Source organism: Bartonella sp. EBT8 (genome assembly GCF_055796165.1).
On the sequence record NZ_JBTTDJ010000007.1, the window covers coordinates 1 to 57,671 of the forward strand.

Below are 57,671 nucleotides of genomic sequence, written 5' to 3' on the forward strand. Positions count from 1 at the left end.
ACCAATCTAAAAAATCAGACAGGCTTAATTCATACCCTAAAAAAACATCTAATCTTGAAGATTATATATAAAAACCACATGACTTAAGAGAGCACATATTCTATATTCGCCATTGCACAACTCTCTCACACGCTTTATGCTTTCCCAGAGTAAAAAGCCCATAGAGCAAAAGAAAAATGTCAATGTCATCTAAACTTACGCGTAACCAAACATTGGTTCTAAATACTTTAAAGAATGCACAAGGACCTTTAAGTGCTTATGCGATTCTTGATCATTTACGCGAAGAAGGATTTCGTGCACCTCTCCAAGTTTATCGTGCATTAGAAAAACTTGTACAACTAAAGTGTATTCATCGTTTGGAAAGTGTAAACGCTTTTATGGCTTGTTTGCATCCTGAAAATTGCCAACACGAGCTTACAACTTTTATCATTTGTGAGAATTGTGGTAAGGTCAACGAAATACAAAACCAAACTATTGTATCCGACCTTAAACAAATGGTTCAAGCAATTGATTTCCAAGCACACAGAAGTACCCTAGAAGTACGAGGCATTTGTAAACAATGCGCAAAAGAATAAGATCTCAATACTTGCAAGTCTGTATAGTTAGCATTATGTTTTAAAAACTGTCTCATTGTTTGAAACATTCTTATCACCTTTATAGATGTACCGCTCTCTTTTTACAGCGGCAAATCTGTTTTGCACATTGAAATATAAAATTGAAAGTATAAAACCATGTCCATCTCTGAGACAATTGTTTCAACAAAAAAAAAGAAAATAATTCATACTCTTCTTACCGTCTTTGCGCTTTTTGCACTTTGGTTTAGCTATAAATGGATAACAGATTGGCGTTATATGCTGGCAACAGATGATGCTTATGTACAAGGAGATATAGCGGCTATTGCCCCTAAATTAAATGGATATATTGAAAAAATTGCTATTCAAGCAAACCAAATTGTCAAGAAAGACGATATCTTATTTTACATAGACAATGGTGATTATCAGATAGCCTTGGAACAGACAGAAGCCCATCTCAACACGCAACAAAAAACTCTTCTACGGATTGATGCACAAATTACAGCTGCTCGCAGTGCTTTAGATGATGCGCAAGCACAAAAAGCTGCCGCTTCAGCCATAGCAACAAATGCACAACTCACTTTAAAACGGACTACAGAGCTTAAAGCGAGTCGTTATGCCCCTCAATCGGATGTTGATGATGCCAAATCAGCTTATGAACAAGCCATCGCCAATGTTAACCGTACCGATGCACAAATAGCTGCCGCACGGGCGAATATCCAAGTTCTAGAAGCGCAACGAAGTGAAACGGAAAGCCAAACAAAAAGCTTGGAACTCACGCGTGAAAAAGCACAACGTGATCTTGATGCAACTATTATCCGAGCTCCATTTGATGGTGTTATTGGAAATTTAACAGCAAAAACAGGGGATTTTGTTATGAATGGTCAGCGGCTTGCCGCATTAGTCCCTCTCCATGCACTTTATATTGAAGCGAACTATAAAGAAACACAGTTACAAAATATTCATTCTGGACAAACTGCTTATATTGTTGTTGATGCCTTCAAAAAAGATACATTTACAGCGAAAGTACTTTCCATTGCCCCTGCAACGGGGGCTGTTTTTTCTCTCTTGCCACCACAAAATGCTACCGGTAACTTTACTAAAGTTGTCCAACGCATTCCTGTACGGATCTCTATTCCAGAAGAAGTCTTAAAAACAGGACGGATTCGAGCAGGAATGAGTGTTTCAGTAGAAATTGATACACGAACAAAATCGCAAGATAAAGAACTCTTATAACAAACAGGAAATGATATTAACGTGACATCTCCCATGCCAGAGTCCACACAGTCTCAAGAAAAGGTAGGAATCCAAAAAATCTTGGTTTTCATTGCTATGTCTTTTGGCATGTTTATGGCTATTTTGGATATCCAAATTGTTGCCTCCTCTTTAGCTGAAATTCAGGCTGGTCTTTCAGCAAGCTCTGAAGAAATTTCATGGGTTCAAACCTCCTATCTGATCGCTGAAGTTATCATGTTGCCCCTTTCTGGATTCTTAGGAAGATTACTTTCAACACGTGTTTTCTTTAGTATCTCAGCAATCGGGTTTACGATTACCTCTATTCTTTGTGCAACAGCAACATCTATTGAAGAGATGATTGTGTACCGAGCTCTCCAAGGTTTTATTGGTGGAGGTATTATTCCTAGCGTTTTTGTTGCTTCCTATGTCCTGTTTCCACCTTCCAAACGCCCAATTGTCACCCCTATCGTCGGACTGGTAGCAACATTAGCACCAACCATTGGTCCAACAGTGGGAGGCTATATCTGTCATATCTCATCATGGCATTGGCTCTTTCTCATTAATGTACCCTGCGGAATTATTATCTCAATTCTCGCATGGAAATTAATTGATTTTGATAAAGCCGATTCCTCTTTAATAACCGAATTTGACTGGTTAGGTCTTATTTCTATGGCAGTGTTTCTGGGAACTTTAGAATATGTTCTAGAAGAAGGGGCTCGTCACGATTGGTTCAATGACAATCTGATTCTCAATTTATTCATTGTTATGATCTTGTCTGCAGCCTTATTTTTCTGGCGTGCTTTTACCGCAAAAGAACCAATTGTTGATCTTTCAACTTTTTCGAATTTCAATTTTTCAACCGCATCAGTTTTTTCTTTTATGCTTGGAATAGGTCTTTATGGACTCACTTATCTTTATCCTGTCTATTTAAGCCAAGTCCGTCATTATGATTCTCTCATGATCGGAGAAACATTATTTCTTTCAGGATTTGTCATGTTATTAACCGCCCCCCTTGCCGGATTCCTTTCAGCACGAATTGATGCACGTTTGATGATGGCAATAGGACTTTTTGGCTTTGCAATAGGAACTTGGATGGCGAGCTCTATCACAGACAATTGGGATTTTGGGGAACTCTTTTGGCCTCAAGTTTTCCGTGGGGCTTCCGTTATGTTATGTATGGTCCCTATTAATAATATTGCCCTCGGATCTCTTCCACCAGAACGAATGCAAAATGCTTCTGGATTATTTAACCTCACACGCAATCTTGGTGGTGCCGTAGGACTTGCTATTATCAGCACTCTTATAACAAAACGTACAGACCTACATTATGCGCGAATAGCCGAAACAGTCCAATACGGAAATAACCAAGCAACTGAAATGCTTTCAAACCTTACTCTATATTTCAAAACTACAACTTTTGATTCACAGACTCTTGCTCTTTTCCAACTTTTTAAGATGGCACGCATACAAGCAATGATTATGGCTTTGAGCGATATTTTCTTTATAATAACCATCATCTTTATCGCCTTGACATTCATGACCATTTTTCTCAAAAAAACACCTCCCCCTACCGATATTCCTTCAGGTCACTGAGCTTCAATCTTATGAGAATTGATCAAAATCTTGTTAAAGCCCTGATATTTATCCCGTACCCTTCGCATTATTGGTAGGCACATTGACAAACTTATTCAGGCCACGAAAAGCTTATATTTTCCCGCATTTTATACACAAGAAAATGCTTCAACAAAAACATGTTTAAGGATAACTTTCTCCTCTTGGCAATAAGCATTTGCGATTCACAAACTTTAGAAGGGCAAGTTTATTTAGATCTTTATAGAAATATCGGTAATCAGCACAAAAAAGCTGCGCTCCTCATAAACCGTTATTTATAAAACAGACCAAAGACTATAAAATCGAAATTTTTATAGTCTTTTCATGGTAGCTTAATTTTAAAGCTTAGCTTTCAATGGAGGATTTTCAACATCCATCAATTGGAAAAAGGCTGTAAAAATATTGATAAAAAATAACTCAAAGACTTCTGCTAAAATCATCTAAAACAGTGCAAAATACGCAAGCTCTTCAACCGACAGTAAACAACTGAAACTCTCAAAAACTCCGAAAATACAAATGAAAGAACTCTGCTATGCTATCAAGCCATTCTTAAACGTGCATTGCATAAAAAGACTTTACCACGAAGAAAAATGGTCCCCATTGTCACCGCCGTTAGCAAATAGAGTCCTCTAGGCTACTTTATGATGCTGAAAACGACTCAAATCTTCTCGTTCTCCACTAGAAACCAGAGTGCCGTAACATCCAGAAAGATATTCTGGTATCAATTCCAACGCTTGAAAACGGTGTTTTTCATAAGGGCCAGGCATTGCTAAATTTTTTGTTAAACTGTTTGAGAAACCAAAACGCTGATAAAAGTCACAATCACCGACAAGTAAGATAGCCCCATAACCTAATTTTTTTGCCTTTTTGATTGCATGCCGCATAAGAACAGATCCTATCCCCTTACCGGAATATTCTGCTGAAACAGCCAAAGGCCCCAAAAGCAAAGCATGTTGTGTGCCATTTTGCTCTTTTTTAAATCGAACATGCCAAAGCCGTACACTCCCCACAAGCTCTCCAAGTGTATTTTTGACAACAAAGGACAACCCGCACGCCGCTAAACGGCCACGACGTAAAGCTTCTGATGACTTACGTTTACGTCCCTTTCCCAAAGCTAAATCAAGCAAATTTTCTCGGTAGAGCTTATCAGATTCTTGCTCACACGCAAGTGTAAAAAGTGCACCATCTTTTGTTTGAAACTGTATCATATCCATCTTTGACACACACCTCACTATACCTTTGTTATCAGAGTTATCAGAGATGAAAAACTCAAATCACATAAGACCGCAAAGGCTCAAAACCATTAAAGGCAACAGAAGCATAAGTTGCCGTGTAAGCACCTGTTCCATGAATCAACAACTCATCCCCTACTATAAGGGATAAAGGTAAGGGGTAAGGTGTTTTTTCATAAAGAACATCTGCCGAATCGCATGTTGGCCCCGCCAAAATGCAAGGTTCCATTTCCTTATCATCATGGGGTGTTTCAATAGGATAGCGAATAGCTTCATCCATAGTCTCAGCAAGACCATTAAATTTTCCAACATCAAGATAAACCCATCGGACATTATCATTGTCGGCTTTTTTGGAGATAAGGACAACTTCTGTGCGAATAACACCAGCATTCCCCACCATCGCACGCCCTGGCTCGATAATCGTTTCAGGAATGCGATTGCCAAAATATTTTTTCAAGGAATCAAAAACAGCCGTGCCATAAGCTTGTTCAGTAGGAACATCTTTCAAATAACGGGTTGGAAATCCCCCTCCCATATTAACCAATTTTAGTAAAATTCCTTCTTGCTCCAAATGCCTAAAGACTGTAGCAGCATCCGATAAAGCACGATCCCATGCGCTAAGATCTGTCTGCTGAGATCCTACATGAAAAGAAACACCATAGGCTTGTAAGCCTAATTGATGTGCCCGACGTAAAACATCAACTGCCATGGCAGGAACACACCCAAATTTACGGGACAATGGCCACTCTGCTCCTTTTCCATCAGTCAGAACACGGCAAAAAACGCGAGCTCCTGGAGCAGCGCGTGCAATTTTTTCTACTTCTTCAACACAATCAACCGCATAAAGTGAAATACCAAATGCATATGCACGCGCAATATCACGCTCTTTTTTAATCGTATTTCCAAAAGAAATACGATTAGGTGTCGCTCCCGCCTTTAACGCCATTTCAATTTCCGCAACAGAAGCGGCATCAAAAGACGACCCTAAAGAAGCAAGCAAACTCAAAATTTCAGGAGCAGGATTTGCCTTTATCGCATAAAATATACGGGATTGCGGAAGAACTTTTTCAAAATTTAAATAATTTTCACGGACAACATCAAGGTCAACAACTAAGCATGGCCCTTCAGAACGATGCGTTGCAAGAAAATCACGAATACGTTGCGTTGTCATTTGCAATTCTCCCAAGGGAAGTAATCCCTTACTCTACACTTGGACAGCAGAGAGCTGCCAATAACCAAAAGACGAAAAGCACACAACCGCTTCCTCCATCCTGATGATTAAAGAAAACAGAATTGTATACAATGAAAGAACAGCGCGAAAACCGCGTTATCCTACTTTATCTGCCTTTTTGATTGGAGTTGAGAAAACCACTTCCGCACTGAAGGCAATGAGGTGTGCCTCTATAGTTATCTCAGCATTTGGACAGCTGAAAGACACCAGAAAGGCCCGCACCGTCGTTGCTTCAAGATGTCCTCATTCTTCTGGTTGGCCAAAAGAATGACTGGAGCGGTTAGTTCCAGGTACCGTACCGGTTAATCTCACCATTTGAGAACCAGCGGACACCCACAGGCACGTGCGACTTTGGGCAAGTTTGCATATAAGACCAATTTTTATTCATTTCAATCATTTTTTTTATTTTAAACATTTTTTAATTTTTAAAATAAAAATGGTGCAAAAAAGCAACAGTTCTCACAAGCAGAAAAATGACCTTATCGCCTTTAATTTTAAGAGACGCAGGACCTTCACGAAAAGCCCCATGCCATTGCATTGCTCATACACTACCTTGTTGAAAAAGAAGTTCTTTGCTTGAGATTCATAATTCACTCTTCCCAACATCACGCAGGAAGAAACTATAAAGGACTTTGCTGAGCAACACGAACTCCGTATTCATACAATGATAAACCAATGTCCCATCATTGTATTTTTTGACCTGAGTGTTGCTTCAATCCTTTACATTTTAAAAGATTCGATTTTAGAGGCAAATAAAAAGCCGAACACTACAAAACCTCATAAAATACTTTGCTCTCACACTATCCCCTCCTTCTCTAAACCAAGAGAAAAAAGCGAAAGCTTTAAGTCCTCAAAGGATAATATCGTTATGATCCTTGATGAGACTGAACAGCTCGTGATTTTAGTAATTGAAACTGCTTATGACGCTCCCGAAAGCGCTGCCTATCAGCGTCATCTCGCGTGTTATAACAAGAATCACACGAGACACCTTCCTCATAATGAGGCGATAATTTGCTTTCAGCATTGATAGGGGAACGGCACGCACGACATAATTCGCGCCCACATTCTTCAAGACCATGCCCGACAGAAACACGCTCATCAAAAACAAAGCACTCACCCCACCATAAACTTTTTTCTTTTGGGATTGTTTCCAAATATTTGAGAATACCACCTTTTAAATGATAAACCTGATCATACCCAAGCTCACGGACATAAGCTGTTGATTTTTCACACCGAATACCGCCTGTGCAAAACATGGCAACTTTCTTTTTCTTTTTTAAATCAGCCTCATGCTTGAGGACCCATTCAGGAAATTCCCGAAACGTCTTAATCTGTGGATCAACTGCCCCTTGGAAACTCCCAAGCGCATACTCATAGTCATTGCGTGTATCAATCAAAATTGTTTCTTCATCTTGGATAAGAGCATTCCAATCTTCAGGGTCAACATAAGTGCCAACGACCTTTAACGGATCAACACCTTCAACGCCCATAGTCACAATCTCTTTTTTCAACCGCACTTTCAGACGATGAAAAGGCATTTTCGACGCCCATGAATATTTAATCTCCGGCATTTGAAATGCTGGTTCAGCAGTAATAAAATCGACTAATGCTTTAATCGCAGTACAAGATCCCGCAACAGTGCCATTAATCCCCTCTCGTGCTAAAAGCAGAGTCCCTTTGATGTCATTTGCTTGACATAAATCCAGCAAAGGTTTCTGTAATTGACGATAATGCTTCAAATCAGCGAAGCAATAAAGTGCAGCAACTTTAAAATTCTTTTCCATAAGTCTTGATAACGCGCGTTTCATTCAATTTCAAGATCTATTCATCTCCTCTTTAACATATTATGCTTAATCAAACGATAGCAACAAGCTCATCTTCTAGAGAAAGAATACCATGTGCCAAAAAAGAGAGCAGCTTTTATCACTGCTTCAAGAACAAACCGTCATACCTGTCTTGCACATTGACGATCTCCAAAGCGCAATCCCCCTAGCACGCGCTCTTGTCAAAGGCGGATTGAAAACAATTGAGATCACATTGCGAACAACAAAGGCATGCGATGCAATAAAAGCAATTATACAAGAAGTACCTGAAGCAATTGTTGGAGCAGGAACAATTCTCAATAGAATACATTATGAACAAGCTGAACGAGCAGGAGCAAAATTTATCGTAAGCCCCGGCCTCTCAAACGAATTGATCAATTGTGCAAACAACAGTGAAATTCCTCTTCTCCCAGGTGTGGTGACACCAAGTGAATTAATGCAAGCATGGGATAAAGGCTATTCATACCTTAAATTTTTCCCTGCCGAAGCTGCTGGAGGGATTCCCTTTGTGCAAACCTTAGCCTTTCCCTTCTCTAAAGTCAGGTTTTGCCCAACAGGCGGCATTACACAAAAAAATGCTGCACAATGGCTTCAGCTTTCTAACGTCTTCTGCGTTGGGGGGTCTTGGGTAGCCCCCAAACACCTTATTGCAGTAGGTGATTGGGATGCAATCAGCACATTAGCACAGACAGCAGCACAGCTCTCCTCTCATCCTACAAAAGCGCGTTCCACAACATAAGATGCAGGAGCATTATTTGCTCCTTCAATAAGACCAAAGGATTCACACATTTTTGCACAATCTTTTAGCATGGCCATGGAGCCGCAAATCATTACGCGATCTTCATCAGGAGAAATTTTTGGCAAACCAGTCGTTTCAAAAAAAGCACCGCTCTCCATAACAGTTGTAATACGCCCCATATGTTCTGAGCGTTCACGCGTAGTCATGGGATAAAATTTCAGCTGTTGCGCATATTCACCAATGAGCGGATCTTCTTGTAAAGAAACAACGAGATCTTTTGCATAAGCAAGCTCATTGCGCTCTCGGGTTGTTTGAATAAGAACCACTTGAGAAAATTTTTCATAAGTTTCAGGATCGCGGATAAGACTTGCAAAGGGAGCAACCCCCGTCCCTGTTGAAAGAAGATAAAGACGTTTTCCAGGAACCAGAGCATCAAGAACCAATGTTCCAGTAGATTTTTTACGCATGAGAACTGTATCACCAATTTTAATTTTTTGGAGATGTTCCGTTAACGGACCACCTGGAACTTTGATTGAAAAAAACTCAAGCTGCTCATCCCAAAATGGACTTGCAATCGAATAAGCACGATAAACTGGTTTTTCTGCATTGGGCAAACCAATCATAACAAATTCACCTGAACGAAAACGAAAACTTTCCGGACGATTCAGACGAAATTTAAATAAACGATCGGTATAATGATAAACCTCTTGGACGCTAAGCGCGAACACATTTTCAGGAATCGGAAAGTTTGATGAACCGCTGTTGATGCTTGACTGAACATGAGTAGCAAAACTATTCATAAACTCTTCCTCACCTTTTTATTGAACCTAAACTTAAGATTTTGAGAATGATATAACGCTCATATACCTATCTGCCAATATTTCTCTTAAAACATAAATCACGCAATTAACATTTTTGTATTTAAAATAACCGAAATAGTAAAACTTTTGAACCTTACAATCAAAAACTATAAAAATATTCCCCTTATTATATCCGTTTATAGCTATGTTGCAAAATGAAAGAAGAATAGAACACACAATCTAACAAAATCAAAAATAACACCACGCACAAAGTATTACCTCATTATTTTTTGTAAAAAGGATCACCCACGCAATAAATGGAATATGCATGCAAATATGCTCAAACTAAATCAACCCATAAAAATAAAATAACAATTTGATGACAAACAATATAACGCATAACACATCCTGCTATGTACGTTGTTATCAAGACAAGATAGAGTTAGAAAACTGATCAATAACTATTTGTTAGTGTGTTTCTATAACTTTCCAGCGTTTACCATCAAACATATACATTATTTGTGTTCCCTTACTAACTTTCGTCACACTGTTATTGACATGAAGGGATAATCCGTAGCTAGAGTGGTGATCAACGAAATTTGATTTCCACTCAAACGAACTGGGCTGAGGAAAGTAAATATTGGATGCCCAATAACCATCTCGAGAACGAATAACAACCAAATTGACTGCTTTCAATACATCAGAAATAGTTTGCACACTCAAATTTTTCTCATTTATCAAAGGTACTTGAGGTGTATGAGGTGACGGTATTCCTTTAAGATCACTCACAGTAATAATGCAAGAACTCTTATCACAGGAAGCTTGAACCACATAAGGATCATCTCAATTTCCGTAAGTGTAAGTATTTTGCTGCGCTTTTATTTTGTTATCACCTATAGGGGTTCTAAAGATTGAACGCTGCGCACCCATCACAAAACAAGATGAAAGCTAATTAGCCCCTTGAATATATTCTTCAACAAACCCCAGAGAATTATAAAACTTACCCTCTGTTTTTGGATCTTCAATAACACCCATTTATCATTTTTGTAGCATTGTTTAATCTGTTATACGACCAGTAACCATGCTTTCAATTTCTGAAATATCTAATTACACTGATGCTCCATTTCCTAAGGCATTTTAAGATCACACGACACCTCAGAGCCTTCATGACTGAAATACGGCACTCTCCACTCTTTTAACCAACAATCTTCTAAAGAGAAGACTTAAAAAATGAACCTCTCCATTATTTTGTAAATCAATAGACTCAACATCCCCGTTTTTAAAGAAAAACTGATTTGCCTAGAAATAGCGGGAATATGCCCCACTCTCCTTACCAATCTTCTGAAAGAAAGATAAGTGGTTAAATTCTGAATAAGTGAGCCATACCTGTTGAACCGCAACAATTCCACCAGAAGCAACGGCATAACTTGGTGAGCGCACTAAAAACAATTAAAAACGCATAATATTTTTTGACTTTAGAACACACAATCAATTCCCCCTTCATTTACCATAGAACTGATTCTGTTAAAATTGCATTTTACACTCAATCTTCCCAAAAGAATTTAATTTCATTATGAAAGAATGATACAATTCTATAGATCAGCCTTTATCTTTTAATAGACCTCAACGAGAGAAAATACGTAAAAAACAAAAATATCTCTTCTTCTAATTCTAACAATTTTGTGAGGCTCATGTATCCACACCCATAAAAAGAAGAAGTTTCTTGTCACCAGAATAGGTATTTTATAGCAAAAGATTGCTTTAACGGCAGATAATCCAGGATGAACTGCTCATGATTTTAACATTAACAAACAGTCTGCATCCCCTTTCCCTCTATCATAAAAACCTATATGAAATAATCAAAGGGAACTTTTTGTCTCATTGACTCGAAATAGGATTTTAAAATGAACAAATCCGTTAATGATGAAGCGAACGCATTGCTTCCTTATACAGCTGTAGCAACCATTAATGTGAGTGCTATTGTTGCAAACTATATAACTTTAGCCCAACGTGTTTTTCCCATTGAATGCTCTGCGGTTGTAAAAGCAAATGCCTATGGGTTGGGTATTAACAAAATTGCTCCTGCACTTCATCAGGCGGGGTGCAACACTTTTTTTGTAGCCAAAATTGAAGAAGCGCTGCACTTAAAAACCATTTTACCAACAGACGTCATGATTATTGTTCTCAATGGGGTTCCACATAATACTGAAGAGCTAATAGCTGAAGCGGGAATTATCCCTGTTCTTAATTCTTGGAATGCACTCGAAGACTGGCAAACACTCTGTCAAAAAAAGGATAAAAGATTTCCTGCAATTGTTCAAATTGATACCAATATGAATCGTTTAGGCCTTGATAAAAAAGAAATACAAAAGCTCATCAAACAACCTACGATTTTTGAAAAAGCAGAAATAAAGTATATTCTCAGTCATCTCGCTAATGGAGAGGATGACACACATTCATCCAATTATAGACAATTGGCTACTTTCAAAGCCATCCTTGCGCAATTACCTGCTTGCAAAGTTTCCTTTGCTAATTCTGGAGGTATTTTTCTTGGGAAGGATTTTTATTTTGACCTTGTTCGCCCAGGCATCGCACTTTACGGAAGTGATCCGCGTGGAAAACGCCCAACACCTCTTAAACCTGTTTTAAAACTTGAAGCCCAAGTCCTTCAAAGCCGCTCTGTTGAGGCGGGATTCCCTGTCGGTTATGGAGAAACCTTCATGACAACCAGACCAAGCACGCTTATAACTCTTTCGATCGGCTATGCTGATGGCTTGCCCCGCATTCTTTCTAATAAAGGAAGCGTTTATTTTAACGGAAACAAACTCCCCATCGTTGGACGCATTTCTATGGATTCCATCATTGTTGATGCTACTGATCTTAATAAAAAACCTCAAAGAGGTGATTGGGTAGAACTGATTGGAACACATCAAACACTTGAAAAACTATCGACCGATGCCTGCACCCTTCCGAACGAAATTCTGACTTCTCTAGGTTCACGCTATAAACGCATTTACATTTAGAACACTTTAAAAAAAGTGATTGCAATCATCATTTAAAAAAATGATATTGGACGCCCTTCTACAGAAGACCTTCACGATGGACAAATATACACCTCCGATGCCAACATAACATTCTATTTATTCAGTCAAATATTATACTTAGAAATAATGAAATGAGAAACACAAAGAGCGTAAATATTATCTAATTTTTTAAGGATATAACGAATAAAACAAAGAGAAGCTCAGAGAAACAAACATCAGCCAATAATAAAAGCCCACACAGAATGTGTAGGCTTTTTTCGTTACTTTGATAAACAAATTTAATACGTATTTCCCAAGGGTGGACAAGAACAAATGAGCATTCTATCTCCCGCAACATTATCAATACGGGAAACAGGAGGCCAATATTTATTTGCTGGATCAAGAGAAGAATGAGGGAAAGCAGCTTCCTGTCGCAAATAAGGCCGTGCCCAAGTATCATCGAGCGTATCGACCAATGTATGTGGTGCATTAACCAACGGATTATCCCCTTTTGGCCAAATACCCTCACCAACTTTTTTAGCTTCTTCAGCAATCAAGAGCAAAGCATCACAAAAACGATCAATCTCTACTTTTGGTTCTGATTCTGTTGGCTCAATCATCAAAGTACCAGGAACAGGAAAAGACATTGTCGGTGCATGAAACCCGTAATCAATCAAGCGTTTTGCAATATCATCAACACTGATCCCATACTGATCTTTCAAGATGCGGGTATCGACAATACATTCATGAGCAACACGTCCATGCTTCCCTCGATAAAGAATAGAATAAGCCTTTGAAAGGCGCGCCGCAATATAATTAGCATTCAAAATTGCTGTTTGTGTTGCATGTTTCAATCCATCAGCGCCCATCATTCGAATATACATCCACGTAATAACAAGAATAGAGGCACTTCCATAAGGAGCAGCCGAAACTGCATACATTGTCCCCTCTTGCTCATGACCTGGTAAAAAGGGTTTGAGATGTTCAGCCACTCCAATCGGCCCCACACCAGGACCACCACCACCATGGGGAATAGCAAAGGTTTTGTGGAGGTTCATATGACAAACATCCGCTCCAATATCCGCCGGACGAGCAAGCCCAACCAGCGCATTCAAATTAGCACCATCAAAATAAACTTGTCCGCCATTTTCATGGATAACAGCGCAAATATCCTTAATACTTTCCTCATAAACACCATGGGTTGAAGGATAGGTTATCATAAGAGCTGCTAAACGATCTTTATGCAATTGTGCTTTCATTTTGAGATCATCAATATCAACATCGCCATCACTCAAACATTTCACCACAATGACTTCCATCCCCGCCATATGAGCAGAAGCCGGATTAGTACCATGTGCTGAAGCGGGAATAAGGCAAAGTGTGCGTTGATGTTCCCCTCGCGACTGGTGATATCGGCGGATTGCCAAAAGCCCTGCATATTCACCTTGAGCACCAGAATTTGGCTGGAAAGAAACTTGCGCAAATCCTGTAATTTCACACAACCACCCATTCAGTTGATGAATCATTTCCCTATAGCCCATTGCATCCTCTTTGGGCGCAAAGGGATGGATATTGGCTATAGTAGGCCAACTAACAGGCATCAATTCCGCGGCCGCATTAAGCTTCATTGTGCAAGAACCAAGCGGAATCATTGCCCGATCCAATGCCAAATCCTTATCTGACAAACGACGCAAAAAGCGCATCATATCTGTCTCTGAATGAACAGCGTGAAAAAAGGGCTGTGAAAGAAAAGCGCTATCACGCCCTTTCCCTAAAAGTCGTGAAAAAACTTGATCAACCAATTGTGCACCAAAAAGCTCTGCCAAAGCACCAGCATCTTCTTCTGTCGACAACTCATCAAAATTAATCGCAATTCTGTCATCATCCAAAAGACGAACAAGACGCCCACCAGCTTTTGCTTGACGCGCAATCTCTTGAGCTTTTCCCTTAACAAAAATGCTTACACAATCAAAAAACTTTTCCCCTTCAACATGAACCCCTGCTGCTTCTAAACCAGCAACAAAACGGCATGTTAAACGATGAACCCGTTGGGCAATTTCCCGTAAGCCTTGTGGACCATGCCAAACAGCATAAGCTGTTGCCATATTTGCCAACAGAGCTTGTGCTGTACAAATATTCGACGTCGCTTTATCGCGTCTAATATGTTGTTCACGTGTTTGCAACGCTAAGCGAAAACCAATGCGCCCTTTTGTATCAACGGATTGTCCAACAATCCGCCCTGGAATGAGGCGCGTTAACGCATCACTGACCGCAAGATAACCAGCATGTGGACCACCAAAGCCCATTGGAACTCCATAACGTTGCATAGAGCCAACAACAACATCTGCCCCCCATTGTGCAGGTGGTGCCATAAGGGTCAGTGCCAAAGGATCGGCAACAACAATCACCAGTGCTCCTTTTTCCTTTGCTTCTTTAATAACTTCACTATAATCGTGAAAAAAGCCTTTTGTATCTGGCCAAGATAAAACAATTGCAGCTGTATCAGAACAAATTCTACCACCCTGATTAATCTGAATCCCTTGCGTTTCAGCGCGCGTTTGTACAACACTCAAAGTCTGGGGATGTAAAAGACTCTGAAGAGAAATCTTTGTTTTTTTCTCACGTGCAAAGCGTACCGCTACCGCATGAGCTTCAGCTAAAGCCGTTGCTTCATCGAGCAGTGAAGCAGCCGCAACAGGTAAACCCGTGAGTTCACTCACCAATGTCTGAAAATAAAATAAAAGTTCTAAACGGCCTTGGCTAATTTCTGCTTGATAGGGTGTATAAGCAGTATACCAAGCTGGATTTTCAAAAAGATTTCGCAAAATAACTGGAGGCACAAAAGTTCCATGGTATCCCTGCCCAATAAAACTTTTATGTACATGATTACGCCCCATCATCTTGGAGAGCTCTTCCAAAGCTTGCCCTTCACTTGCTGCCTCTGGGAGATCAAGTGAACGTCCTAAATGGATAGAATGGGGGACAGCTTGAGAAACGAGTGTATCAAGACAATCAACCCCTAAAACATCAAGCATTTTTTGTGTTTCATCGGGGCGAAGCCCAATATGGCGAGAAAAAAAATGACGCTCTAACATGGCACTCATCCAATCAGTGCTTTATAAGCAGTCTCATCGAGCAACCCTTCAAGTTGCGATTCATCCTGCAATGTCATTTTCCAGAGCCAACCTTCTTTTTCAGCTTTTTGATTCACTAATTCAGGATTATCTGCCAAAGCCTCATTTTTTTCGACAACTTCACCATCAAGAGGCGCATAAACATCTGAAGCCGCTTTAACCGATTCCACAACAGCAGCAGCATCTCCTTTAGAAAGGAGCGTTCCCTCTTTTGGCAAATCAACAAAAACCAAATCTCCCAACTGTTCTTGAGCATAATGTGTAATCCCAACAGTAACGACTTGTCCTTCAACACTGAGCCATTCGTGATCTTGTGTAAAATAAGTTTTAGACATAGAAAATTATCCTTTAAAATAACGTTGTTCAACAAAAGGAAGTGAATGAACAGACAGTGCAGTCTTTTTGCCACGCAGCTCTGTAAAGACTTCTGTTCCCTCAGTTTTGCACTCAACAGGAACATAACCCATCGCTACAGGACCATCAAAAGAAGGACCAAAGCCACCTGACGTTACCACCCCAATCTGATGACCCTCATGATCGAAAAGCACAGCCCCTGCACGAACAGGTTGACGCGTTTGTGGTTTTAATCCAACACGACAACGCTTAGGTCCTCTCTCAAGGGCTTCAAGAAAAGCCTTTGCCCCATAAAATTGTGCTTTTTCTCGAACGGCTTTAGGAACAGCCCATGTCAATGCTGCATCAATAGGTGTTGTTTCAGCTGTAATATCATTGCCATGTAAGCACAAACCTGCTTCTAACCGAAGGCTATCGCGTGCGGCAAGACCAACCCACTCGACACGAGAATCACTCAGAAATTTTTCAGCCAATGCATGCGCTTGCTCTATGGGGAGAGCAATTTCAAAACCATCTTCTCCCGTATAACCAGAACGCGTTATAAACCAATCTTGTTGTGGCTCAAATCCTTGCATAAACAACAGTTCATTACCAGGCACCCCAGCATCAACCATAACCGCTGCCGCTTCTGGACCTTGCAGAGCAAGCAGCACTCTTTCAAGAGCGATGACTTGACACTCAAAACCAACAGCACGCTTCTCAAGCTCCGCAAGATCAGCCTGCGCATTGCCAGCATTGGCGACCAGCATAAAACGACACTCTGCCAAACGGGTAATGATGAGGTCATCAAGAATCCCAGCCTGCTCATTGAGCAAATAATTATACCGAGAGTGACCAATTTTTAACAACGCGGCATTAACAGGAAAAGCATAGGATAAAAATTCCACTGCTTGTGTCCCCTCAACGGCTATTAATTTCATATGAGAAATATCAAAAAGCCCTGCATGCGCCCGTGTATGAAGATGCTCTTTCATAACCCCAAGAGGGTAAGTCAAAGGCATTTGCCAACCGGCAAAAGCACCAAATTTGGCTCCTGCTTTTTCATGTAATTGCTGTAAAGGAAGTGTTTTTAAAGAAGATGTTTCAAATTCTTGTAATGTACCCATAATATCTCCAAAGTCGCACGAACAGCCACACAATATGGCTGCCTCTGCACCCTTCTGTTACAAACCTGAGAGACTCGCGAAAAGACCTTTCGCTTACACCTTCGGCGCGGACCTTCCCGACTTTCCAGATCTGCCTTTGTCCTTTTACGGTCCTTAGAGCCTGAGAGATTATGGGCTATTTTCCCCTTCGGCGGCAGATGCGAAAGTTCGCAATCTGCACTCTCCCGCAAAAGAATGAAAGAAACGACAACGTCCTTTCCGGCATATTTTCACCTATAGTCTATCTTTGTTACACTGTCATCAGTAAAGTGATGAATGTACTCTCATTTTTTAACTTGCATAGGCTGTTTTAAAAGATTTATAATGAGGATCTTTTGAGTATTATGAAAATCGTAGATAGCCACTCTTCAGGAAATAAGAAGAATTACATCAAAGACCGTAAATAAAGCTACAACTTGAAAAAGTGCAAAATATCACGCACTCAAAAGGATCATAAAGCAGTATCCCTCTTGTGCAACTATAACCCTCACCACGGAGTTTTACATCTTTTAATTAAGGAAAGATTTCAAATATTTTATAATCATTTTAAACGCATAAAGGGTTTATTTTTTCTCTCTCAATTTTTTGGTCTCTCAATAGTGTCATAAATTACGGCTATTTACATACCAAACTTCAACAAACAAAGGTTACAAGATACTCATGAAAGCGGGCAATGTCCATTACAACTGCGAAAATGATCTACCCAAGCAAATTGCTCTTTTTCCTTTAGAAGGAGCACTTTTACTGCCAGGTGGTTTTTTATCACTCAACATTTTTGAACCAGAGACACTCGAAATGGTGGAAAATGTTATGGTATCCAATCGTTTATTAGGCATCATTCAGCCACTTTCATCACAGACAGATCGTTTCTCCAGCCCGCTTTACAAAATAGGCTGTATAGGGCGCATTACAAACTACAATGAAATGGGAAATGGGCATCTTTTCATTATCTTACAAGGTGTTTGCCGCTTCACCTTAGAGCAAGAATTGGTAGATACAAAACCCTATCGAACTGCTCTCATTCGATCCAACATAAAAGATTTAGAAGAACCTGAAATTACAGAAAATATTAATCGAGAAAACCTCCTCGACATTGTTGAAAAATATCTTACCATCCATGAAATAGAATACAATTGGGACAGTATCATACAAGCACCAACGCCTCTCTTGGTTAATGCTTTTTCAGCTCTTATCCCCTTTACACCAGCAGAAAAACAAGCTCTATTAGAGGCTTCCGATATTGGCATCCGCGCCCAAACTCTACTTGCTTTAACAGAGCGCTCTCTTATGAAACAAATAGGGTCAAATTACCATTTAAACTAATGAGTGCTCAAACATGAAAAAAATGACCACAGATCCTAAAATGCTTGAATTACTGGTCTGCCCAATCACAGGCGGCACACTCTCTTTAAACCGGGAAACGCAAGAATTAATTTCCTTCAAAGCAAATCTTGCCTATCCTATTCGTGACGGTATTCCGATTATGCTTACCTCAGAAGCGCGTCCTTTAAAGGACCGTGAAAAAGCAACGTATAAAAAATAGACAATTTTCATTCAATTTTTGTAGAAACCTGTTCTCAATCCCTTCTTCATCAAGCGGGATTCTTGTTTAACTTTGTTTTCTCAATATTTGCTCGTTCTAAAAAAGTAATTTGGTAACATGTTGATACCATCATTCTTTCTACCAACGCCCAACGTTTCACCTACTCCAAGACGGTTCACAAACAACAGACTAATCCATTAATATTAAAGATTTTTTATTTCTGAAAGCAAAGGAAGATCCTCCTAATACTGAAGAGAACATAAAAAAATAATGAAATTCATAAGAGTTAAAATTTATATAGAACCAATAAGAGTCAAATGAAGGCTCCTATGAAATCAATATGTCGACCAAAAATAGAGCAAATTGATAGGAAACAGGATAAGGTGAGAGATCATTTTATGATCCATGCCACTACCCATAATCTTTCTGAAGGTACAATGACCGTTTTGTTTTCGTAAATCCTTTTTAATGAAAAAAATTGACTAAAATCCCTTTAAAACAGCAATCCTACGTTACAGCGGTTGCACTTTAAGTTGAGACAAACCAATAAAGCCAACGTATCTTCATTGTGATTGACGATCTCAGGAAATTACCCTATGAATTCAACCAGTGGTTTTGGTCGTATACGCAGCGATCAATAGGGTCTGGAAGCCTGAAAAACTCGAACATAAAAATGAACCCGCTTGGCGGGTATCCCGGAAATTCCGGGGGCTCTTGTTATGTCCAAGTGCTTTAAGCACTAAAAGCAAGAGGCTGATTCGAGTTCAGTTCTTCCAGACCCCGGAATACTAATGCGAGGGCGCTCGCACCCGGTGGGGGACAAAGTGCAAGCTAAAAATCCACATTTTAATGATATTTCTATAGGCCAAAAAATTCGCTTCAGAAGAAACATCCTAGGGCTTTCTCAAAAACAATTAGGCAATCATTTAGGCATAACATTTCAACAAATCCAAAAATATGAAAAAGGCTTGAACCGTGTAGGAGCCGGACGCTTACAAGAAATTGCTCATATTCTAGAGGTTCCCATTTCCTTCTTTTACGCAGATATCGCAACACAACAAGATGGCACATACCACCATGATGAAAGAATAACGAGCAAAACCGAATATCAGCTTTTAAAAACTTTCAGAGTCCTCAACCCTGAAAAACAAAAGGCAATCTTGCGATTGGTTTCTGATTTAACGTGAAAGAACCATATTTTTCATAATTTTAGTGAGCATTTCTTAAATGAACATCTTTATAACTGAACTTATTACATGAAAAGGAGTGCCACGAAGTAAAAAGCAGCAATGATACTTAATTCCTTTGGATCTGCGGAAGAAAACTTAAATCAATGAATGAAAAAAACGCACCAATACAATGCGTGACGCAATCTTTGTAAAATGCAAACATTGCAAGGGAAACAATTGACAGAAGATAAGCACTTCACTAGATTGAAGCGCTGTCAAGAAGAAGTTTATATGGCTTGGCATAAAATATTCAAGCTTTCTTAACCCTTAGCGACCAAGAGGAGAATACATTAACAAATGAACCGACACGTACTATTTGTAGGTTCAAATGAGTGTCCACAAAAATGAGATCTCTGAAACCAACAATATCATGGAATATTCCTAGACAACTCGCCCTCTTATAGGGTTTTCTAGGGAAAAAAATGAAGAAATACAGGAGTATGGAAAAATGAGTTTTAAAGTTGCAATTGTTGGCGCAACTGGAAATGTTGGTCGTGAAATGCTTGCAATTCTAGAAGAGCGTGGTTTTCCTGCTCATGAAATTGTTCCTTTAGCATCACGACGCTCCTTAGGACAAAATGTGTCTTATGGTGATAAAACTTTAAAAGTAAAAGCACTTGATAGTTATGATTTTTCTGACACGGATCTTTGCCTTATGTCTGCGGGCGGGGCTATTTCCAAAGAATATGCCCCTAAAATTGCTGCCGCCGGATGTGTGGTCATCGACAATTCATCGACTTGGCGCTATGATTCCAATGTCCCATTAATTGTGCCTGAAGTAAATGCCCAAGCAATTGATGCATTTTCCAAGCGTAATATTATAGCAAACCCTAATTGTTCAACAATTCAACTTGTTTTAGCATTAAAACCTCTCCACGATGCAGCAATTATTAAACGTGTTGTTTTATCCACTTATCAATCGGTTTCTGGAGCTGGAAAAGAAGGGATGGATGAACTCTTCGAACAATCACGCGCTGTTTTTGTTGCAGATCCCATCTCATCAAAAAAATTTACCAAACGCATTGCCTTTAATGTCATTCCTCATATCGATGTTTTCATGGAAGATGGTTATACGAAAGAAGAATGGAAAATGACGGTTGAGACGAAGAAAATTCTTGACCCTAAAATAAAATTAACAGCAACAGCTGTTCGCGTTCCTGTCTTTATCGGTCATGCTGAAGCTGTTCATGTTGAATTTGAAAAACCACTAAGCGCCCATGAAGCACAAGCACTTCTACGCGATGCACCAGGTTGTCAAGTTATCGATAAACACGAAGATGGTGGTTATACAACGCCCTATGAAAGCACTGGTGAAGATGACACCTTTATTAGCCGTATCCGTGAAGATATCACTGTTGAAAATGGTTTGGTTTTCTGGGTTGTCGCCGACAATTTAAGAAAGGGGGCAGCATTGAATGCAATTCAAATTGCTGAATTACTCATTTTTCGTAATTTGATAAAACCCAAAAAAGCAGCCTAAACAAAAAAACTGAAGCCTATTCATGTTGATTTTGAAAAGGCACCAAGCGCGGTGAAGCATAAGTGCTTCATCGTGACGTGTTTAGTGCCAAATTATCGACAAGTACGCAGCACAAAGCGTTTTTTTGCTTCATGCTGCTGTATTTTGTCACCCCAATAACAATGAACTTTACTTTATCTTTATGGAGAAGGATAGGTTACAATACGGTAACGCGTTTCATTTCGTTCAAAATTTTTGTAATTGACATCATCCGGAAAAAAAGGGTTGTACGCGTTCACGTGCTCTACCGATACCCCCTGTGCCTTTGGGGATGGATTCAAAATTGTTCGTTCATCCCTTTTTTTAACACCTGTGGAATCAATAATCATATCGGTTCTATACATTTCTTGCATATTTTTACGTATTTTCTGAGGCAGCGTAAGAGTTTTAGGTCTCAAAACAGTCTGCTTTCCTTGTTTCTTTTGTGCTTTTACCATGGAATTTGCTTTTGCATGCATATTTGGAAAAGAAATCACAGGAACATTATTAACATTGACATAACGTGCAGACGCCCAACCAACTCTTCCATTATAACGAAGAGAACACCAAGCTTTATTGGAGAGACAACCGTTAATCTGTACTTTTGCTCCCATTGGAACGGTTGCGATAGCTTTATAAGTTTTAGCTGGGCCTGCACGTAAAACCATCTGACTTTTTTCTACACGTGCAACTGTTCCAATCGCCGCATGAGGAGCAGCCATTGCTAGCCCTGATCCACTTAAAGCTAATAAAACCCCACCAAAAGGCAATAAACGCATGGTGGTTAATAAAAATTTCTTTTTAAACATTATTTTTTCCTCTCCAGAATATAAAAGGCAAAATATTCGCCTTCACAAAAATTTGCCGTGTTTAAGTCAAGTGGAGATCAATTCTTAGTCTTCTTAAAAATCCACTCCATTTTGAGAAAAACTCTCTTAGCTTTATCCTCTATCGCTTTTACACACACGGGCTCTTGTCTTGATTGTGCAATATTCTCCATTTACCTCGTGGATTTACTGCTAAAACGTTATCTGATCGCTGAGCTATTCAGCCAACCTTCATGTAAAGAAGTTTTGAAACCGCCTTTGGTTCCCCCAACAAAGGATTACGATACAAGAATTTGTTGCCTGAATTTTAGAGAAGAGCTTCCAGAAAATAATGTCTTTTCTTAAAAATGCTTACGGTAGAGGAAAATAATATTCTTTTTTGCATAAAAACGATTGAATATTCTATAAAGCTTTTATAGTCTTAAATTCCTCTAAAGTAGCAGTATATTAAATCTTTCCTCAAAAAAATCTTGGAAAAGAAAGGCAAAAACACATGATATTAAAGAAATTATCTTGGAGTACCACACTTGGATTACTCCTTTCTCTCTTTGTACTCTTTTTGTCTCCAAGCTTTTCGATGGCAGCAGATAAATCCAACATCAAACTCGGTGTCATGGAAGGACATGAGGCAACTGTTTGGAAAGTTGCTGCCGAACAAGCAAAAAAAGCAGGGTTAAATATTGAACTTGTTTATTTTTCTGATTACACTCTGCCAAACGACGCCGTCAATGCAGGGGATATTGATGCAAATGCTTTCCAACACACGCCTTATCTTAATAATCAAATTGAACAGCGGGGTTACAAACTTTCCGTTGTTGGATATACATTTATTGCCCCAATTGGTGTCTATTCTCACAAAATAAAAGAGCTAAAAGAGCTCCATGATGGAGCCCATGTTGGCATTCCTAATGACCCATCAAATGGGGGAAGAGCTTTACTTCTTCTCAACTCTCTAGGTCTTATTAAGTTAAAAGATCCTCATGATATTCTTGCAACACCACTTGATATTGTTGAAAACCCTAAAAACTTGCAAATTCGTGAATTAGACGCCGGTATGTTAGGGCGAGCACTCAATGATTTTGACATTGCGGTTGTAAACACAAACTGGGCTTTGGTCTCTGGATTAAGTTTAGAAAAAGATGCTATTGCATGGGAAAAAGCGGAAAATAACCCTTACAATAATATTATCGTCGTACGAACTTCTGAAAAAGATGAGCCATGGGTCAAAAAATTAGTTACTGCTTACAACAGTGAACCTGTCCGTGCAAAAATCAAAGAAATCTTTGGGCCAGCTGCCCAAACATCTTGGTAATTGCGCTGAATATTTTGGTAATTGTGCCCAGTAATTTGGTAATTATGCCAAGTAGTTTGGTAGTGATGAATGGAAAAACCCTCTCTGATCTCCTTAAAGAATGTCAGCCGTTGTTATAGCAACACGGCTGGCTTTCCAGCAGTTGATAATTTATCTCTCAATATCCATGCCGGTGAAATCCTTGGCATTATCGGACGCAGTGGAGCAGGAAAATCAACACTTATTCGCTGTCTCAATGGATTAGAAAAAATTGACTCAGGAAACATCTTTTTTGAAGGAATAAATATTTCAAATTTATCAGAGACGCAATGGGCCTCTTACCGTCAACGTATTGGTATGATTTTTCAACATTTCAATCTTTTGTCATCAAAAAATATCCTTGATAACATTGCATTACCCCTTACATTGAAAGGGATAAACAAAAAACAACGCCATAAACGTGCTCTTGAACTTATTGAACTCGTAGGATTATCTGGTAAAGAATACTGTTATCCAGCGGAACTTTCAGGGGGACAAAAACAACGTGTTGGGATTGCACGGTCTCTCGCCGCTAATCCCAAAATATTATTATCAGATGAAGCAACCTCTGCTCTTGATCCTGAAACAACACAATCCATTTTAGAACTTCTTGCTGATATTAATAACCGCCTCAATCTTACGATTGTGCTCATTACTCACGAAATGGAAGTTGTGCGCACCATTGCACATCGCGTTGTTGTCCTCAATCAAGGACGCATTGTGGAAGAAGGACTTGTGAAAGATATTTTCACATCACCACAAGAAGAAACAACCATTGCCATGCTCAAACTCGTTACTCCACAACTTCCTGAAAAATTTGCAAAAAATCTTAAACCGATCGGTCACGAAGCTGTCATTGAAATTAATATTGCCGGTGAAATTGCCCAACAACCTTTTCTCCATCTTCTAGAAGATGCAATCGGTTTAAGAGCACGTATTCTCCATGGTGGTATTGATACAGTTCAAGGCGAAACCATCGGTCGTTTATTCTTAGGTCTTCCAAGCCAAGATAAAGAAGCGTTAGAAAAAGCCGTTAAATGGTTGACTGAAAAAGGGCGCTATTGCGAGGTTTTAGGTTATGTTTAATATTCTCTCTCATGAACTCTTCAAAGCCCTTTTTGATACACTCTTGATGACAATAAGTGCTTCTTTTATAGCCCTCATTATAGGACTTCCCCTTGGTCTTCTTCTTTATACCACAACACGTGGAGGGATTTTTGCTTCCTGTCTCATCAATCGCCCTTTGAGTATTATTATTGATAGTCTTCGTGCCATTCCGTTTATCATCCTTGCATTTTACCTCCTCCCACTTACACGGATGGTTGTAGGAAGAGGTGTAGGCATGCCTGCTGTCATCTTTGTCCTTACTATTTCAGCTATTCCTTTTTATGCACGAATGGCAGAACTCTCCTTTAAAACCGTTGAAAATGGCCTCATTGAAGCGGTTCGTTCTATGGGGGCAAGTCGTCTTCAAATTATTAGGCATGTTCTCATTCCTGAAGCACTCCCTAGCCTAATCACAGGCTTTACAGTGATGATTATTTCTCTTATCGGAGCCACTTCACTTGCTGGATATCTTGGCGGAGGAGGTTTAGGGGATATGGCGATCCGCTATGGCTATCAACGTTATAATACCCCCATCATGACAAGCGTCATCATCCTTTTGATCATTCTCAATGTCGTCACCCAATGGTCCTCGGATAAAATTGTGCAAAAACTTGATAAAACAAAGCATTAAAGCACTTTACAGGTTTGCGTCCTTCTCACCAACCATAGCCACAATAAGCCACTGTGCGGTGAGAGCAGGCCTTTTTAACTGTTCAATTTCTACCGTTACACCATAGTGAAAAACAACGCGACCAGAAGGACGAATTTCGGCATCATTTAAAACAAAACGAGCGCGTATCCGTGCGCCTGTCTTCACAGGACTCATAAAACGCACTTTATCAAAACCATAATTAATGCCCATAGTTGCCCCTTCCAACTCTGGAAGAGCCTCATAAGCCAGCGTAGACAAAAGCGATAACGTTAAAAAGCCATGAGCAATCGTACCACCAAAAGGGGTTTTTTTTGCTCTTTCCTCATCAACATGTATCCATTGATGATCATCTGTTGCAGTCGCAAATTGGTTAATCATATCCTGCGTAACAAGGCGCCATGAAGAGAATCCCATTTCTTTCCCAATAAAATTGACGACATCTTGGACTGCTATTTTTTGCTGCATAACGCTATTCCTGTTTTATTTGACAAAAGTACCCCACCGCTCTTGCTTTTATAAAACCCATTAATTAGAGCATCAATAATAAAAGATTCATTGCTTTAAAAGTAAATGCGCTTTAAATAAAAACACCCCCTAACACGGTAGTTTTTAAATGAGAAGAAATAATGGCAAGCAATGTCAGCCTAACAGGTTTAGCACGTGATTTAAAACAGCGTGCAGAAAATCACCAGCCTATCCGTATTGGACTCATTGGTTGTGGTGAAATGGGAACAGATTTGCTCTCAACTGTCGCTCATATGGATGGCATAACAATTGCGGCTGTTGCCACCCGAACACCATCACGTATTTTTGATGCCGCTCTGTTAGCCTACGGAGAAGATGGCCACGCACGCGAAATTGAAAATGCCAATGCCTTAACGCAAACCATTGAGAAAGGTTTAATTGCCGCCACAGATGATATTGACCTTATTTTACGTCATGAACAAATCGATATTATCGTCGATGCAACAGGCTATCCTGAAGCTGGTGCAGAAATTGGTTTTAAAACATTTGAAAACAACAAACATCTTGTCACCATGAATGTTGAAACCGATGTTACAATTGGCGCTTATCTAAAACATGAAGCAGAAAAACGAGGCCTTGTGTATACACTTGGTGCCGGTGATGAACCAACATCTTGCATGGAGCTCATTGAATTTGTTTCAGCCCTTGGACATAAGATCGTTGCAGCTGGAAAAGGTAAAAACAATCCTCTTATTTTTGATGCCACACCTGATACTTATGAAGAAGAAGCATCACAACGCAATATGAATGTGCGTATGCTCGTTGAATTTATTGATGGTTCCAAAACAATGGTTGAAATGGCAGCCATTGCCAATGCAACGGGACTCCTTCCCGACTGCCCAGGAATGCATGGACCACAAACAGCACTCCAAGATTTAAGCAAAGTACTTATTCCCAAACAAGATGGCGGTATTTTAGAGAAGTATGGTGTTGTGGATTATTCGATAGGTCAAGGCGTTTCTCCAGGTGTTTTTGTCATTGCAGAAATTGCACACCCACGTCTACGCGAACGGATGGAAGATTTAAAAATTGGTCAGGGACCTTACTTTACCTTTCATCGTCCCTATCATTTAACGGCAATGGAAGTCCCCCTCACTTGCGCACGGATCATGCTTTATGGGAAAAAAGATATGGTACCCCTTAGCACTCCAGTAGCAGAAGTTTGTGCTGTTGCTAAAAAAGATTTACACCCAGGTGATCAATTGGATTTCATTGGTCTTTACACTTATCGTGCTTGGATCATGAACAAGGTAGAAGCGCGCACGCACCAAGCCATTCCCTGTGGACTTTTGGAAAAAGCAACAGTGACCGCTGAAATCAAAAAAAATGAACTCATTACAGTCCATAATACCGCTATTCGTGAGGATCAGTGGATTGCACGCCTTCGTACAAAACAAGACACATTACTGAATTGTCTTTCCTCTACAAGTCTATAAACGAACTCTTCTCAACCTTTTTACTTATAAAATCATGATAAGCTGCAAAAAATAGCAGACTCTACCCTTTGAAAATAACTCCTGAATGATTTTAAATCTTCCACTCGTATATCTATAGAACAGCTCATATATATTTCATCCCTCTCTTCAGATCAGTACAAATGCTTCTCCAAAGAGACCTTTTCTCCACGAATGATCAACAAAATACACCAAAAAGAGAGGAATTCCGATGAGCGATAAAAACAACCCTATGTGATAAAAAAAATAACCCTATAATGGACGCTACAGCACCAATGAGATTCCCCCGTTAGTAAAGAAGACAAAAAGATTATAAAACCGACACCACCCCAAAACGCTTTAAAGAGAAATATTTTTCCAAAAGCAAATCCGTCTTTCCCCTCAGCATCACGAATAACAGCCATCTTTATAGCCTCAATACCTGCATTCTTTCCTGTTGCTGCTATAGCAGCAACAGGTGCTCCTTCCTGAAAGCGAGCTTCGTGCTGTTCGCATAACTCTCGACAGTTTGTACAAAACGAAGAATAAACCCTGTTAGAATGTACAAACAGATATGAGATCTAAATACTTTAATTACAGCCCTCTCTGCTCCTCTTTTACTTCACTGAAGAAAGTGAAAGAATACTTACAGATATAAAAACAAAAATTTATCTATTTATCGCTCTATACAAATGATATATTTACGTATTTACAGAACAAATTATAATACATTGTGTATTTAATGTAAATAGTAAAAAGCATAATATACAAATTTGCAACATAAAAAATAATTTATCAAATAAATGACTAAAAATTAAAAGAAATAATTATTATACGTTTTAGAATTATAGCGAATAAAAATAAAGACTATTGTTCATTTATGTTTTGTCATCAAAAAATAAGAAGATTTATTTTTATAAAAGAAAAAATTAAACACATCTTAAGTCATTTGAGATATAAAACAAAAAATATTCCCGATGATAAAGCAACAAAGATCACTATAAATGTAAAGGGCAGAAAAACATTCTTCCTTTATCTTTACTTTCTTTACCAGCGCTCTTTATCCTTATTCTGGTAAAGATACACTACCAAAATGGTCAATCCCCTTCACCTTTAAATTAAAACATGGCTTTCTTTATAAAAGAACCAATTGGTTTGTTCTCTTAATGGTTACCTCACAAAAAACCATACTTATAAGCATCTTAATCGTCCAAATCATTATCTCTTTTAGTGAACACGCAAAGACCTCTTCAATCCCATCACATTCACTAAACTTCCTTTAATAATCCACCGTACTCTCTCAATTTCTTTGTCATTTACTAAAATGACAAAGATCTTCTTAAAAGTCGTATGGATCAAAAAACATTGTACCATTTTAATGCAACCATCTATAAAATGTCATAAAGTCTCTTCGCAAAATTTTAATTTGAAATCTAAGTTCTCTCATCACTCTCTTTTTCATAGCAACAGCCGCCCATGCCCCCTTCCTTTCAAAGGAAAACTTGCCTTCTATAGTAGGCAAGATATTGATTGATAATCATAATTAATCTTTTGCCTGTTGAATGAAAATCCTGAAGATCGTTAAGAGTCTCTCATTTTAATCCTATCTATGGTGAAGAAATTAAAACCATCCCCTTGCACATCACAAGGGGGATGAGCGTGTGGATAAAAACACGGAGAAGAAAGCAATAAAAATGCTTCTTATGAAGCTTCTTAACGCAAGAGCTGTCGCAAAATTGTAAACGAGTCAATAGAATATAAAGCTCATCATCCTCAAATCTTAGCTTTTCAAAAACAGATGTCTCATCGGCAATTTTCACAAAACACACCTCATCTTTAAACAATGATAAAGCGATATTGCAGCAAAGACTGAAAGATTGTTTCAAGCGTCTCTTCACTGTTTGTAACAAAGCACTCATTTTCTCTTTTCTAACTCTGATGCATGAAAATACTCTTGTTTGCATTTTTTCCGGAGATAGATTAAAATTAAGGAAAATACCTTCAATTTCTGATCACTTTACATTTTTTTGACTTCTCTTTTGGATAATGAGTTTATGGTATCCGATACGCCTTTTCTTGCTCTTTTACCCTTGGGCGCCCACGAATATCACGGAAAACACCTCCCCTTTGAAACCGACTGGATTATTGCTGAAGCTTTTGCAAAAGCCCTCACCTTACAAACAAGAGAGCAATTTGATATCACGCTCTTACCTGTTGAAAAAATTGGCTATTCCGTTGAACATATGGATGTTACAGGCTCAAAAACGCTCAGCTTTTCTGACGCGATCGAACGCTGGATAAAGATTGGTGAAAACTGCTACCATAAGGGTATTAAACGTTTTCTTCTTCTCAACGCCCATGGAGGCAATTCACCTTTAATGAACATTGTTATTACCGAATTACGGCGACGTTTTGCCATGCTTGCCGTCGCAACCAGCTGGAGTCGTTTTGGCCTCCCGCAAGGTTTAATGGCACCCTCTCAACAACATCTTGATATTCATGGAGGATTTATTGAAACCTCCTTAATGCTTTATTTAGCACCAGAAAAAGTGCAAATGGAGAAGGCAAAAAATTTTCACAATAAGCAAGCTGATATGATTGCCCATTATCGATATTTACGTGCTTATGGTCCTCATGCCTTTGGATGGACAATGCGTGACCTTAACCAACAGGGAGCAGCAGGCAATGCAAGGGAAGCAACAGCTCAAGCGGGTGAAGCAATTTTCTCTCATGTCCTTTGTGGGCTTCGTGATTTACTTGATGATATCAAGAAATTTAAAATAAACGCATTACGATAAAAGGCACCCCTCATGGAAAAAAAACAAAATATGCCCCATAAAATTCCCGTTACAGTTCTCACAGGTTATCTTGGCTCAGGAAAAACCACTCTTCTCAATCGCATTCTCAGTGAAAACCATGGCAAACGTTATGCAGTTATTGTCAATGAATTTGGTGAAATTGGCATTGATAATGATCTTGTCGTGGAATCCGACGAAGAAATTTATGAAATGAATAATGGCTGCGTTTGCTGTACCGTGCGCGGCGATCTTATTCGTATTCTGGAAAGCCTCATACAACGCTCTCACCGCTTTGATGCAATCATTATAGAGACAACAGGACTTGCTGATCCTATTCCCGTTGCACAAACTTTTTTCATGGATGATACTGTCCAAGAAAAGACCGCTCTTGATAGTGTCATAGCAGTGGTTGATGCAAAACACCTCCCCTCTCAACTTAAAAAGAGCCGTGAAGCTGAAGATCAAATTGCCTTCTCTGATATCATTCTTTTAAATAAGATTGATCTTGTCACTGCACAAGAACGTGCACATGCTGAATCGCTTATTCTTGCGATTAATCCCCAAGCTGTACTTTATGCAACAGAGCGCACGAATATTCCTCTTGAGAAACTTCTCAATCTTGGTTCCTTTGATCTACAACGAACTTTAGAGAGTGATCCTCATTTTCTTGATCCCCAACATGCCAACCATCTCTGTGGTCCCGATTGCAATCATGATCATCACCATCACCACCCATCCGCCATTCACGACATTACAATTACTTCTGTAAGTTTAAAAACAGGTACGCTTCAACCAGAAAAGTTTTTTCCATGGATTCAACAGGTTACGCAACAACAAGGTCCTGATATTTTACGTTTAAAAGGAATTATTGCCTTTCAAGGAGATAATGATCGCTATGTTATTCAAGGCATACACATGATTCTTGAAGGACAGCATCAACGTCCATGGCGTGAAGATGAAAAACGGGAAAGCCGGCTTGTTTTTATCGGCCGCACCCTTGATGCCGAAAAATTGAAAACTGGTTTTGAAAATTGCGCATAAGTGAGGTATAATGCCAAGCACCACCCATTATAATCTTCAAAATTATTGTCTTTCCTGCGGTTTTATTGACAACAAACCAACTTTCGTTTCAGTAGAGGGTCTCATTGTTTTTTTAAACCCAATCCCGCAAGTCATTGAAATTCACCAAGGAATAATTTCAAGTCATTTTGCCTCCGATAACACAGCGATTATCACTGGTGGAGAAGACGGAAAAGCCTGTCACACAACAGCAGATGGTCATACAGAAGTCCTAGGGCAACAAAAAGGTAAATGGATAAACAAGGTTACTTTTGGACCACGGAAAATTTTTGCTTATTCCTCCTCACGTTTAACAGTGGCAAATATCGGTAATGGGCTACAAGAACTTACGCATGAACGCAGTGTAGAAGGTCTTGCATTTGCTCCAAAGGGTTTACGCCTTGCCGTTGCCCATTATAATGGTGTTACCCTGCATTGGCTCTCCACGCAAGCACCTCCAACCACACTGGTATGGAAAGGGGCACACTTTGATGTCACCTTCTCACCAGACAACCGCTATGTGATTTCTAGCATGCAAGAAAACGCCTTACATGGCTGGCGTCTTACTGATAATCAACATTTACGCATGAGTGGCTATCCAAGCAAGGTCAAAAGCTGGTCTTGGAGCGCAAAAGGAAAATGGCTCGCAACATCAGGCGCCTCAGCAGCCATTGTCTGGCCCTTTCATACGAAAGATGGCCCCATGGGTAAAGCACCACTAGAACTGGGCACGCGAGCCAATGCACTGGTCAGCACCGTTTCCTGTCATCCAAGCGAAGACATTGTTGCAATAGGCTTTAATGACGGAATGATTTTATGTGCACATTTTCACGATAGAAAAGAAATTCTTCTAAAAGATTGCGGGAAAAGCGCTATTTCAGCGCTAAATTGGGATAAAACGGGACACAATCTTGCCTTTGGTAGCGAAAACGGTGAATGTGGTATCATCAACATCTCTGTTTAAGAAAATAGCAATAACCATCACAGCTAATAGCAGCACAATCCTCCACAAGCAGTTGGGGCCACCCTTTTCCTCTTAAAAAAAGAGACACACTCACACAGCGTTTTCAATCACACACCCCAAAATCTTAGATTGCACCCTTTTTCATCAAGACAAAAGAACCCGTAGAGAAGACAAAAGAGATTTTAACAAACAAAAAGGCAGCATTTCCTGCTGCCTTTCGGAGAAAAGGACCTCTCATCCTTTGTCAAAACAAGTAACGAAGACCAGCCGAGAAACTTGCTCCAGAAAACCCTGCTTTTGTCAGTCTATGCTGATAATTTATATCTCCATGAAGTGCAAATTTTGAAGATAATTTGGCATTAAAACCAGCTCCTACTTCTAGCGAAGAACCAAAAGCTCCTAACGGAAATTTATCTTTGAAATGCACAAATTGCTTTCCTCCAAAACCATGGACAAAATGAAGCTTTCCATTGAAAGAAATAACGCGCTCTGCTTTGGAAGCAGCAAGTGTCTTAGTTAAACGGCCACCAACACGCATCACCCATTGATGAAGTTTTCCCATTTCAATATCAAAACCATCAATATCCGATGTCTTATCAAATTGCAGATTTTGATAAATAACCTGAACTTGCGGATCAAAAATAAGATCTTTATACTCTGTTATAAATGTCTTACCACCAACGAATGAAGCATTGAAAGGATTTCCCTTCAATGTTGCCGTCTTCCCCCTTTCAAGGGTCATAACATCACCCTTAAAAACACCATAGGAAAGAAGACCATTGAGATAAAAGCCCGTATCCTGCTGTATATTACCATATGCCGTAACAGACCATTTATCAAACGTATTTTCTTTACTCTGGATAACATCCTGAGGTTGTAGAGACATTTTCCCATAAGTCCCCATAATTCCAAAGCTTGTAGAATGATGCATACTCTCAACAGTTGAGAGCGGAAGACCTACCTCTACAGCATTATAATTTAAATTGCCTCCAAAGCCATATTCAAGCGCAGAAAGATCTGAAACATAACGATGTCTTCCACCATAACCCCATACAAAAAAAGGCGGATTCTCGCTCTTTTTCGAAAGTCCTCCAAGAATAGTACGTAAGACCCCCACCTGTTTGTTTTGACTGTTAAGATCCATTAAACCAGCCTGAAACAAAGCATTTGGCAAGAAGAGATAAGTTGGAACTTGTGGAACAACCGCTCTCACACCTAGATCAGGATAAAGAACAAAATCCTCAGAACCGGTTCCAATAGAACGAGAAACGCGCCGACGAACAACCTTCTTTTTCAACTGAGAAGAACGCTGTATATATTCAGCTTCAAGACGAAAATCCCAAAAATCTCCATAATTCTCAATCGACTCTTGTCCAACCAGTCTATTTTCCTCTTTTGCTTTCCCAAACGAGGAACTTGGACCATAAGCTGTAAGACGATATCGATAAGGTGCTCCTCTAAGTGCTACGTAACCATTGGCTAATTTAAAAGAATCTTGCGTCGCTTTTCCATAAACCTGAATAAGTGAAACACTCTGACTATCTCTTTGCTCATCTTTGCTCAGATTCTTTCTTTTTTCTGAATCTCCTGAGACTTCTACGACATGCACTTTTGTGGTTCCATCGACACCACCATACATTAAAATTTTATCAGCTTTTATCCCCTTGTTTTGGCCCCTTGTCTCCAAAGACGCATTGACAACAATACGTGCATTCCCCTTAGCAACGTAAACATCATCTGAGTGGCTCTCACCTAATTTTCCGATATGAAGTGTCTGATAATGACCATCTTCTGGTTTTTTGAAAAAAATGGAGCTATCAGTAAGCTTTATAAAACGAAGGGATGAATCTGCAGATTGTGAATCTTTATATTTTTTCCGTGGTGTTACAGTCCATTGCGATCCATTAGATAACTCAAATTCGGCATGAGAACTGCTATCAACACGTGTTCCGCCGACAAGAAAAGAAGCATCAGCTTCAATCCCGACGGCAGAGTGATTCTTAGCTTCTAACAACAAATCAGCAACGATACGTGATTTCTCTGATGCCCTAATAACAGGAACTCTCCTCGCATCATCAACATAAATAGCGATACCATGCGGAACTTGCAAAGTGCTCTTCTTAAACTGAAAATCCCCTAACCTAGCAAGCACCTCTCCCTCTAAATATTCATAATCTGACAGTCCTCCCTGAAAATAGAGTCCTCGAGCTCCATGCCCCTTAATAGTAATCTTTGAGTTTTCAACAACAACCTCAGACATATTGAGCAACTCTAACGAAGACCTATCATTAGCAAAAACTGCTGGTGCACTCTCACCCACGAAACCATAAACATGAGTGACCTCCACTTGACTGTCCTTAACAACAAGAGAACCGCCTTGCTTCACACCAAAAACTGCTTGGCTCACGCCATTACCAAGGCTATCCCCTTTCTTACCATTAACAGTATTTTTGCCATTTCCAGTTATCGAAACCTTATCCAAAATAGTTACCATCTTTGGCTGCGCAAGCACCTCTGACACAATGGAACCCGCTTTTTTTAATTGTAACGTTTCACCCAACTTTAAATCCGCCTGTTTCTCCATCTTAAGAGCTATATTTTCAGACTTTTTTATGATTACAGCATCAAAAGAGCCCGTATTAACAAGATCTCTATAAGACCCGTCAACAACCCCTTGCACTTCGCTACCCCCACATAAAGACGACTGAAGAGAATGACACGAAGAGGCATCTTGTGCCTTAATATCTATATTATGGATAAAGAAAAAAACGGACGTGGTAAGAGCACATAAACAGACATGAGATCTTAATATTTTTATTATCATTGACTATAAACTTTCTTCTATTCCCCTCATAAAAAAACAAAGACGACCATCTCCTGATTGCCAGATTATGTTTTGGTTAAATAATTCGTTTTGGATTATATGTAAAGTTAAAATCAAAAAAACAACACAACAAAGACACGGTTTGTTCTTATAAATTTCACAAAGAATGTATTAAATATAAAGCTACGATTAAAAATGATATTTTAATCCACCATAAAATGTAGTCTAGAAAAACAAACCTTGATAAGCTTACGCTGATAGATCACATCATTATGAAATATAATCTTTAGAGACAGTTGTGCACAAACACAAAATCCAGTTTCTATAAAAGACCCAGAGTCCTTGGCAAGCATCTCCTAAATGATAAATTCTCTATCACCAAAATCATAAATAAAATGAATTTTACCATGGTAAAAAATAATATATTCTTCCCCAGTTAAAGCCATCAATATCATGTACCTTATAAAACTGAAGATTTTGATGAAAAACTTTATCCGTTAAACAAAAATTAAACTTTTACACCCCCTCATAAATGCTTTAGTAGCAGTTAAGGGACCATTCTGGGATCACTTCCTAATGCTGTTAATGCTATTGGCGTATCCCGTGCAAGAGTGAATACATCCCCATTAAAGATCATAAGATAACAGAGCATCTATATAAAGGCCCATATCATGGTGTATCCTACCGTATGCTGTGCTCTCCATTTATAAAATGATTTTCTTGGCTTTTTTGATCTCTCGAGGCTACAAAGAATGTTGTCCCCCTAACCCTTCAAAAAATGTAATATTATATGCGCTTTCAATATTTTTCAGCAAAATTCCAGCCTCTATGGTATGATAACCAAGCGCCTCTCCATAACCATATTCGAGGATAAAAAGAGCGAAGTATAACGATGATTAGCACCAACAACCCCATAGAAACAAAGAAGTATTTTTGCAATGACTCTTTGTATTTCTTAGCCATCTTCTCCTTCCTGTAAAAAAACACCATGTAAAACAACTTTACCACTTCCTGCTGTTTGAACCCCAATACCATTTGTAAAATCAATCCTTCCCGCTTTCATTTCAATTTTCACACTGCATTGGCTAAAAAGACTGATCGCATCAACACTTGTCCTCATTTCTGAATTATTTAAAAGAATAAAAGATTAGTTACCAGCTACCCTAACCCCCGTTCGAGTTACGTTAATCGCCCCTCTCACATCTCAAAAGCTTCTCCCTCATCAACATCGACATCAATCAACACATATTATTGAAGATGGAATTGATTAAAGAAACACGCTCCTGCGTTAATACTTGTACAGCTGTTGCCCAAGAGCTTTTTCCTGAATGATCATTTGCATTCGCAATATCGTTAATGATTATCCTGTCTGCTCCAATGACTATATCCTCCTCCAATACCTCTATGGCTGAATCAGAGCTTTCACCAGTGCATGGATAAGTTTTATTGAAAATTGCCTGTTCTTTATCATCACCACATCGATAAAATGAAGCATTTTCGCACTATGGAAACTACTTCTTCCAAGCAAGCTGACCATCAGCATCTGCATTATTTACAAAGACAAAGAATAACCATCATAAAACGACAGAAAGAGAGGTGATTTTTAAATATTTTAATCATAATTTTACGACAAATTTTTTCCCCTTTGCGCTACAAAAGAATATGCATTATTCAAAAGACACAGAAAATATAGATAACGGCATATTCATCCCCAAAACCAGTTCTTCAAAAACAGCTTATCAATGCACACAGATCGGAAAAATCATCACAAAAAGCAAAGCAACCAGGAAGCATTTCAGTATTTTTAAGGTATGGAAGAGATTTGTTTTCAAAATTTCCAGCCAAAGCAACTAACAAAAAGAAAGAGCCATAAACTCTACTTATAGCTCTTTAAAGAATTGATTAAAAGACGATCAAACTAGAAGTGATAGCGCAATCCGCCTGAAAAACTAACTCCAGAAAAGCCTGCCTTGGTAAGTTTGTGTTGATAAACCAAATCAGCATGAAGGGCAAACTTTGAAGACAATCGGGCATTGAAACCCACTCCAGCTTCTAGAGAAGAACCAAAAGCTCCCAACTGAAAAGCATCTTTGAAATGCACAGTTTGCTTTCCTTCAAAACCATGAGTAAAATGCAGCTTTCCATAAAAGGAAGCCTCATGATCCCTCTCAGAGGCAGACAACATCTTCGTCAAACGTCCACCAACACGGACCATCCATTTGTCAAGTTTTCCCAATTCAATATCAAAACCATCAACATCATGAGCCTTATCAAACTGAATATGTTGATAAACAACCTGAACCTGCGGATCAACAACAAAACCTTCATATCCCATTGCAAACGCTTTACCACCAATCAAGGAGGCAGTGAAAGGATTGCCCTTTAAGGTTGCTGTTTCTCCTCGTGCAAGGGTGAGAACATCACCTTTGAACAAGCCATAGGAGAGAAGTCCATCCACATAGAAGCCTGCATCATGTTGCATGCTGCCATATGCTGTAGCAGTCCATTTATCAAATGCACTTTCTTGGCTTTGTTTAACATCCACAGGTTGTAGAGAAAGCTTTCCATAAGACCCCATAATTCCAAAGGATAGAGCACTGTCAGCATTTTCGATTGTTTTCAGCAAAAGACCTGTCTCTAAAGCGTTATAGGTAAGATCACCTTTGTAACCATACTCAAGTGCGGATAAGTCTGAAACATAACGGTAACGCCCACCATAGCCACGCACAAATGAGGCAGGCTTTTCATGAATTTCTACCATTCCACTGGAAGTAGCCCGTAATACCTCCAACTGTTTGTTTTGATTGCTAATATCCATTAAACCGGCATGAAATACGCTATTTGGCAAAAGAAGATAGGTTGAAACTTGCGGAACAACAGCCTTAATCTCTGGTTCTAAACGAGGTTCAAGAGAAGGACGAAGCCTAGAACTAGGATCAGAATTCAATTGAGTATGAGCATCAATATATCTATTTTCGAGACGAAAATCCCAAAATTCACCGTGACCTTCAACCAATCTTTGAGCAGGATTTGCTCTGCCTAAATCAGAGCCTGGACCATAAGCATAAAGCCCATATTGATAAGGCAAATTATCCAACGCAATATAATCACCCGCTAATTGAAAAGAGCCCTTCTCGGCTTTTCCAGAAACCTGAATAAGTGAGATCCCCTGATTGTTTCCACCCCCCCCTGTACCTCCTCCAGGGCTCCCTGGCATGCTTTGTACATGGACGGTTGTTTTTCCGTCAATATCCCCATAGATTAAAAGACGATCAGTTTTTTGATCTTTAAGAGCGCCCCCTTTATCCAAATATGTATTGAGATAAAAATGCGCATCACCTTGCGCCTTATAAACGACACCCGATCCTTTTCCAATGCGGAGTGTTTGATAATTCCCAGCTTCGCTGGACTTTGGTTGTTCAAAAATAAGAGAACTATCAATAAGATGTAACAACGAAATTGATGAATCACCTATAGAGCGAGAAGGAACAGAATCGTGCAAACTTTTATTTTTGGGTCGCGTTAAAGTCCATTTTGCCCCTTTTGTTAACCGAAACTCAGCATGAGAACTTTCATCAACATGAGCCCCCCCTACAAGTGTAGAAGCATACATAGCTGCAACCTTCACAAAAGCCCCCTCTTCAGCCTTTAACAATAAATCTCCAGAAAGTTCAGAATTATATAGGGCTTTAACAAGCGCACCAGATTCTCTACTATAAATAACCACACTATTTGGAACTTTTAAAACAGTCTCGTACAAATGAACACTTCCTCGTTTAGGCAAGTCCCCTTCCGGCAAACTGCCGAATAATTGACCAGTTTCGCCGAAGAAAGTATACACCTTCTCTTTCTCTTTATCTTTGTAATTATATGTGCGCTCTTGCTCACCAAAAAAATGCAATCCATAAGACGCATTCCCCTCCACTAAAACAGTAGACTTAAAAATATCAATATTGCCAAAAATTCCCTGAAATGAAACACCATGCGCATTAGAAACCTTAACTTCTCCTTCCTTAAAACTGATATAACCATCCTCTCCGGATGTCTGAAAAGCTGAATTTTTACTATGGTCACTTATACGCATCACCCTCTCACCCTTTTCGATAATGGACATCCCCTTCAAAGTGATAAGCCCTCTATCTTTCATTTGAACCGCAACGCCCTTTGTAAACTCAATCATACCCTTTTCTATCTGAACGGATCCCGAATTATCGGCCACGATACCATACTTCCAAAAGCTGTTATCCGAATCCGCTGGATTTAAAGCATCCTTAATCGTTACATCCTCCCCTTTAATACGCGTTCCGTCTTGAGATGCTTGTATGGCAACAGTTCCATCTTCCTTTCCATCAGTTTTCTGATACGTTTTTCCACTAATAGAGTGTAATTTACCATCATTACACTGATAAAATGAAAGCGTGCTATCACATGCAAATTTATTTGCATCATTTTGCATCTTACCATTAACAACAGCGCTTGATCGCACCTCAGTAGCAGCCTCAGCTTGTACCCTTGCATTTGCATTGGGCAGGAAAAGAAAAACAGCTGTTGTTACAACACACAAAGAGAGATGACTTTTAAATATCTTGACCATAATTCTACCGTAAACTCTTTCTCAGACTCTATAAAAGCAGGCATCGCACCCAATGACATTTATACTTTTAATACATATCGTTCAAAAATGCACGCAAAATTAATATGTTTTGTGTTTTATGTAAATATGAAATAAAAAATTTAGAAACCACTGAACAGAAATCTCATCCAGTTAAAAAAATTGAAGTAGGGAAGGCATTTAAGATATGCTAAATAACTCTCTCTTCAAAAACGCTCGTAAAAAATTCTAAAAACAAGGAAGCACAAGCAGATAGCTTTGTGCCTCCTTAAATAATTGATTAAAACGAGTCAACTAAAACTGATAACGCACTCCTCCAGAAAAACTTGTTCCAGAAAAACCCGCTTTGGTCAGTTTGTGCTGATAAATGACATCACCGTGAAGTACAAACTTTGGCGATAATTTTGCATTAAAACCTAATCCAGTTTCTAGAGAAGAACCCAAATTTCCCAACTGGAAAGCATCTTTAAAATGCACAAATTTCTTTCCTCCAAAACCATGGGAAAGATGCATCTTACCATAGAAAGAAACAACACGCGCCTCATCCGTTGCAGTAAGGGTTTTTGTTAAGCGCCCACCAACACGTGCTACCCATTGATTAAGTTTTCCCATCTCAATGTCAAAATTATCAATATCACGTGCCTTATCAAACTGGAGATGCTGATAAACAACTTGAAGCTGCGGATCAAAAATAAGACATTCATCCTCGATCACAAATGCTTTACCAGCAGTCAAAGAAGCACTGAAAGGTTTGCCCTTTAAAGTGGCTGTCTTTCCCCGCGCAAGCGTGAGAACATCACCTTTGAATAAACCATAGGAGAAAAGTCCATCCACATAGAAACCTGCATCATGTTGCACACCGCCATATGCCGTAACTGACCATTTATTAAATGCACTTTTTTGACTTTGTTCAACATCTAAGGGCTGCAGAGAAAATCTCTCATAAGATCCTATAACCCCAAAAGAAGCAGTGCCATATACATTTTCAATTGTTTGCAGCAGCACACCAGCTTCAATGGCATTATAATCAACCTCACCTCCATAACCATATTCAAGCGCAGAAAGGTTTGAAACATAACGATGACTACCACCATAACCGTGCACAAAAAAGGCAGGTTTTTCATCACTTTCCAACAATCCACCAGAAGCAATTCTCAAAACCTCTAACCGCTTATTTTGATTGTCAATATTCATCAAACCTGCTTGAAATAAAGCATTTGGTAAAAGCAGATAAGTCGGAACTTGTGGAACAACAGCCTTAACACTTGGTTTAGGATGCGGTTCCAAGTCTGGTCTTAGAGGAGGTACTGGACTAGGATCAGGGCCAGGTCCTGGAGGAGGTGTTGGCCCAGGAATGGGATCAGGAGCCGGAGCCGGAGCCGGCGCTGGTTCAGGAGCAGGTTTAACATCAGAATCAATATATCCATTTTCGAGACGAAAATCCCAAAAGCCTTCATTTCCTTTCACTAATCTTTGAGCAGAACTTGCTGGCCCTAAAGAAGATTGCGGCCCATAAGCATAAAGCCTATATTGATAAGGTGAATCTTTCAGAGCAACATAACCACCGTTTAACTGAAAAGAATCTTGACTTGCCTTTCCAGAAACCTGAATAATTGAGATTCCTTGTTCATTTCCACCATTTCCTGTAGATCCCCCTGGACTTCCTGGCATACTACGAACATGAACTGTCGTTCTTCCAGAGGCATCCCCATAAATCAAAACACGATCAGTCTTTTGATTATTAAGAGAGCCACCCTCATTTAGATATGTATTAAGGTAAATCTGTGCATCACCCTGTGCCTTATAAACCTCACCCGTTCCTTGTCCAATATTAAGTGTTTGATAATCGTAAACCGGAGCAGATTTCAGTTTTTTAAAATTAATAGAACTATCCATCAGGCTTACTAATGAGAGAGAGAAGTCGTTGGAAAGATCTGACTCGTGGGAATTCCTTTGTTGCCTTTGCTTTAAAATCCATGTCGAATCACCGCCCAAATAAAGTTCAGCAGTAGAAACCTCATCGACATAGGTCCCTCCTTCAAGGGTAGAAGCATTCGCTAAAACTTTTACCGAGGCACCTTTTTCAGCTTTTAACAACAAATTTCCTGAACTCAAAGTACTTTGTGTTAAACCAACAACACCAAAAGTTTTGTCGGTACTATAAATAGCCGCATCATCTAAAACTGAAAACATCGTTCTCTGCAAATTAACAACTTCCAATCTTCCTGGAGTTTTCTTATCCTTTGAATCCTCTTCTTGCTCGAATTCCTCCCATGGTTTTTCTCCTTTAAAATATATACCATAAGATCCTTTACCCTGCACTGTAACAGAAGAAGATTCAATATTGACCTCAGTTGCATCAACATTACCTGAATTGTCCTCAGCTACCTCAACATTATCCAATAAAGCTTCAAACGACAAAATCGAATTAGGGGTAGCTACAGTATTTTCTGATAATATGCCGTGGGCATCAGTAACATCAATAACCCCATTTTTAAAATCAATAGGCCCGCCCACATCCGTATGCAAAGCCGCATAATTTTTACCTCTACTCCCCTTTCCAGTCATCTTAACACCATCAAGATTTATCTCCCCACCTAACGTCGAAGAAGCCCCATGACTATCCGCAAAATCAATTGCCCCATCTCCCATCCAAACTTCTGAACGGCTATAACTCAAAAGACTCGCCTTCCCACCACTCGTCTTAATTGTTGTATCCTCTAAAAGAACAAATGAATTCCCCGTTGCCTCGACAGCTTTCTGACTTTTCTCAATAACGCCCTGATGTACCTCAATTATCCCGTCACTAACATGAAGAGCTGTATTTACATTCTTGATATTTGGCGATTTTAAAACAATTTTTCCATTATCTGATACAGAGACTCCATATGTAAAAGGCTTATCTGAAACTTCACTTCTAACAGTTACATTGTTCCCTGTAACTTTTGCACTCATCCCCTTTACTGTTATAGCAGTACGATTATCAGAAGTATTCGTTATCTTATAAGACTTATTGTCAATTTTGTCCTCTGTACAGTTATCACATATATAATAAGCACCATTATAGAGCATCAACTTCCCATTAGAGTGATTTTTGTAAACATATTTATTACCAGCATTGTCCCCACCTTCTCCGCTAAGAGGATCATCTCTTCTACCACTAAGATTTTGCCCATACCCACCACCCCAGCTATTATATGTAGGAACATATGTACCACCATAATCCCCTTCCTCTCCTCTGAGAAGATTGCTACTATCGCGACTCCCATTCAATATACCGCTAAATTTGCGATAACCGCCCAATCCTCCTAATCCTAAAACACTATTAGAAGGAATAACAGTAAGTCTTTTAGGTAGATCAGAGGAAGTACCACTAGTCGTAGGAGTAACGGTAATTTTATAAAAAGGTTGACCAGATCTCTCTACACTTGCACCAACCACCGTTCCATTTTGTAACAACGAAAGGATAGCCGTTGCGGCCGTATATAAAAACAGATGATTTCTAAACATTTTAATCATAGTTCCCTCGAAACTTTGCTTCCCCTCTCATTGAAAATAAAAGCACTGGTAAAAACACCCCACCCACCTCAAAAGACAAAAAGGTGTAAACAAAGGACGCATCTACTGCTCAGTTGACCCGTGCAATGAATTATCCAAATAAAATTGGTGGAGAATCTGAATACAAAACAATCACCACCTGTAAGAGAATAATTACCAACTACACTTTATAGGTGTATAATGCATTCTGTGTTTCGTGTAAAGCAAAAACAAAACTATAGCGTGTAATTAATAAACTTCACTCTCTATCCTTGTGAAATTTGAAAGACTGACAAAAGATGCACGTGAAAAAAATTATAAAATCAAAAAAGATGAATTTAAAAATGAGATTAAGGAAACATAAAATATCATAGCGGATAAAATAAAATCAGGCAGAGTTTCATGCACAAGCATTGGGCTTTTCTATCATTAAAAAGCTCTTAAAAGCCTGTTATCATATCGGATTTTATCAGAAAAAATTTTAGAAACGCATTTTAGGATAAAAAGAAATGATACAGTCATAAAGAGTTCTCATACACAAAACAAAAAAGCCGATCATAACTTTTTTCGCTCATAATTATATAACAAAGAGCAATTTTTTGATAAATCAATGCAAGAAAAAGAAAAGGCAGCACATTGTGCTGCCTTTACTAAAGGATGTATTGTACCTTATTCTAAAACTGATAGCGCACTCCTCCAGAAAAACTAGCTCCAGAAAAACCAGCCTTATTGAGCTTATGCTGATACACAACATCACCGTGAAGCGCAAACTGCTTAGATAATTTGGCATTAAAGCCCAATCCGGCTTCTAGAGAAGAACCAAAAGCACCTAACTGGAAAGCATCTTTGAAATGCACAGATTTTTTGCCTTCAAAACCATGAGCAAGATAAAGCTTACCATAGAAGGAAATAGCATTCACTCCTTCAAGTCCTGTAGGTGTCTTAATCAAACGCCCACCAACACGTGCTACCCATTGATCAAGTTTTCCTAATTCAATGTCAAAGCCGTCAACATCATGAGCCTTATCAAACTGAATATGTTGATAAACAACCTGAACCTGCGGATCAACAACAAAACCTTTATATCCTGTTGTAAACGCTTTACCACCAATCAAGGAGGCAGTGAAAGGATTGCCCTTTAAAGTTGCTGTTTTTCCTCGTGCAAGGGTGAGAACATCGCCTTTGAACAGACCATAGGAAAGAAGACCATCCACATAGAAGCCCGCACTATGCTGCATGCTGCCATATGCTGTAGCAGTCCATTTATCAAATGCACTTTCTTGGCTTTGTTTAACATCCACAGGTTGTAGAGAAAGCTTTCCATAAGAGCCCATAACTCCAAAGGACAGAGCACTGTCAGCATTTTCGATTGTTTGCAACAAAACACCTGCCTCTACACCATTATAGGTAAGATCACCTTTGTAACCATACTCAAGTGCGGATAAGTCTGAGACATAACGGTAACTTCCACCATAGCCGCGCAAATATAAAGCAGGGTTTTCGCGAATTTCTACCATTCCATTGGAAGTAGCCCGCAATGACTCCAACTGTTTGTTTTGATTGCTAATATCCATTAAACCGGCATGGAATACACTATTTGGTAAGAGCAAGTAAGTCGGAACTTGCGGAACAACAGATTTTACAACTTGTTCAGGAAGCACAAATCCAACTGTAGGCGAAGACTTAACATATTGATTTTCTAGACGGAAATTCCAAAATTCTCCACCATCCTTCATAAACTTCTGCTGAACATGCTCCTGTTTTGAAGTGGCTTCTGGTGCATAAGCGCGAAGAGTATATTTGTAAGGTGAATTCTTCAACGCAACATAATTACCATCGAGTTGGAAAGAATCCTTTGCTGCCTTTCCGTAAACCTGAATAACAGAAACACTATGAGGACTTTGCTTATTATCCTTTTCGTCTCTCACTTTGCTGGAAACACCTAGCACAAACACTCTCGTTTTTCCTTCAACATCACCATGAATTACAAGGCGATCGGTTACTTGATTATCACTTGGATCATCGGGGTTTAAATGTGCATTGAGGTGAATTGAAGCATTGCCTTCTGCTTTGTAGACAACACCTTTTCCTTCTCCAATGCGAAGTGTTTGGTACTTCAACGTCTCAGTTTCCGAAGGCATAAACTCTATACGACTATTGACAAGGCTTATAGAAGAAACGCATGAATCCCTGCATTCTGAATCTGGAACTTCTCTATACTTCTGTGCACTTCTTTTCAAAAGCCACTGTGATCCATTAATCAATTCTAATTGAGCATAAGAGCCTTTATGAACCCATGCTCCACCAACAATAGCAGAGTTATTAGCTGAAACCAGTATATTAGAATTATTTTCAGCTTTTAATAGCAAATCACCAGTAAGAGTTGTTTCGTTTTCTAAGGAAACACGACCACTAGAACTATTACCATAAATAGCCACACCGTTTAGCACTTCAAAATCAGTTTTCTTCAACAAAACTTCTCCCGTTATACCTATAGGTGCTTTTTCCTGTAAAGATACAGCATTTCGCTTAACAACACTCTTTCCTCCAGAGTGTTCCATTGACGTTTGTAATACGGTTTCTCCTAAGTTTTTATTTTGATTCCGTTTTTCTACTCCTTTCCGTCCTGCTCCATCAAAATATATACCATAAGATTTATCACCTTCTACCTTAACAGTAGAAAACTCGATATTAGCCCGATTGATAGAGGAACGAGCATCAGATTCCCCCTTTCTCCTAGAAGCGCCGACCTCACCTGTGTCATAAGTATCCCTAACCCACAAAGCATTGGTATCAGTAACAACATTCCCATTCGTAAAATCAACAGAACCATTATCACTCAACAAGAAAGCTGCACTCCCAAACCTCTCTGCAGAATCCAGCTTATTGTTTTCTTTTTTTACCGTAATGTTAACATTGTCTAATTTAACATTTCCGCCCGATTCTGACCTAACAGCCACTCCCCTTTTTAAAATAATCTGCCCAGATTTCATGGTTATTTCACCAGCGTTACTAGCCAGACCAGCGACAGCTAAATCGCCCACCACATTAATTCTCGTATTACTTAATTCAACAGAAGACCCAGAACCTGCCAAAGCGCCCACAAACTGAACATTGACTGTTCCATCATCCATCTTGACTTTTCCACCTCTTTGTGCCTCAAGTCCTATCAGAGAAGATTGCACTTTTGAATTTTTGTTTAAAACAACCTTTGCACCTTCATCCGCAAGTACAGCACTCACAGCTATTAATTTAGTAAGATCAAGATTACTGCCATTTTCAGAAGGATACGCACCACTAATAGTAGCCCCCGCTAACTCAACAATTGTATTCTGGTTTTTTACATGCATAGAATGCTGGTTCTTATCATTTGCCATCAGCGTAAGATTTTCTATCTTATGTGCTGCACCATCATTGCATAAATAGGGAGTAGATGATTTCTTCGTACCACTTGACGCCGTATTATTACACTGAGAAGAAACAATTTTAATATCAGCATTGTCACTACGTGTAACAGCTTCAACGTCATCAGCCCGCGTAACAGATTTAATAGAAGATACATTAGAATTTCCAGAACCTCTAGTATCCATAGAAGTCGCAACCTCTGAAGAAGAATCCCCTGTAGAAGCGGTAGACTTTTTGATGGATGCAGATGAAATTATAGGTGCAGGCTCCTTAGAGAGAGTAAAAGTAACAATGGATCCACCGGATAAAGAAATATTCTTTATAGGCTCAGATGTCTCAGACCTAGCAACAGAAGTAGGAGCTACAGAGCCTGAAGGAGCTGGTACTATAGAAATATCATCTGTATCAGATCTCGTAAGTGTAGAATATAAAACACGCCCTCTAGCCCCAGAGTTATTAGAAGCAGCAGAAATGTTAGAAGGTGTACCGCTTAAAGGAACAAACACTGTTGTTTCAGATCCTTCAGGCTCATATCCTTCAATATCATATTCTGCAGATAGTCCGTGTTCTCCTAGCTCATATTCTTCCACTTGTTCTTCAGATTCTTCAAATAAATCTTCAGATAGCTCAGATCTGCCAAGTGAATCACCTCGAGCAGGAGCCCTAGCTACAGAATTTTCAGCAGACGTGGGAACAGGAAGCTGCTCAACTTCAGCATTTTCTCCACCAACATCACCACGAATTTCAGCCTGAGAACTCTTCCTACGAGGTTTTTGAGGAACAGTAATCTTAAAATTAGTGGCAGTAGTATACCCAGAAACAAGAGGTACAACATACTGGTTTTCTAAACGAAAATCCCAAACTTCGTTACTTCCTACAATTAATTTCTTATCAAAATACTGCATGTGCGGAGGAATACTTGGCCCATAAGCACGAAGAACATACTGATAAGGTAATCCGTCTAGTGTAATATAATCACCTTGTAGTGTAAAAGAATCCTTTGCTGCCTTTCCAAAAACCTGAATAAGTGAAACACTGTAAGGTATTTCCTGGGATTCATTCGGTTTTGATGATACATCATCTGAAATAGGATTTACATGCACCTTAGTTTTTCCGGAAACATCACCATGAATCAATAGTCTATCAGATACTTGAGTACTATCCGCATTACTAGGTATCAGATTCGCATTGAAATAAATCCTCGAATCCCCATTCTCATCCGCACTGTAAACTGTGCCTTCTCCATTTCCAATACGAAGAGTTCGATACTCAACACCTCCTTCAGTGTCCTCATTTTCAGTATTACTTCTCTTTGAAGAAGTAAAAAATCTAATATTACTCTTTGAAAGTTTCACAGATGAAACACATGAATCCACACACTGCGGATCTGAATCTTCTAAACCATTATATAAACTCTTTGTTACATACCACTCCGATCCTCCAGACAAAAAGAGCTTCGCATGAGAATTTTTCTCAACACGCGCAGCACCCATAATTATAGAATCATCAACAACAACCGACAAATCTGCCCCTGCTTCAGTTTTCAATAGTAACCCACCCGAAACAGTTGATTCATCTTTTACAACGACATAACCTCTCAAATTTTCACCATAAATGGCAACACCATCGGGAACTCTGAGAGTAGATTCTTTTAAAAGAACTGCATGCGATCTACTTTTATTATTTCTTTTTCTCCCCTTTTTTGCATCTCGCTGTGCATTTTGTTCACTTTTTTTGTCTCCACGCGAACGCAAATCTTTATCAAAGTATATACCATAAGAATTACCTGTCACGTTAAGAATTGAGTTTTGAATATCAGAAACCATTAAATTGGAAGCTCTAAAGGCTTCATTAACACCTTCAGATTCTGGATCAATCTCTAAATTCTTTATAGCAGATGAAACCTCCGCATACGTGGAAAAAATATCATTATAGTCCCCATCATCTGCAACATCAAACAATCCACCACGATCATCTGCAATATCAGACAATCCATCAGGGTATATACTGTCGAATTCACCATTTTCGAATTCATCAAAGGAACGAGTCTCAATAGTAAAAAAATTATCAGCAGAACCACTATCATCACTATCGAGATCAGAATCACCATCAAGAGTGTTGTCCTGCCCTTCAGAACTAACACCAGTCTGTCGCGTAACACGACCAACACTTAACTGCTCTCCTGTTGCCTTGATCAAATCACTGTAATCACCATAATCAATAACTTCGAACTGCCCAAGATCCAAAATCCCAGGAAAAGGATTTTTAAAATCATCACTTACCCACAATACAACAGTATCGGAACCTTCAACCCTCCCATTTTTAAAGGAAACAACACCTCCACGCGTCAATAAAGCCACACTTCCTTCCTTAGAATCAGCATTATTATCCCCAGATTGTTTTTTCTCAGCAATCTTAATAGAAACCCGATTTAATTGAACCATTCCTCCTTCTGCAGCCTTTACCGCCATTCCTCCTTCCGCTACAGTAATTGCTCCAGACTTCATCCCTATAATAGAGTTTGCAAAACTCAACAGACCTATTTTTCGAGCATCAATATTTACATTCTCCAAGAAAATATCCCCACCATTTCTAGAAACAGCGCCAACATGAACCCTACTGATATCCCCTCCTGTCATACGGATCAATCCAGTGTTTTCAGCTTCAAGCCCAATAAAAAAACCCTTAATATTTGAGTTCCTTAAATTAACTTCTGCTTTTGTTCCACCTGCACCATTTACCCACACAGCAACATTATTATCCTGACCATTCGGATTAATAGAACTTGAATCCATAAGAGCTAAATTAACAACATTTTGCATCTTCATGTCGTCAGAAAGATCTAATATCCCCTCTGCGTTCCCAATCAACACATCTTCCAAATTAACAACTATTCGATCTTCAGGCGATAGTGGTGACTCTTGGTTTTTTCTTCCTTTACCTCGTCCTCGATTCTCAATAACCGGACTTACATATACAGCAGTTCCACCATCATCCGCCATAATAGCACTATTCGTTAGTGTATATACTCCACTTTGCCTACAGGAAATAGATCCATATACCAGCTGATCACCATAGAGTACTCCCTCATTATCTATACCATTGAAAGATTCAAACAATCCTCGACCTGATACAAGCATAGCTGCACCACCCATAGCTGCATCACCTGGTACAAGATTTCTAGCTATACCAGGCATCTTATTATCTGATGCATCAGCACCTAATATAGTATTCAGCACAGAACCTGGAACCCCTGCAATAGAAGATGCATCAGCTCTGCTATTTCTAAATGCATCTGTTAGATCTGGTAAATCTCCAGTAGGTATGTTACCTGGAGAACCTGGAACCGGAGGAATTCCCGAATCTGGCAAATTTACTCCGGGCCCACTCGTTGTTGCTGTATCTCGCTCTGTAGCCAAAGCACCCCAATTTGCTCCACCTGGAACACCTGGAACAGCTGCTAATAAACTCCCTTCTGCTTTTCCTGCCCTTGGCGTTCTTATCGCACCACCTGGCACCCCGCCTGTACCTGGCACCCCGCCTACACCTGGCACCCCGCCTACACCCGGCACCCCAACTGTACCTGGCACCCCTACACTTGCCTCATTCGAGCTTAACCCACCATCTAGCGCCGCTGCACCATTTGGTATAGCGGGACCTGCCACACCGGCTGGCGCATTTACACGCAATCCACCGTTTGGCACCGAAAAACCATTCCCGCCCACAACAGTACGTATAGTGCCAGGAGCACTAAAAGCACTATTCTTATTAAGAGCACGACAAACAAACGTAGATTGCTTTGGAACAGACACACGCGCCTGTGCTCTTCCACCATTCTCTACTCTAAGTGGTGGTTGATGTGGTGTTTGAGATGTCATGTAACCTACATTTTCACCAGTCCCAGACGGATATCCACCATACCCGTACGGATATCCACCATACCCAAGGGAGCCTCCACCTGAAGGCACAAGTGACGAGCCAAATTGAAATGGAGATGTGGGAAATGAGGACGTTGAAGGATAAGAACTATACCCCACAGAAGCATCCACACCTTGTAAAAAGAAGAAAACGCTTGTTGTAACAGCGCACAAACGCGTGCGATTTTTAAATACGTTAATCATATGTCAAACTTTCCAAATATTGTTTGCAAAAGTACTAGAATTGAGCGAAAATAGTTAAATATCCAATTTGTAACATATATCAATCTATTTTACAACATAATGCAATAAATTAATTTATCGTTTTGTGTATAATCTTGTACATAAAAATGCCTCAGTTAAGCTTTTTAAGGAAACCCTTTATAATTTTGAGAAAAGGATGAGATAATGATAACAAAATATCTAAAATGGGCAGTTGCCACCTTGATTGTTGTAATAAGCTTTACAACATTTTCACAGGCAAAGACAAACATTGATGCTAAGATAACAATCGATCATGTTTCAGGAACGACCTCCGTTTCCACCTCTCCTCAAAAGGTTGTTGTCTTTGATCTTGCAACGCTTGATAACATGAATCGCCTCGGTATCAAGGCAGTTGTGGGTATTCCCGAAGGAAAGAAACCTGCATATCTGCAGCAGTTTAATGATGCAAAATATGAAAAAATTGGCACTCTCTTTGAGCCAGATTACGAAAAAATTGCTACTCTTCAACCTGGCTTAATCATTATTTCCTCGCGGACTCAAGCCAAGTATCAAGATTTATCTAAAATCGCTCCAACGATTGATCTCACAGTAAGCAATGAAAGCTCTCTTGACGATATTAAAAGGAATGTGACTATTCTTGGAAAAATCTTTGGGAAAGAAAAGGAAGCAAAAGAAGAAATTGTGAAACTCGATGAAAATTTAGCAAAGGTTCGTGAGAGTACCAAAGGAAAAGGTACAGGACTCGTTCTTATGACCTCTGGTGGAAAGATCAGTGCTTTGGGTCCAAAGTCACGTTTTGATATTTTCCATTCATCATTTGGCATTGTCCCTGCAACCGATAAACTTACTGTGCAAAAACATGGACAACTCATTTCCCCTGAATTTATTCTTGAAACCAATCCTGATTGGTTGTTGGTTATAGATCGAGATGCAGCGATCGGACGAGAAGGACAATCTGCAGAACAATTGCTCAATAATGAACTTGTTAAACGCACAACAGCTGGCAAAAAGGACCAGATTATTTATCTGGATTCTTGGAGCTGGTACCGAGCAAGTGGCGGTCTAACTGGACTTAACGAAACGGCACAACAAATTAGAGAAGCCTTTACAAAAGGCAAATAAACACCAAAATGACTTGCCAAAAATAATTAGCTTGTCATGAAAATAAAATTTAGGAGCAAAGGCTGTTTATAAAGGGCCTTTGCTTTCTTTGTTGGAAAATAATTTAACGTGAAAAATTACTCGATAGCCGTCATAGTTCTTATTCTACTGTCTGTTCTTAGTATTTTTGTTGGTTATTCAGATGTAACGCCTTCTGATTTATTATCAAATGATCCACATGCTTGGCTTATTTTTTGGCAAACACGCATCCCTCGTACAATTTCGGTACTTTTGGTAGGGGCAGCACTCGCCCTTTCAGGTATGATTATGCAACTCCTTGCACGCAATCGCTTTGTCGAACCGTCGACTGCTGGAACTGTTGAATCTGCTTCTCTCGGCATTCTTTTTGTTATGATTTTTCACCCTGACATCCCTGTGCTTGGAAAAATGATTGTTGCTACAATTTTTGCCATGATTGGTACGTTACTTTTTATGTTTTTATTGCGCCAAATTCCTTTAAAATCTGCCCTCATTGTGCCACTGACAGGAATTATGCTAGGATATGTTATTGGCTCCTTAACCAATGCTATTGCTGATCATGAAATGCTGCTCCCTTCTCTTCAAGCTTATTTATTTGGCAGCTTTGCGATGATTCTTGAGGGAAAATATGAAATTTTATGGTTCTCTCTTCCTCTCTGCATTCTTGCTTATTTTACCGCTGACCGCTTTACAGTAGCTGGTCTAGGAGAAGATTTAGCCAACAATCTTGGACTGAATTATCGTACTGTCATGTTCTTTGGTCTTTTTATTGTCGCATCGATCACCGCTGTTATCGTCTGTACAGTCGGTCGAATTCCCTTTGTTGGACTAATTATTCCAAATCTTGTTTCAAATTTCAGGGGTGACAATATGCGCCATACTGCTCCTTGGGTTGCAATCAGTGGTGCAGGATTGGTTTTGATCTGTGATCTCTTAGGGCGGATAATTCATTCTTCTCTTGAAATTCCCATTAGCACCATGATGGGGATTATTGGTAGCTTTATTTTTATTATATTGCTTTTACGATGGAGAAAGCGTCTTGGATAAAAAGAAGGCAACAACAATTATCCTCGCAACGCTTATCGTAATGGCGTGTACTGTAACCATTCTTTATATGACATGGAATATAAACATCTATACGTGGACATTTCGTCTCACAAAACTTGTCTCTCTTGTTGTTATTGCATATGCAATTACCGTTTCTACTGTTTTATTTCAAACAATTGTTAACAATCGTCTTCTTACACCTTCTATTATGGGATTTGATCAACTTTATATTTTAATAAAAACTATCATAATGTATTTTTTAGGCTCTCTTTCTTTGCCTTTTTTGAGCCAAGAAGGACAGTTCGTTTTTGAAGCTCTCATTCTCATTTTTTTTTCAATAAGCCTTTTTCGCTGGCTCTTTTCAGACAACATAAAAAGTCTTCATTTAACTCTTTTGATTGGTGTTATTTTAGGAGGATTTTTTTTCAGTTTACGCATGTTCATGCAATTACAGTTAAATCCGGACCAAATGATGTATTTAACTGACATTATGTTTGCAAATTTTAACAAATTTAATACATCCTTGCTAAGCTTTGCCACAATCATTATCTTCATTGTAAGTCTGATTGGATGGCGTTCACGTCATCTTCTTGATATTCTTGCTTTAGGACGCGAAAACGCAATCAACCTTGGAGTTGATTATCACAAAAGCGCTACAACTATTCTTATATTGGTTTCTATTCTCGTCTCCATTTCCACAGCATTGGTAGGACCTGTTACCTTTTTTGGGCTGTTAGTTGCCAACCTTTCCTATGAACTTTCCCCTCAAGCAAAACATGCTTTCATTGTGCCAATTGCAATATTATTGGCTATAATTTGTTTGGTTGGTGGACAATTTATTTTAGAACAAATTTTCAATATGGCAGGACGTTTGAGTTTTATTATTGAATTTTGTGGTGGAACTGTCTTCTTAATATTACTGATGAAGGGAAAACTAAAATGATTGAAATCAATCATCTTTCCAAGACTTATGGAGCGAGGTTGATTATCGATGATTTATGTCTTCGTCTCCCCAAAGGAGGAATTATTTCTCTCATTGGTCCCAATGGTTCAGGGAAATCAACTCTTTTGATGCTGATAAGACGTCTTTTACCGCACCATAAAGGATCAATTTACATTGATGGCTTTGATATTGATAAAATGCCTCACGATAGTTTGGCGCAGAAACTCTCAATCCTGCGTCAAGATAATCCTTTATCCTTTCGTTTAACCGTCTATGACTTAGTAAGTTTCGGACGTTATCCTTACTCAAAGGGCTGGTATAATAACGAAGATAAACAATTCATTGACAGTGCGCTCCGATATCTTGACTTACAGGATCTAAAAGACTGCTTTTTGGATGAGCTTTCCGGTGGACAACGCCAACGAGCTTTTATCGCAATGGTCATTTGTCAAGATACTGATTATCTCCTATTAGATGAACCATTAAACAATTTAGATATGAAGCATTCCTTTTCCATGATGAAACAATTACGCCGCACAGCCGATGAACTCAAAAAAACTGTTCTTATCGTTATGCATGATATTAATTTCGCATCATCTTATTCAGATATGATCGTTGCACTCAAAAATGGAAAAGCGGCTTATTGTGGAACACCAAAAGAAATCATGCAACCAGAAATTCTTAAAGACATTTATGATATGAATATTAAAATTGAAACAATCGACGACATACCCATTGCCCTTTATTATCGGTAAACGGCTCTCTCTTAATCAAGAACCATAAAGATCCTTTTTGCGCTTGCCTACACTATAAAATCTGCTAAAAGTGGCGACATTCATCTACTGGGGAATAGTTTAATGGTAGAACAGCGGACTCTGACTCCGTCAATCTTGGTTCGAATCCAAGTTCCCCAGCCAAGTTGTATGTATGTAGCTTGTGTAGTGTAGCTTGCCACTGGGTTTTGCATAATTTGACACTGGGTTTTGCAGCAATTCATTTTTTTTCAAGGGTCTTTTTGGCGGTTCTCAGAGAAGCTTTAAGAGGTGTTTAGAGTCGCTTTCATGAGTCTTATTTTTATTGGCTCAGAATCGCAATTTGAGGCGATTCATCTTTTCCAACAATCCCATTATTTGACATCTAGAATCTGTAAAAGATGCATGCAGAGACCAGTAAATTTTGTATCATTTGCATCATATTTTGTAAAAATAACCTCCTTTTCAAAGGATTTCCATTTTTTCAAAGGGCTCTCAAAGGGTCTTCAAAGGCCTTTCAAAGGTCATTTATTGCCCCTTTTATGCATGTTTTTCTCTTATGCTTTTCTTCATAGATCACTGAAACGCGTGTAATCAGCTTGGAAAGCAAGAGGGACAGTTCCTGTGGGACCATGGCGTTGTTTGGCGATAATCACTTCAGCTTGTCCCCTCACCTGATCCATCTTCTCTTGCCATTTGACAGCTTCAACGCTGCCCTCCTTAGGCTGGTCATTTTTCAAGTAATATTTTTCACGATAGACAAACAAAACAATATCAGCATCTTGTTCAATCGAACCGGATTCACGCAAATCAGAAAGTTGTGGACGTTTATCGGTGCGATTCTCAACTTGGCGTGAAAGCTGTGAAAGAGCAATGATGGGAATATTCAGTTCTTTTGCCAATGCCTTAAGAGCCATGGTAATCGCTGTGATTTCTTGCACACGATTGTCTGAGGAACGCTTTGTATGACCCGTCATAAGCTGGAGATAATCAATCATCAAAACATCTAAACCATGTTGTCGTTTGAGGCGCCTTGCACGCGCTGCTAATTGGGCAACAGAAAGACCACCCGTTTGGTCGATATAAAGCGGAGCTTTTTGAAGAGAACGTGTCATGCGGATGAGTTTAGTAAATTGCTCTTCTGAGAGATTGCCCCGTCTGATATCAGAAGAAGAAACCTCCGTTTGTTCAGAAATGATCCGGGTTGCTAATTGTTCTGAGGACATTTCCAACGAGAAGAATCCAACAATGCCTCCTTCATTGTTTTGTTCCTGTGTCTGGTCATCACACTTGTAAGCATTGGCAATATTAAAGGCAATGTTGGTTGCAAGAGAGGTTTTTCCCATACCGGGGCGCCCCGCAAGGATAATGAGATCAGATTTTTGTAACCCTCCCATTTTCTCATCAAGGGTTTGAATGTGAGTCGCTATTCCTGAAAGCCTTGAGGAACGCGCTTTAGCAGCACTTGCCATGGTCAGCGCCTTTGTGAGGGCTCCTTCAAAATTTTCAAATCCACCGCCATATTTTCCCTTCTCTGCCAATTCAAACAACTGCTGTTCAATCCTTTCAATCTGTTGTGAGGGCTTCAACTCTACAGGAGCGTCAAAGGCTGTATTAACAATCTGATGCCCAAGAGTAATCAAACAGCGTCGAAGGAAAAGATCATAAAGTACCCGCCCATAATCTTGAGCATTAATGATAGTGATCGCTTGTTTGGCAAGACGTACAACGTAATGAAAGACCGTGATCTCACCAATCTTTTCTTCTGCTGGAAGAAAGGATTTCATGGTAATGGGATTGGCAAGTTTTCCCTTGTGGATCATGTGTGAAGCGATCTCAAAGATCCTTTGATGCAAGGGTTCAAAAAAATGCTCTGCTTTAAGAAAGTCTGAAACACGATCAAGGGCGTCATTGTTCATGAGAATGGCCCCAAGCAAGGCTTGTTCTGCTTCAAGATTATGTGGGATCTCTCGAACAGAAGAGAGCATGTTGTCCCTTTGATTGTCTAGCGCACTGCATTCTACGAGGTTGACTTTTCCCATGGCTGTTTCCCCTTCTCTGGTGCCTCTAAGGTAATTTCTGTGGTATAGCCGCTTTGTTTCTCATAGCGGTGGGTCACCGTTGCGGCTTTCCATGCTCCATTGATTTGCTCGCGGAACCCTTGCAAAATGAGGGGTTGATCGGCCATGATTTCTGGACGCCCTTCTAGAACCAAAGAACCACTGCCCATACCACGACAAAGCCGGTCCGATTCTGATGCGGCAGCAGCTAAAGCTTCCTCTCTGCAGGTGTAGCAACCACGCAAACGCCGTGTGGGACCTGTGAGTTTTGTGCGATGTTTGACAGACAGCTGTTTTCCTTGCGAGCGATCAAAGTACGTTGATTCAACGCTGCCATATTGGGTGCGTGGCTCGAGAGTAAATTCCCAGCTGGAACAATCATGCTTAGCAAGATTGATTGCTGGTAAATTGTTGCCGCTTAAAAATAAAAACTTATTGTCTTTGATTAAAAAACGTGCCCGCATACGCTCCGCAAGGCGGGTTAAAAAATCAATTGTAGATTGATCGGTGCGCACCACATAAGGCAAAGTTTTGCAAGTGAATTCTTGGTCGACTTTGGCTTGATAACCATGGCGTTTGGCTAAAGTTTCGACAATCTCGCCAATGGTTTTGTTGTCAAAATGCTCACTTGCTTGTTCTTTGAGTTCCCCACGCATCGAAGCGCTTTTGCCGCAAAGGCGCAAAACCTCTCCATCACTACCCCCTATACTTACAACCGATTCAACAACAAAACGCCCCATAAAGGCACTGATGCTGTCCTGATAACCAAAGATCACCTGCAGGGTGCTGTTCTTTTGTGGAACCTGTAAATCATTGCCGCTATCATCAAACTCCGCTTCAAAACGATCGGCTTCATTGCCGGCATGATCGGTGATGGTGGCGTTGAGAAGACGCTGGTAAAAAACCTCATGGACGGGTTTGTCTCCAACCTTAACCACGATAAAAGGATAGGTTCGGCTTAATCCCATAACCGCTTCACTCTGCTTTGAGGAGGAACAAAGACAAATTCAGGCAAGGTGACCTCTAAACCCCGTGGCAAAACAGCACCATATTGGGCAATTCCTGGATTGGCTCTCAAGGTGGCTTCTAAATATCCATCTAAGAATCCAGCCTGTTGACGGTCTCCCAACACCGCCATGGCATGGTGAAAGCAAATCAGATCAAGACTGAGATCTTCTAACTCTACAACAACGTGCTTTTCTGGTAGCTTCATAGCTGTCGTCCCTCTTGGAAATATCCTTGTGGTTTGCCCCCATCAAAAAAGGGCAACAGACTGATGGAATAACGGATACGCTGAGATTGACCAGAGCGACTGATATAATCGTGGTCTTTGGTGATCGAGGT

39 protein-coding genes, 1 tRNA gene and 1 riboswitch (1 of these 41 running past the window's edge) are annotated in these 57,671 nt (G+C 39.6%); of the genes, 21 read left to right on the top strand and 19 right to left on the bottom strand.

The window, feature by feature from the left end:
- Nucleotides 1-182 precede the first annotated feature (182 nt).
- From AC0QT4_RS05590 to AC0QT4_RS05600, 3 genes are all read left to right on the top strand, one after another.
- A complete protein-coding gene (locus tag AC0QT4_RS05590) occupies nt 183-575 on the top strand; it encodes a Fur family transcriptional regulator (RefSeq protein WP_473200733.1) in 393 nt (130 codons plus the stop codon).
- A 156-nt stretch (nt 576-731) separates the two neighbouring features.
- Nucleotides 732-1,808 carry an HlyD family secretion protein gene (locus tag AC0QT4_RS05595; RefSeq protein WP_473200734.1) on the top strand — a complete coding sequence of 359 codons (1,077 nt, stop codon included), beginning with the start codon at nt 732-734 and terminating at the stop codon, nt 1,806-1,808.
- A gap of 21 nt (nt 1,809-1,829) precedes the next feature.
- Nucleotides 1,830-3,401 carry a DHA2 family efflux MFS transporter permease subunit gene (locus AC0QT4_RS05600; RefSeq protein WP_473200735.1) on the top strand — a complete coding sequence of 524 codons (1,572 nt, stop codon included), beginning with the start codon at nt 1,830-1,832 and terminating at the stop codon, nt 3,399-3,401.
- Nucleotides 3,402-4,048: 647 nt separating this feature from the next.
- On the opposite strand, the gene AC0QT4_RS05605 is transcribed toward AC0QT4_RS05600, so the two are convergent.
- The 3 genes from AC0QT4_RS05605 to trhO form a co-directional block, all read right to left on the bottom strand.
- Nucleotides 4,049-4,633: a GNAT family N-acetyltransferase gene (locus AC0QT4_RS05605; protein WP_473200736.1), complete on the bottom strand. Its 585-nt coding sequence runs from the start codon at nt 4,631-4,633 to the stop codon at nt 4,049-4,051.
- 55 nt (nt 4,634-4,688) lie between these two features.
- Nucleotides 4,689-5,822 carry a type III PLP-dependent enzyme gene (locus AC0QT4_RS05610; RefSeq protein ID WP_473200737.1) on the bottom strand — a complete coding sequence of 378 codons (1,134 nt, stop codon included), beginning with the start codon at nt 5,820-5,822 and terminating at the stop codon, nt 4,689-4,691.
- 926 nt (nt 5,823-6,748) lie between these two features.
- Nucleotides 6,749-7,666, bottom strand: a complete 918-nt coding sequence (trhO, locus tag AC0QT4_RS05615) for an oxygen-dependent tRNA uridine(34) hydroxylase TrhO (RefSeq protein ID WP_473200785.1) — start codon at nt 7,664-7,666, stop codon at nt 6,749-6,751.
- A 112-nt stretch (nt 7,667-7,778) separates the two neighbouring features.
- Between trhO and eda the strand changes: the two genes are divergently transcribed.
- On the top strand, nt 7,779-8,444 hold the full coding sequence (gene eda, locus AC0QT4_RS05620; protein WP_473200738.1) for a bifunctional 4-hydroxy-2-oxoglutarate aldolase/2-dehydro-3-deoxy-phosphogluconate aldolase: 666 nt from the start codon (nt 7,779-7,781) through the stop codon (nt 8,442-8,444).
- Here eda and AC0QT4_RS05625 read toward each other — a convergent pair.
- Both AC0QT4_RS05625 and AC0QT4_RS05630 read right to left on the bottom strand, forming a co-directional pair.
- Nucleotides 8,414-9,244, bottom strand: a complete 831-nt coding sequence (locus AC0QT4_RS05625; RefSeq protein WP_473200739.1) for a ferredoxin--NADP reductase — start codon at nt 9,242-9,244, stop codon at nt 8,414-8,416. The genes eda and AC0QT4_RS05625 overlap by 31 nt on opposite strands.
- 468 nt (nt 9,245-9,712) lie before the next feature.
- Entirely contained in the window at nt 9,713-9,961 is a 249-nt protein-coding gene (locus tag AC0QT4_RS05630) for a hypothetical protein (RefSeq protein ID WP_473200786.1), read from the bottom strand.
- 1,187 nt (nt 9,962-11,148) lie between these two features.
- On the opposite strand from AC0QT4_RS05630, the gene alr reads away from it, so the two are divergent.
- A complete protein-coding gene (gene alr / locus AC0QT4_RS05635) occupies nt 11,149-12,267 on the top strand; it encodes an alanine racemase (protein WP_473200740.1) in 1,119 nt (372 codons plus the stop codon).
- Nucleotides 12,268-12,566: 299 nt separating this feature from the next.
- Here alr and gcvP read toward each other — a convergent pair whose 3' ends face one another.
- The 3 genes from gcvP to gcvT are packed head-to-tail and all read right to left on the bottom strand — an operon-like array spanning nt 12,567 to nt 16,861.
- On the bottom strand, nt 12,567-15,362 hold the full coding sequence (gene gcvP, locus AC0QT4_RS05640) for an aminomethyl-transferring glycine dehydrogenase (protein ID WP_473200787.1): 2,796 nt from the start codon (nt 15,360-15,362) through the stop codon (nt 12,567-12,569).
- A gap of 5 nt (nt 15,363-15,367) precedes the next feature.
- Nucleotides 15,368-15,736: a glycine cleavage system protein GcvH gene (gene gcvH, locus AC0QT4_RS05645; RefSeq protein WP_473200741.1), complete on the bottom strand. Its 369-nt coding sequence runs from the start codon at nt 15,734-15,736 to the stop codon at nt 15,368-15,370.
- Nucleotides 15,737-15,742: 6 nt separating this feature from the next.
- A complete protein-coding gene (gcvT, locus tag AC0QT4_RS05650) occupies nt 15,743-16,861 on the bottom strand; it encodes a glycine cleavage system aminomethyltransferase GcvT (RefSeq protein WP_473200742.1) in 1,119 nt (372 codons plus the stop codon).
- 137 nt (nt 16,862-16,998) lie between these two features.
- Nucleotides 16,999-17,098: riboswitch (glycine riboswitch) on the bottom strand.
- 462 nt (nt 17,099-17,560) lie between these two features.
- On the opposite strand from gcvT, the gene AC0QT4_RS05655 reads away from it, so the two are divergent.
- The 4 genes from AC0QT4_RS05655 to AC0QT4_RS05670 all read left to right on the top strand — a co-directional run bounded on the left by AC0QT4_RS05655 (nt 17,561) and on the right by AC0QT4_RS05670 (nt 21,152).
- Nucleotides 17,561-18,223, top strand: coding sequence for an LON peptidase substrate-binding domain-containing protein (locus AC0QT4_RS05655; protein WP_473200743.1), 663 nt, complete (start codon nt 17,561-17,563; stop codon nt 18,221-18,223).
- A 13-nt stretch (nt 18,224-18,236) separates the two neighbouring features.
- On the top strand, nt 18,237-18,443 hold the full coding sequence (locus AC0QT4_RS05660) for a Trm112 family protein (RefSeq protein WP_473200744.1): 207 nt from the start codon (nt 18,237-18,239) through the stop codon (nt 18,441-18,443).
- A 791-nt stretch (nt 18,444-19,234) separates the two neighbouring features.
- Nucleotides 19,235-19,630: a helix-turn-helix domain-containing protein gene (locus AC0QT4_RS05665; protein WP_473200745.1), complete on the top strand. Its 396-nt coding sequence runs from the start codon at nt 19,235-19,237 to the stop codon at nt 19,628-19,630.
- A gap of 490 nt (nt 19,631-20,120) precedes the next feature.
- Nucleotides 20,121-21,152, top strand: a complete 1,032-nt coding sequence (locus tag AC0QT4_RS05670; protein WP_473200746.1) for an aspartate-semialdehyde dehydrogenase — start codon at nt 20,121-20,123, stop codon at nt 21,150-21,152.
- 179 nt (nt 21,153-21,331) lie between these two features.
- Here the strand turns inward: AC0QT4_RS05670 and AC0QT4_RS05675 are convergent, their stop codons facing one another.
- Nucleotides 21,332-21,979 (bottom strand): SH3 domain-containing protein, encoded by a 648-nt coding sequence (locus tag AC0QT4_RS05675; RefSeq protein WP_473200747.1) that lies wholly within the window; start codon nt 21,977-21,979, stop codon nt 21,332-21,334.
- A 511-nt stretch (nt 21,980-22,490) separates the two neighbouring features.
- On the opposite strand from AC0QT4_RS05675, the gene AC0QT4_RS05680 reads away from it, so the two are divergent.
- The 3 genes from AC0QT4_RS05680 (at nt 22,491) to AC0QT4_RS05690 (ending at nt 25,065) form a co-directional block, all read left to right on the top strand.
- The gene (locus AC0QT4_RS05680; protein WP_473200748.1) at nt 22,491-23,309 is read left to right on the top strand and encodes a MetQ/NlpA family ABC transporter substrate-binding protein; all 819 of its coding nucleotides are present in this window, start codon (nt 22,491-22,493) and stop codon (nt 23,307-23,309) included.
- A gap of 69 nt (nt 23,310-23,378) precedes the next feature.
- Nucleotides 23,379-24,413, top strand: a complete 1,035-nt coding sequence (locus tag AC0QT4_RS05685) for a methionine ABC transporter ATP-binding protein (RefSeq protein WP_473200749.1) — start codon at nt 23,379-23,381, stop codon at nt 24,411-24,413.
- Nucleotides 24,406-25,065, top strand: coding sequence for a methionine ABC transporter permease (locus AC0QT4_RS05690; protein WP_473200750.1), 660 nt, complete (start codon nt 24,406-24,408; stop codon nt 25,063-25,065). Before AC0QT4_RS05685 ends, AC0QT4_RS05690 begins: the two co-directional genes overlap by 8 nt.
- A 6-nt stretch (nt 25,066-25,071) precedes the next feature.
- On the opposite strand, the gene AC0QT4_RS05695 is transcribed toward AC0QT4_RS05690, so the two are convergent.
- On the bottom strand, nt 25,072-25,551 hold the full coding sequence (locus AC0QT4_RS05695; protein ID WP_473200751.1) for a MaoC family dehydratase: 480 nt from the start codon (nt 25,549-25,551) through the stop codon (nt 25,072-25,074).
- A gap of 161 nt (nt 25,552-25,712) precedes the next feature.
- On the opposite strand from AC0QT4_RS05695, the gene AC0QT4_RS05700 reads away from it, so the two are divergent.
- The 4 genes from AC0QT4_RS05700 to AC0QT4_RS05715 all read left to right on the top strand — a co-directional run bounded on the left by AC0QT4_RS05700 (nt 25,713) and on the right by AC0QT4_RS05715 (nt 31,865).
- Nucleotides 25,713-27,047: an NAD(P)H-dependent oxidoreductase gene (locus AC0QT4_RS05700; RefSeq protein ID WP_473200752.1), complete on the top strand. Its 1,335-nt coding sequence runs from the start codon at nt 25,713-25,715 to the stop codon at nt 27,045-27,047.
- 2,051 nt (nt 27,048-29,098) lie between these two features.
- A complete protein-coding gene (locus tag AC0QT4_RS05705; RefSeq protein ID WP_473200753.1) occupies nt 29,099-29,842 on the top strand; it encodes a creatininase family protein in 744 nt (247 codons plus the stop codon).
- 12 nt (nt 29,843-29,854) lie between these two features.
- Nucleotides 29,855-30,883: a CobW family GTP-binding protein gene (locus tag AC0QT4_RS05710; protein WP_473200754.1), complete on the top strand. Its 1,029-nt coding sequence runs from the start codon at nt 29,855-29,857 to the stop codon at nt 30,881-30,883.
- Nucleotides 30,884-30,893: 10 nt separating this feature from the next.
- Nucleotides 30,894-31,865, top strand: coding sequence for a WD40 repeat domain-containing protein (locus AC0QT4_RS05715; RefSeq protein WP_473200755.1), 972 nt, complete (start codon nt 30,894-30,896; stop codon nt 31,863-31,865).
- Nucleotides 31,866-32,109: 244 nt separating this feature from the next.
- On the opposite strand, the gene AC0QT4_RS05720 is transcribed toward AC0QT4_RS05715, so the two are convergent.
- The 5 genes from AC0QT4_RS05720 to AC0QT4_RS05740 all read right to left on the bottom strand — a co-directional run bounded on the left by AC0QT4_RS05720 (nt 32,110) and on the right by AC0QT4_RS05740 (nt 50,364).
- A complete protein-coding gene (locus AC0QT4_RS05720; protein WP_473200756.1) occupies nt 32,110-34,689 on the bottom strand; it encodes an autotransporter outer membrane beta-barrel domain-containing protein in 2,580 nt (859 codons plus the stop codon).
- Between the two features lie 955 nt (nt 34,690-35,644).
- On the bottom strand, nt 35,645-35,809 hold the full coding sequence (locus AC0QT4_RS05725) for a hypothetical protein (protein WP_473200757.1): 165 nt from the start codon (nt 35,807-35,809) through the stop codon (nt 35,645-35,647).
- A gap of 798 nt (nt 35,810-36,607) precedes the next feature.
- Complete coding sequence (locus tag AC0QT4_RS05730) at nt 36,608-39,283, bottom strand: autotransporter family protein (RefSeq protein ID WP_473200758.1); 2,676 nt, start codon at nt 39,281-39,283, stop codon at nt 36,608-36,610.
- Between the two features lie 312 nt (nt 39,284-39,595).
- Complete coding sequence (locus AC0QT4_RS05735) at nt 39,596-42,820, bottom strand: autotransporter family protein (RefSeq protein ID WP_473200759.1); 3,225 nt, start codon at nt 42,818-42,820, stop codon at nt 39,596-39,598.
- A 692-nt stretch (nt 42,821-43,512) separates the two neighbouring features.
- Nucleotides 43,513-50,364 carry an autotransporter outer membrane beta-barrel domain-containing protein gene (locus tag AC0QT4_RS05740; RefSeq protein WP_473200760.1) on the bottom strand — a complete coding sequence of 2,284 codons (6,852 nt, stop codon included), beginning with the start codon at nt 50,362-50,364 and terminating at the stop codon, nt 43,513-43,515.
- Nucleotides 50,365-50,568: 204 nt separating this feature from the next.
- Here AC0QT4_RS05740 and AC0QT4_RS05745 point away from each other — a divergent pair, with 204 nt between their 5' ends.
- From AC0QT4_RS05745 to AC0QT4_RS05765, 5 genes are all read left to right on the top strand, one after another.
- Entirely contained in the window at nt 50,569-51,507 is a 939-nt protein-coding gene (locus AC0QT4_RS05745) for a siderophore ABC transporter substrate-binding protein (RefSeq protein ID WP_473200761.1), read from the top strand.
- Between the two features lie 108 nt (nt 51,508-51,615).
- On the top strand, nt 51,616-52,572 hold the full coding sequence (locus AC0QT4_RS05750; protein WP_473200762.1) for an ABC transporter permease: 957 nt from the start codon (nt 51,616-51,618) through the stop codon (nt 52,570-52,572).
- On the top strand, nt 52,565-53,515 hold the full coding sequence (locus tag AC0QT4_RS05755) for an iron chelate uptake ABC transporter family permease subunit (RefSeq protein ID WP_473200763.1): 951 nt from the start codon (nt 52,565-52,567) through the stop codon (nt 53,513-53,515). The genes AC0QT4_RS05750 and AC0QT4_RS05755 overlap by 8 nt, the downstream gene beginning before the upstream one ends.
- Nucleotides 53,512-54,270 (top strand): iron ABC transporter ATP-binding protein, encoded by a 759-nt coding sequence (locus AC0QT4_RS05760; RefSeq protein WP_473200764.1) that lies wholly within the window; start codon nt 53,512-53,514, stop codon nt 54,268-54,270. Before AC0QT4_RS05755 ends, AC0QT4_RS05760 begins: the two co-directional genes overlap by 4 nt.
- Nucleotides 54,271-54,358: 88 nt before the next feature.
- Nucleotides 54,359-54,432 (top strand) — tRNA-Gln (locus tag AC0QT4_RS05765).
- A 404-nt stretch (nt 54,433-54,836) separates the two neighbouring features.
- On the opposite strand, the gene AC0QT4_RS05770 is transcribed toward AC0QT4_RS05765, so the two are convergent.
- The 4 genes in view from AC0QT4_RS05770 to AC0QT4_RS05785 are tightly spaced (each overlapping or abutting the next) and all read right to left on the bottom strand, a layout consistent with a single transcriptional unit that may run on beyond the window.
- The gene (locus AC0QT4_RS05770) at nt 54,837-56,309 is read right to left on the bottom strand and encodes a replicative DNA helicase (RefSeq protein WP_473200765.1); all 1,473 of its coding nucleotides are present in this window, start codon (nt 56,307-56,309) and stop codon (nt 54,837-54,839) included.
- On the bottom strand, nt 56,288-57,295 hold the full coding sequence (locus AC0QT4_RS05775; protein WP_473200766.1) for a phage late control D family protein: 1,008 nt from the start codon (nt 57,293-57,295) through the stop codon (nt 56,288-56,290). The genes AC0QT4_RS05770 and AC0QT4_RS05775 overlap by 22 nt, the downstream gene beginning before the upstream one ends.
- Complete coding sequence (locus tag AC0QT4_RS05780; RefSeq protein WP_473200767.1) at nt 57,286-57,540, bottom strand: tail protein X; 255 nt, start codon at nt 57,538-57,540, stop codon at nt 57,286-57,288. The genes AC0QT4_RS05775 and AC0QT4_RS05780 overlap by 10 nt, the downstream gene beginning before the upstream one ends.
- Nucleotides 57,537-57,671: the 3' end of a phage tail protein gene (locus AC0QT4_RS05785; RefSeq protein WP_473200768.1), read on the bottom strand. It continues 312 nt past the right edge of the window; the window shows 135 of its 447 coding nt (coding positions 313-447); its start codon lies off the right edge, out of view; its stop codon occupies nt 57,537-57,539. The genes AC0QT4_RS05780 and AC0QT4_RS05785 overlap by 4 nt, the downstream gene beginning before the upstream one ends.

Bases quoted from the DNA above. Each gene is read 5' to 3' on its own strand.
- AC0QT4_RS05655 (WP_473200743.1), top strand. From the start codon at position 17,561: ATGAAAGCGGGCAATGTCCATTACAACTGCGAAAATGATCTACCCAAG.
- AC0QT4_RS05685 (WP_473200749.1), top strand. From the start codon at position 23,379: ATGGAAAAACCCTCTCTGATCTCCTTAAAGAATGTCAGCCGTTGTTAT.
- AC0QT4_RS05705 (WP_473200753.1), top strand. From the start codon at position 29,099: ATGGTATCCGATACGCCTTTTCTTGCTCTTTTACCCTTGGGCGCCCAC.
- AC0QT4_RS05625 (WP_473200739.1), bottom strand. From the start codon at position 9,244: ATGAATAGTTTTGCTACTCATGTTCAGTCAAGCATCAACAGCGGTTCA.
- AC0QT4_RS05780 (WP_473200767.1), bottom strand. From the start codon at position 57,540: ATGAAGCTACCAGAAAAGCACGTTGTTGTAGAGTTAGAAGATCTCAGT.
- AC0QT4_RS05690 (WP_473200750.1), top strand. From the start codon at position 24,406: ATGTTTAATATTCTCTCTCATGAACTCTTCAAAGCCCTTTTTGATACA.
- AC0QT4_RS05695 (WP_473200751.1), bottom strand. From the start codon at position 25,551: ATGCAGCAAAAAATAGCAGTCCAAGATGTCGTCAATTTTATTGGGAAA.
- AC0QT4_RS05605 (WP_473200736.1), bottom strand. From the start codon at position 4,633: ATGGATATGATACAGTTTCAAACAAAAGATGGTGCACTTTTTACACTT.
- AC0QT4_RS05770 (WP_473200765.1), bottom strand. From the start codon at position 56,309: ATGGGAAAAGTCAACCTCGTAGAATGCAGTGCGCTAGACAATCAAAGG.
- gcvH (WP_473200741.1), bottom strand. From the start codon at position 15,736: ATGTCTAAAACTTATTTTACACAAGATCACGAATGGCTCAGTGTTGAA.
- AC0QT4_RS05745 (WP_473200761.1), top strand. From the start codon at position 50,569: ATGATAACAAAATATCTAAAATGGGCAGTTGCCACCTTGATTGTTGTA.
- AC0QT4_RS05725 (WP_473200757.1), bottom strand. From the start codon at position 35,809: ATGAGGACAAGTGTTGATGCGATCAGTCTTTTTAGCCAATGCAGTGTG.
- AC0QT4_RS05735 (WP_473200759.1), bottom strand. From the start codon at position 42,820: ATGATTAAAATGTTTAGAAATCATCTGTTTTTATATACGGCCGCAACG.
- AC0QT4_RS05590 (WP_473200733.1), top strand. From the start codon at position 183: ATGTCATCTAAACTTACGCGTAACCAAACATTGGTTCTAAATACTTTA.
- AC0QT4_RS05680 (WP_473200748.1), top strand. From the start codon at position 22,491: ATGATATTAAAGAAATTATCTTGGAGTACCACACTTGGATTACTCCTT.
- AC0QT4_RS05660 (WP_473200744.1), top strand. From the start codon at position 18,237: ATGAAAAAAATGACCACAGATCCTAAAATGCTTGAATTACTGGTCTGC.
- gcvP (WP_473200787.1), bottom strand. From the start codon at position 15,362: ATGTTAGAGCGTCATTTTTTTTCTCGCCATATTGGGCTTCGCCCCGAT.
- AC0QT4_RS05710 (WP_473200754.1), top strand. From the start codon at position 29,855: ATGGAAAAAAAACAAAATATGCCCCATAAAATTCCCGTTACAGTTCTC.
- AC0QT4_RS05760 (WP_473200764.1), top strand. From the start codon at position 53,512: ATGATTGAAATCAATCATCTTTCCAAGACTTATGGAGCGAGGTTGATT.
- AC0QT4_RS05700 (WP_473200752.1), top strand. From the start codon at position 25,713: ATGGCAAGCAATGTCAGCCTAACAGGTTTAGCACGTGATTTAAAACAG.
- AC0QT4_RS05610 (WP_473200737.1), bottom strand. From the start codon at position 5,822: ATGACAACGCAACGTATTCGTGATTTTCTTGCAACGCATCGTTCTGAA.
- AC0QT4_RS05715 (WP_473200755.1), top strand. From the start codon at position 30,894: ATGCCAAGCACCACCCATTATAATCTTCAAAATTATTGTCTTTCCTGC.
- gcvT (WP_473200742.1), bottom strand. From the start codon at position 16,861: ATGGGTACATTACAAGAATTTGAAACATCTTCTTTAAAAACACTTCCT.
- alr (WP_473200740.1), top strand. From the start codon at position 11,149: ATGAACAAATCCGTTAATGATGAAGCGAACGCATTGCTTCCTTATACA.
- AC0QT4_RS05775 (WP_473200766.1), bottom strand. From the start codon at position 57,295: ATGGGATTAAGCCGAACCTATCCTTTTATCGTGGTTAAGGTTGGAGAC.
- eda (WP_473200738.1), top strand. From the start codon at position 7,779: ATGTGCCAAAAAAGAGAGCAGCTTTTATCACTGCTTCAAGAACAAACC.
- AC0QT4_RS05665 (WP_473200745.1), top strand. From the start codon at position 19,235: ATGCGAGGGCGCTCGCACCCGGTGGGGGACAAAGTGCAAGCTAAAAAT.
- AC0QT4_RS05595 (WP_473200734.1), top strand. From the start codon at position 732: ATGTCCATCTCTGAGACAATTGTTTCAACAAAAAAAAAGAAAATAATT.
- AC0QT4_RS05720 (WP_473200756.1), bottom strand. From the start codon at position 34,689: ATGATAATAAAAATATTAAGATCTCATGTCTGTTTATGTGCTCTTACC.
- AC0QT4_RS05740 (WP_473200760.1), bottom strand. From the start codon at position 50,364: ATGATTAACGTATTTAAAAATCGCACGCGTTTGTGCGCTGTTACAACA.
- AC0QT4_RS05670 (WP_473200746.1), top strand. From the start codon at position 20,121: ATGAGTTTTAAAGTTGCAATTGTTGGCGCAACTGGAAATGTTGGTCGT.
- AC0QT4_RS05730 (WP_473200758.1), bottom strand. From the start codon at position 39,283: ATGGTCAAGATATTTAAAAGTCATCTCTCTTTGTGTGTTGTAACAACA.
- AC0QT4_RS05675 (WP_473200747.1), bottom strand. From the start codon at position 21,979: ATGTTTAAAAAGAAATTTTTATTAACCACCATGCGTTTATTGCCTTTT.
- trhO (WP_473200785.1), bottom strand. From the start codon at position 7,666: ATGGAAAAGAATTTTAAAGTTGCTGCACTTTATTGCTTCGCTGATTTG.